Below are 44,959 nucleotides of genomic sequence, written 5' to 3'. Positions count from 1 at the left end.
CGCGTGAGAGTGGTCGGAATCCGCGATTCTAGTCGCAGAATGAATCGTCGGAGGGTTCAAACTCTAGCCTTTACCCCCTTGCCTTTAAACCCTGGCCTTGAAACGCTGAGTCCCACGAGAGTATCCTTCGTCAACTTTTAAACCATCGGGAGTTGACCGTGGGCTACCTCATTGGCGTCACCGCCCTCTGGGCGTTCTCCTTCTCGCTGATCGGCGTCTATCTGGCCGGCCAGGTGGACAGCTATTTCGCCGTCTTCCTGCGCGTGGCCCTGGCGGCTGCGGTCTTCCTGCCCTTCCTGCGGCCCTCGCTGCTGCGTGGACGCCAGCGGTTGGCGCTGATGGGGCTGGGCGCCGTGCAGCTCGGCGTGATGTACATCTTCTTCTACCAGTCCTTCCTGCTGCTCTCGGTACCGGAGGTGCTGCTCTTCACCATCTTCACGCCGATCTATATCGCGCTGCTCGATGATGCCCTCTTCGGTCGTTTTACCCCCTTCTACCTGTTCACGGCGGCCTTGGCCGTGCTCGGGGCGGCGGTGATCCGCTATCAGGGCCTGGACAGCGGCTTCTGGGCCGGCTTCCTGGTGGTGCAGGGCGCCAATCTCTGCTTTGCGCTCGGCCAGGTGGGCTACCGGCGCTTTTCGGCATCGCTGCCGGAGAGCCTGCCGCGCTACAGCGTCTTTGCCTGGTTCTATCTGGGCGCCCTGGCGGTGGCGCTTCCCGCCTTCGCGGTGCTGGGTAGCACCGCGGCACTGCCCACCACCGGTGTGCAGTGGGGCGTGCTGCTGTGGCTCGGGCTGGTCGCCTCGGGGCTGGGCTACTTCCTGTGGAACCTGGGCGCCACGCGGGTGGATGCCGGGGCGCTGGCCATCATGAACAATGCCCTGATTCCCGCCGGGCTGCTGGTCAACTTGCTGATCTGGAACCGCGACGCCGACCTGCTGCGCCTGGCGCTGGGCGGGGCCATCATCGTCGGTTCGCTGGTACTCAACGAGTGGTGGTTGAAGCGTCGGCCCGCCGTGGCCTGAGGCCGTTGTGACCCGAGTTTGCCCGCCTCGCCGCCAGTCGCCATAATGAGCGGCCGTGAGCGAGTGAGCCAGGGCATGAAGACTTCCAAGGGCAAGGCTTTCAAGAACATCGGACTGATCGGCCGCCTGGGCAGCGCCAAGGTGGTCGAGACCCTGAAGCGCCTGATGCGCTTCCTCGACGACGGCGGCTACCACGTCATCGTCGAGGATCGCACCGCCACGGTGTTGCTCGATCACGGCCATCCCGAGGCGAGTCGTCGTACCCTGGGCGAGCTGTGCGACCTGGTCATCGTGGTGGGCGGCGACGGCAGCCTGCTGGGTGCGGCCCGCACCCTCTGCCACAGCGGCACCCTGGTGTTGGGCGTCAACCGCGGTCGCCTGGGGTTTCTCACCGATATCTCGCCGGGCGAGCTCGAGGAGCGGGTCGGCGAGGTGCTGGCCGGCCATTACGAGGTGGAAGAGCGCTTCCTGCTCGATGCCGAGCTCTACCGTGACGGGGTACTGGTCGGCAACGGCGATGCTCTCAACGAGGTGGTGCTGCATCCCGGCAAGGCGGTGCGCATGATCGAGTTCGAGCTGTTCATCGACGGCCAGTTCGTCTATAGCCAGCGCAGCGACGGCCTGATCATGGCTACGCCCACCGGCTCCACCGCCTATTCGCTCTCCGGCGGGGGCTCGATCATGCATCCCAAGCTCGACGTGATCGAGCTGGTGCCGATGTTCCCCCACACCCTATCGTCTCGCCCCATCGTCATCGATGCCGCCAGCGAAATCCGCGTGCACATCGGCGAGACCAACCAGACCTACCCGCACATCAGCTGCGACGGCCAGACGCGGGCCGTGGCCAAACCCGACGACGTCCTGGTGGTGCGCCGCAAGCCGCAGCGGGTGCAACTGGTCCACCCGCACGGTCACAACTTCTACGAGGTCCTGCGCAGCAAGCTGGGCTGGAGCAACCGCCTGGGGGACTGAGGTGACACGACACGCGAGTCTCGAAGGCTACGACCTGATCGGCGACGTCCACGGCTGCGGCGCGACCCTGGCGAGCCTGCTGGAGAAGCTCGGCTACCACCAGCGCGGCGGCGTCTACCGTCACCCGCGGCGCCAGGTGATCTTCCTGGGTGACCTGATCGACCGCGGGCCGCGCATTCGCCTGGCCGTCACCATCGCGCGGCGCATGGTAGAGGCGGGCGAGGCGCATATCGTCATGGGCAACCACGAGGTCAATGCCCTGGCCTACTGCCATCGGGCATCGTCCCGGCTGGGTCGCGAGTGGCTGCGCGAGCACACCCCCCGCCACAACCGCATCATCAAGGAAACCCTGGAGCAGTACCGCGACCACCCCGCAGAATGGGACGACACCCTGGCCTGGTTTCTGGAGATTCCGCTACTGCTGGAACTGCCGGGCCTGCGCGTGGTGCACGCCTGCTGGGACCAGCCGCTCATCGACGCCCTGCGTCGCGAGCATCCCGATGGCCGCATCGACGAGGCCTTCCTCGAGGCGTCCGTGGAGCACGGTACCCTAGCCTGGCAAGTGATGGATCGGTTGACCCGTGGCACCCATATACCGCTGCCCGAAGGCGTGGCCATCCATTCGGGGGATGGCTTCACGCGCAAGAGCTTTCGCGCCCACTTCTGGGCCCGCGAGCCGCGCACTTGGGGCGATGTGGTCTTTCAGCCCGACAACCTCCCGGATGATCTGGAGTCGCGCCCCTTGACCGACCACGAGCGGGCCTATCTCAGCTACTACGGCCCCGACGAGCCGCCGCTGTTCATCGGCCACTACTGGTGCGAGGGCATTCCCGCGCTGCCGGCGCCCAATGTGGCCTGCCTGGATTACAGTGCGGTGAAGTTCGGGCGCCTGGTGGCCTACCGCTGGAGCGGCGAGTCACGCCTGGACGCCAATCACTTCGTGTGGATTCGGGTGCCCCGGGAGGAAGCGGCGCGGCCGCGGCCCTGGGAGATCGACTTTGACTGACTTACAAAAAGCAACCTTATTTTTTCGCCGCGCCCCTGAACTTCCCGCGGGGCTGTCCGTCAGAGTAAGTGTTCCCTTGAATGATCCCTTGCTCTTGTCCGGCGGCCCCCTTCCGCCGGATTTTTTCTGTGCGTGTGCACTGGCGGGCTCGCGAGGCTGATACCGATCCAGGAGACCCCATGTACCGGGTGATGCTGTTTCCCCACAACATCGATACCAGCGAGCTGCGCCAGGCACTCTGGGCGCACCGTATTGGCCACCGTTTCACCGAGGAGGCCGAGGGACAGGTACTGTGGCTGGCCGATCCCGATCAGCACGATGCCCTGCAGCAGCTGATTGCCCGCTGGCAGCGCGGCGAGCCCCTCCTGCCCCGGCAGCGGCGGACACCCAGGGGAGGCACTTCCCTGGCGGTGCCCTTCCGCCAGGCGCCGGTGACCGCCACGGCACTGGCGCTCTGCCTGCTGGTCTTCGCCGCCATGGGCCTGTTCGGCGATCTCGTCGTGGCGTTGCTGACCATCGTGCCGGTGGGGGTGGTCAACGGCAGTCTCGCCGTCGGCAACCTGGGTGAGGCGCTGGCCAGCGGTCAGGTGTGGCGGCCGCTGTCGCCAGCCTTCCTGCACTTCGGCTGGATGCACCTGATCTTCAACATGCTCTGGCTGTGGTACTTCGGGCGCCAGATCGAGGGGCTGCACGGGTCACGGCGCATGCTCGCCATCCTGTTGATCGCGGGTATCGGCGCCAACCTGGCGCAGTACGCCACCGGGACGGTGCTCTTCGGCGGCATGTCCGGCGTCGACTTCGCGCTGCTCGGTTACGTCTGGCTGATGTCGCGGCGCGCGCCCCAGAGCGGCTTCTTCGTGCCGCAGATGCTGGTGGTGTTTATGCTCGGCTGGATGGTGTTCACCATGACCGATGCCGCCTCCGCGGTGGGGTTCGGCAACGTGGCCAACGAGGCGCACCTCGGTGGCCTGGTCGTGGGGCTGGCCATGGGCTGGTATTATTCCGAGCGGGCGCGGCGCCTTCCTTGATTCCCTTTTAGTGAGAACGATGCCATGAGCGAGATGACCTTCGAGCGCATGATCCAGCAGATGACTCCGGCCATCTACGAGAGCCTCAAGCAGGCGGTCGCCCTGCGCAAATGGCCCGATGGTCGCTGGCTTTCCGCCGACCAGACTGAACTCTGCCTGGAAGCGGTAATGCGCTACGAAGCGGAAAATCACGTGCCCGAAGAGCAGCGTGTCGGCTACCTGTCGCGGCGTACCTGCGGCGGGGCCAGCAGCGGTGCCGATGTGCCGCCCGAACTCGCCGGCCTGGCACGGGACGCCACCCGTGACGGATGAGGCGCGCATCGCTGCCGCCCAGGCCATCCAGGGCTGCCTGACCAAGATGGCCGTCGAGCCGGGACGGGGCGACGAGCCAGCCCACTATACGCTGCGCGCGGGCGAGGCGCGCCTGGATATCAATCCCCGGCTGGGCTTCCCCCTGTCTCTGGAGTGGACCGGCACCATCGCCTGTACCCATTGCGGCCGGATCACCAGGAAAAGCTTCGGCCAGGGCTATTGCTATCCCTGCTTCAAGCGCCTCGCCCAGTGTGATACCTGCATCGTCAAGCCGGAGCTGTGCCACTACTTTCAGGGCACCTGTCGCGAGCCCGAGTGGGGCGAGCGCCACTGCTTCCAGCCCCATGTCGTCTACCTGGCCAACGCCTCGGGCCTCAAGGTGGGTATCACCCGCGCTACCCAGATACCGACCCGCTGGCTCGACCAGGGGGCCGTTCAGGCGCTGCCGGTGCTGGGGGTGGAGAGTCGCCAGCAGGCCGGCTTCGTCGAGGTGCTCTTCAAGGAGGAAGTGGCCGACCGCACCAACTGGCGCGCCATGCTCAAGGGCGAGATCGCGCCCTTGGATCTCATCGCCGAGCGCGATCGCCTGCTCGCGCGCCTCGACAGCGGCCTGGCTAACCTGCGCGAGCGATTCGGTCAGGATGGCATCCGCGTCCTCGACGAGCGTCCGGTGCACCTGGACTACCCGGTGCTCGAGTACCCGAGCAAGATCGTCTCCCACAACTTCGACAAGCACCCGGTGGTGTCCGGCACGCTGCAAGGCGTGAAGGGGCAGTACCTGATTCTCGACACCGGGGTGATCAACCTGCGCAAGTTCACCGGGTACGAGGTCAAGGTCGTGGCCTGAGGCCTGGGCTATCCTGTCGTCAGCACGAACTCGGCAGGAGCTCGATCATGAATGCCACGATGCGCGCCATGCGCTTGCATGCCCCCCACCAGCCGCTGGTACTCGACGACGTTCCCATCCCGCAGCCCGGCCCCGGCGAGGTGCAGCTGCGGGTGCTGGCCTGCGGCGTCTGCCGCACCGACCTGCACGTCATTGACGGTGAGCTCAGCGAGCCGCACCTGCCGCTGATTCCCGGGCACGAGGTAGTGGGGGAAGTGACGGCGTTGGGCGAGGGCGTTTCCGGTCTGGAGTCGGGGCAGCGCATCGGCGTGCCTTGGCTGGGCTGGACCTGCGGCGAATGCGATCCGTGCCGGGCCGGGCGCGAGAACCTCTGCGAGCGTGCCGAATTCACCGGCTATACCCGCGATGGCGGCTACGCCGAGTACGCCGTGGCCGACACCCGCTACTGCTTTCCCATCCATGACGACGACGCCCAGGCGGCCGCGCCGCTGCTCTGCGCCGGGCTGATTGGCTATCGCACCTGGCGGCTGGCCGGCGGCGACGAACCGCGCCGGCTCGGCATCTACGGCTTCGGGGCCGCGGCGCATATCCTCGCCCAGCTCGCCGTGGCCCGCGGCCAGCGCGTCTATGCCTTCACGCGACCGGGGGACGAGCCGGCCCAGGCGTTTGCCCGCCGGCTGGGTGCCGTCTGGGCCGGCGGCAGCGACGAGACGCCGCCCGAGCCGCTGGATGCTGCGCTGCTCTTCGCCCCGGTGGGTGCGCTCGTGCCCATCGCACTGGAGCACGTCAAGCCGGGAGGCGCGGTGGTCTCCGGCGGCATCCACATGTCCGACATCCCCGCATTCCCCTACCGCCTGCTGTGGCAGGAGCGCAGCGTGAAGTCAGTGGCCAATCTCACCCGCCGCGACGGCGAGGAGTTCCTGGCCCTGGCCCCCACCGTGCCCATTCGCACCGAGATCCGCGCCTATCCCCTGGAAGAGGCGAACCAGGCGCTCGAGGACCTGCGCCAAGGGCGGCTCTCCGGGGCGGCAGTGCTCATTCCTTGATCGCGTTCACTCAAACAGATCCCCCTGGGCGCGCGGCGGGCGAAACGTCGTGGTGTCCAGCGACTGCGCCGCCCGGGCCGCTGGTGTGTTGAAGCCCAACTGCCGGCACGCTTTGCGGAAGCGCTGTTCCAGCAGCTCGACGAAGACCCCTTCGCCACGCATTCGCTTGCCGAAGCGGCTGTCGTAGACCTCGCCCCCGCGGCACTGGCGCATCAGGCTCAGCACCTTGGCCGCCCGTTCGGGGTAGTGCGCCTCGAGCCACTCGGCAAAGAGCGGTGCCACCTCCCGCGGCAAGCGCAGCAGCATCCAGCCGGCGGTGTCGGCGCCGGCCTCGCGGGCGGCGGCGAGCAGGCGCTCCAGCTCGTGGTCGGTGAGTCCGGGAATCACCGGGGCGATGAGCGTGCCCACCGGCACGCCGGTGGCCGCCAGCTGCTCGATGGTGCGCAGGCGGGCGGTTGGAGAGGCGGCGCGGGGCTCCAGGGTACGCTTGAGGTCACGATCCAGGCTCGTCAGGCTGACCATCACCCGCACCAGGCGCCGGCGGGCCAGTTCGCCGAGCAGGTCGCGGTCACGCAGGATCAGCGCGCTCTTGGTGACCAGGGTCACCGGATGGCGGCACTCGAGGAGCAGGCTGAGCACCTCGCGGGTGGTGCGTCGCTCGGCCTCCAGGGGTTGGTAGGCATCGGTATTGCCGGCCAGGTTGATCGGCCGGCACACATAGCCGGGTTTGGTCAGCTCCTCGCGCAGCCGCTCCACGAGTCCGGTGCGGGCGATGAGGCGCGACTCGAAGTCGAGCCCGGGCGAGAGATCCCAGTAGGCGTGGCTGGGGCGGGCGTAGCAGTAGATGCAACCGTGCTCGCAGCCGCGGTAGGGATTGAGCGAGCGGTCGAAGGGCAGGTCGGGCGAGCGATTCCACGACAGGGCACTGCGCGTCGGTTCGTCACGGACCTCGGTGGCTAGACGCCCTGGCACTTCCTCCTGCCACCAGCCGTCATCCACCGCTTCTACCCGTGTGGGGGCAAAACGGTTGTCTGGGTCGAAGGTGGCACCGCGCCCCTTGCGGGGGGTATCGGCGATGGAGCGAGGCATGGGGGATCACCATTACTGTATTCATGTACAGTATAGTGGCGCCTCGAAACACCGCCAAGGTGTGGTACCGAAAATCTGCCCGGTGTGACTCTGCTCCTGCCCTCGTCGGGGTGGGCTGCTATGATGGCCGCCTTCGATGCCACCCATGCTACCGCAGGACGCTCCGCATGCTCGCTGATACCCTCGCCACGCTGCAGCCCGCTGATCGCGCCATCGCGGCCGATGTCACGGCCCATCTCGACAGCCTCACCAAGCCGCCGGGCAGCCTGGGACGGCTGGAGTCGCTGGCCGTGACGCTCGCCACCATCACCGGCGAGGCCTTCCCCAGGGTGGCGCCTCCCGGAGCCCTGGTCTTCGCGGCCGACCACGGCGTGGCCGTCGAAGGCGTTTCCGCCTTTCCCCCGGAGGTCACGGCGCAGATGGTGGCCAACTTCGTGGCCGGTGGCGCCGGCATCAACGTCTTCGCGCGACAGATCGGGGCTCGCCTCGAGGTGATCGACGTTGGCGTGGTCGGCGCGGTAGCCGGCCCGGGCGTGGTGGACGAGAAGGTCCGCCCCGGCACCGCCAACATGGTCGAGGCGGACGCCATGACTCGCGACGAAGCCGTGGCGGCCATCGAGGTGGGCATCCGCGCTGCCGAGCGCGCCCTCGATGCCGGCTGCCGCTGCCTGATCGTCGGTGAGATGGGCATCGCCAATACTACGGCGAGCAGCGCACTGCTCGCCGTCCTCACCGAGAGCCCGGTCGCGGGCCTGATCGGTCAGGGCACCGGGATTTCCACCGAGCGGCTGGCGCACAAGGAGGGGGTGATCGAGCGTGCTATCGCCGCCCGCGCGCCGGACCGCGACGATCCGCTCGAGGTGCTGGCCAAGCTGGGCGGCCTTGAGATCGCCGCCATGGCCGGCGCCTACCTGGGCGGAGCGGCGCGCCGGATGCCGCTGCTCGTCGACGGCTTTATCGCCACAGTGGCTGCGCTGCTGGCGTGCCGGCTCGCCCCGGCCGTGCGTGACTATCTGGTCTTCGGTCACCGCTCCCGGGAGCCGGGTCATGGCCACGCCCTGGCATCTCTCGATGCTCGGCCGCTGCTCGATCTCGAACTGCGCCTGGGGGAGGGCACCGGTGCGGCGCTCGCTTTCCCGCTGCTGGAGGCGGCCACTCGCATGCTGAGCGAGATGGCGACCTTCGAGGACGCCGGGGTCGCCGCCAGCCAGGCACCATGACCGCCGAGCCACTGTCTTTGGAACCACTCTGCTTGGAATCACAGTCCTTGGAACCACTGTCCCTGGCGTTGCTGTCGCTGGTCGGTGTCAGTGTGCTGCTCGATTTGGCCGTCGGTGACCCACACCGCCTGCCACACCCGGTGGTGGGCATGGGCCGGGTGATCGCGTATCTGGAACGCGCCTGGAACCGTGGTTCGCCTCGGATGCGGCGCTGGCGGGGTGCGGGGCTTACGGCGACCTTGGTGGTGGGAACTTTCGGGCTCACCTGGAGCGCACTGGCGCTGCTCTCCCTGGTGCATCCGTGGCTGGCGCTCGCCGCCGAGCTGTGGTTGGTGACCACGGCGCTCTCCATCAAGGGGTTGGTCGACGCCGCCCGGGCGGTGGCGGTGCCGCTGGCGGGCGGTGACCTGCCGGCCGCCCGGGAGGAACTGGCGATGATCGTCGGCCGTGACACCGAACACCTCGAGGAGGCCGAGCTCGCCCGGGGTGCCGTGGAGACGGTGGCCGAGAACACCGTCGACGGCATTACTGCGCCGCTGTTCTGGGCGCTGCTTGGCGGGGCACCGCTGGCGCTGGCCTACAAGGCGGTCAACACCCTGGATTCCATGGTCGGCTACCGCAACGCTCGCTATGCAGACTTCGGCTACGCCTCGGCCAGGCTCGACGATCTGGCCAACTGGCTGCCGGCTCGGCTGACTGCGCTGACGCTGTGGCTCGCCGCTTGGGCGATGCCCGGCGCCCGCCGCCGTGGGGCGCTGGCTGCCACCTGGCGCCAGGCACCGCGCCACCCCAGCCCCAATGCCGGCTGGCCGGAGGCGATGGTGGCCCAGCTGTTGGGAGTGCAGCTCGGCGGTACCAACCATTATGCCGGCGTGGCTTCGCACCGTGCGGTTCTGGGCGAGGCGATTGAGGCTCTGAAGGTGGCGCATATCCACCGTGCGATCCGCCATATGCACGGCGGTTGGCTGGCCTTCCTGCTGCTGATGGCGCTGGCGGTGCTGATCACGGAGGGCCTGACATGACCCGCGACGCAATGCCTTGGCCTGCACACGGCGGCCAGGCAGCACCCTTGCTGGCGCGCTACGCCCTGCCGGCCGACCATCCGCTGCTCGACTTCAGCGCCAACTTGAACCCCCTGGGCCCGCCGGCCTGGGTGCCGGCCCGACTGGCCGCGACGTCCCCGGGCCTCGCCCGCTACCCGGCGCCCGACTACCGCTCGGCCCGAGAGGCTATCGCCCGCGAGGCGGGCGTGACCGTGGAGCAGGTGCTGCTCACCAACGGTGGCGCCGAGGCGATCTTCCTGGTGGCAGCGGCGCACGCGGGTGGCCGGGCGCTGATCGCCCAGCCCACCTTCACGGAGTACGCCCGGGCCTGTCGCGCCTTCGGCCTGACCATCGAGGATTACCCGTTGGCCCCGGCCGACTTCTCGCTCGACCCGGAAAGGCTCGGTGCGTCACTGGCGCCTGGCACCCTGCTCTGGCTGTGTCGTCCCAATAATCCCACTGCCACCCTGGTGTCCCGCGATGCCGTGGAGCGACTCCTGACCCTGGCCGCGGCCAGCGATTGCCGCGTGGTGGTCGACGAAGCCTTCATCGACTTCGTCACCCCGCCCGAGGAGTCCCTGGCCCCGCTGCTGGGGCGCTTCGATAACCTCATCCTGCTGCGCTCCCTGACCAAGCTCTATGCGTTGCCGGGTTTGCGGGTGGGCTATCTATTGGCGAGCGAGTCGCTGGTGCACCAGTTTCATGTGCGACAACCGCCGTGGAGCGTCAACCACCTGGCCGCTGAGCTGGTGGCACCGCTGGTGGACGACAGCGTCTTTCTGGCCCGCACCCGACAGTGGCTGGCCGAGGAGCAGCCGCGCCTGCAGGCCGGCCTCGTGGCCACGGGCCTCGAGGTGATCCCCAGCCGGACCAACTTCTTCCTGGTGCGGCCCGGGGCGGAGTCCGAAAAGACGGCAGGGCAGTCCCAGCTGGATATGATGGGTGAGCCGGGGACGGGTCGAAGAGAGGGGAGGGCGGCCACGGAGACGCTCTTCGAACGGCTGCTGCGCTCGGGTATCCTGGCCCGCCACACCCACGGCTTTCCCGGGCTCGACGGCGGCTGGCTGCGCCTGGCGCTGCGCGATCGATCCGACAACGACCGCCTGCTGGCAGCCTTGGCAGAGGGGGAATCGTCATGATCGCTTTCGTCAGCGGCGGAGCGCGCTCGGGCAAGAGCGAGGTCGCCGAGCGCTTGGCGCGGGAGTGCCGGCAGGCCGGCGGGGGGACGCTCTACTACCTGGCCACGGCGACGGCGTCGGACGCCGAGATGGCCGCGCGCATCGCCCGCCACCGCCGCGACCGGGGGGCCGAGTGGCACACCCGGGAGGCGCCGCTGGCATTGGGCAGCGCGCTTGACGGTATCGATCCCGGCAGCAGCGTGCTGCTCGATTGTCTGACCCTATGGGCCAGCCGCGCGCGCTTCGAGGCAGGCTTCGACAGCGCCACCGGCACGGCTCAGTTCGAGGCTCTGCTGGTGGCGACCCGGGCACGGTCGCTGGACCTGGTGGTGGTCTCCAACGACCTCAACGAGGCAGTGTTGCCCGGGGATCTCGCGACACGCGGCTATGTCGCCTTCCTGCAATGCCTGCACCGCCAGCTGGCCCGGGAGGCCGACCGGGTCGTCGAGGTGGTGGCGGGGATCGCCATCGACTGGAAATCCCCGTCCGCCTGAGGAAAGGAGACCATGAGGAACGCCATCTACGGGCTGCTGCTCGCCTGCCAGTTCCTGACGCGGCTGCCGGTGCCGGTGGCCTGCCCCTGGACGCCGACCACCCGGCGCTGGGCCCTGCGCAGCTACCCGCTGGTGGGGCTGGTGCTGGGTGCGCTGCTGGCCGGGGCTGCTGCGCTGCTTGCCGGTGCGTTGCCGGTTCCGCTGCTGGCGCTGGCGCTGCTCAGCCTGTGGGTGGCGCTCTCGGGTGGGCTGCATCTGGACGGGGTCATGGACGTGGCCGATGCCCTAGGCAGCAATGCGACTCTGGAGAAGCGCTGGGCGATCATGAAGGACCCCCAGGTGGGCAGCTTCGGTATCCTGGCGTTGGTCTTCCTGCTGGCCTGGAAGGGCATGCTGCTGTGGGCGCTGCTGGTTGCCGATGTACCCCTGGCCGTGCTGGTCGCGGTGCCGGCGCTGTCGCGCTTCGGCGCCTTGGCCCTGTTGCGCCTCGCGCCCTGTGCGCGACGTGAGGGGCTGGCCTGGACCTGGCAGCAGGATCTAGAGCGGCGCGATCTGCTGCTGGCCCTGCTGCCGCTGGGGCTGCTGTTCGTGTCGCTGCCCGGTTGGCCGCTGCTGCTGGGGGCGCTGCTGGCGTTCTTGCTGGTGTACGGTGGGAGGATGATACGAGGTTTTACCGGCATCAACGGCGATATCGTGGGTGCCGCCATCGAGGGAGGAGAACTATGGCTGTTGCTGATCGCCTGGAGCTGGTGGTCGTTCGTCACGGCCTGACGGCCTGGAACCGCGAGCGCCGCTACCAGGGTCAGCGCGACATTCCCCTGCTGCTGCCCGAGGCGCGCTCCGGGCTCGACCGGCTGCGCGAGGCGCTCCACGGCGAGCGCTTCGATGCCGTGCACGCCAGCGACCTGATGCGTTGCCGCCAGACTCTGGCCCACGTGCTGGTGGGCCGACGCGGGGGAGCGGCGCCACGGTTCGATGCACGGCTGCGCGAGCTCGATTTCGGAGAGTACGAGGGCAAGTGCTACGGGGAGCTCCGGGCACTGCCTGGCTATCGCGCCTGGATCGACAGCCAGGGGGAACAGGCACCGCCCGGTGGCGAGTCTACCCAGGGGCTGCGCACGCGACTCGACGACTGGCTGGGCGAACTGTTTGCCGAGGTGGAGGCGCAGGGGCTGGAACGCGTGTTGGTGGTCACTCACGGCGGGGTGATCCGCGAACTGCGCCGGCATTTCGAGGAGATCGACTTCTGGGAGGGCAGCGTGGGCCAGGCCGAAGGCCGCCGGCTGACCTTCGTTCAGCGACTGGGGGAGTGGCAATGCAGCTCTTCATCGGCGGTGCCGGCGCCGGCAAGCACGCCGCAGTAAGCGAGCGCTTTCCCACGGCGCGCTGGCACCGCCTGACGCCCGGCGACGCACTGGATGCCTGGAACGAGTCGCTGGCGGACGGGATGATACTGGTGGTGACCGGCTGGACGGCCTGGCTCGAGGCCGCCTTGGCTGTCGAGCGCGACGACGACCGCCTGCGCGGTCGGCTGGTCGCCGCACTCGAGACTCTGGCTGTCGTCGAAAGCGAGGCCGGCTCGCCGGTGGTGCTGATCCTGCCCGAGATGGGGCGCGGCATCGTGCCGATGGAGCCTGAGCTGCGGCGCCTGCGCGACCTAGTCGGCTGGCTGGCCCAGGATGCCGCCGCGCGCGCCGAGGCTGTGTGGTACGTCCGCCATGGGCTGATCAAAGCATTGAAATAGCAGAGATATCCCATATGAATCCGCCGCCGGCGTTGACCCCGCAGCGGCGGATTGCTAGGTTACCGCCACTCTCAGGTGCCCCAGGCGTGTGTCGATGCGCCGGGGTGAAACGGGAAGTCGGTGCGCTTCAAGCCAGTCCGACGCTGCCCCCGCAACGGTGATCGAGTCAAGGAATGCCGGTACCACTGTGCCACGGCACGGGAAGGTGGCCTTCCGGGACGCTTCGCGTCCACTCGTCAGCCCGGAGACCGGCCCGAGAGTTAAGGAAACGCCGAATAGTGGCATTTCCTTCGTGCCGGGTTGCGGTGGGCAACCACGAGGCAGGGCCGGCGTCGCCTTTGTCGTTCTCCCTCTCTCGTCCCTTGCCGCCCCCGGTGACTACGATACCAATGCCGTGCGGGTAGGCACGGTGAGCAAGGGACTCCCATGAACACCACACGCAACGCCGCCAGTGGCCTGGCCGCCTTCAGCCTGGCCCTCCTCCCGCTGGCCGTCCAGGCCCAGTCCGAGCCCGACAGCCGCGACACCCATGTCGACCTCAACCCCCTGGTGGTGACCGCCACCCTGGCGCCGCGCACCGCCGACGAGACGCTCGCCTCCGTCACGCTGCTCGACGAGGCAACCCTGCGCCGCCAGGACCCCACTAGCGTCACCGATCTCTTCCGTGGCCAGCCCGGTGTGGACGTCAATACCAACGGCTCCTTCGGCAAGCAGAGCAGCGTCTACATCCGCGGCGTGGACAACGCGGGCTCGCTGCTGATGATTGACGGCATTCGTCTGCGCTCGGCCACCACCGGCGGTGCCGCCTGGCAGCATCTCGACCCGCGCATGTTCGAGCGTGCCGAGATCGTCCGTGGACCGCGCGGCAGCCTCTACGGCGCCGATGCCGTCGGCGGGGTGGTGCAGCTGTTCACTCACCAGGCCGAGGAAGGGGGGCCGCACCCCTGGGTCTCGGCCGGTGGCGGCAGCTTCGATTCCCGGCGGCTCAGCGCCGGGCTTTCCGGCAGCGAGGGCGGGACGCGCTACAGCTTCGCTGGCAGCCACTTCGCTACCGACGGCGCGCCCATTCGCCGCGATGGCGAGGACAAGGGCTATGACAATACCAGCGGTCTGGCAAGCGTCTCGCACACCTTCGACGGTGGTACCGAGATCGGTGTCCTGGCGCTGCGGGCGCGGGGAAATACCGAGTTCGAAGGTGGCGAGACCGACTTTGTCCAGCAGGTGGCGGGCGTCTATGGCGAGATTCCTGTCACTGAGGCCTGGCGATCTCGTCTGACGCTCAGTGAGTCGCGGGATGAGAGCGATAACATTGATGATTCAGGGGACTCCATCATCGATACTCGCACACAAACCGCCCGCTGGGAGAATACTCTCAATTTCGGTCGACATGAGCTGATCGCTGGCGCGGAAGTGAGTGAGGACAAGGTGGCGAGCACCACCGATTATCAGGTCGATAGCCGCGACAACACGGCTGTATTTACTCAGAGCCTGCTGGACTTTTCACCGGTTACTGTTCAGGCCAGTCTGCGTCATGATGACAACGAAGCCTTTGGTAGTGACGTCACGGGAGGCCTGGCACTCGGCTACGAGTTGGATGCCTCACATACCCTGAGAACCAGCTACGGCAGTGCATTTCGCGCTCCAACTTTCAACGAGCTCTACTGGCCTTTCCAAGATTTCGGGATCTTTGGAACCTACGCAGGTAATCCGGACTTGCAGCCTGAAAGCTCCGAAACTTGGGAGCTTGGTTTGCGGGGCCAGTATCAGCGCTACTTCTGGGATTTGGCCATCTATCAAACGACCATCGATGACCTGATTGCCACGCAGACAATCAATGGCGACAGCAGGCCCACGAATATCGACGAAGCGCGAATTCGCGGTGTGGAGATTGCTGCCGGGGTGGACATCAATGACTGGACGCTTCAGACGGCATTGACCTATACGGACCCCGAGAATCGGGGGGACGACAACCACGGCAATCGTCTGCCTGGCCGTGCTTCCCAGAGTCTGCGCCTGGACGTCGACCGTGAGCTCGGGGACTGGTCGCTCGGCGGCTCCTTGATCGCGCAGAACCATCGCTACGACGATGCCGGCAACGAGGATCGTCTACCCGGTTTTGGCCTGCTCAACCTGCGCGCGGGCTGGGCGTTCGCGCCCATGTGGGAAGCGCGCCTGACGGTGGATAACGCGCTCGACAAGGAGTACGAGACCTCCCGCGACTACATCAACGCCGGTCGTGCCGCCTTCCTTAGCGTTCACTTCGGGGCGCAGTAATGGCGCGGGCTTGCCTGGCACTGATGCTCGCTCTGCTGCCCACGCTGGCCTCGGCCGGCACCCTGGTAGGTATTGTTTCGGAGCGTTCGGCCGCGGAGCTCGCGGCCGGCGCTCACCGCTTCCTCGATGCTCACCCCGAGCATGAAGTGATCCTTCGTACCCCGGAGCAGCTCGCCGAGACGGACGACGCGGAGATTGCCGAGCTGTTCGAGGGTGCCGATGCCCTAATGCTGGCGGCGGTCTTCGGCGAGCAGGTGGGGCGCCTGGCTCAGCTGGTCGAGACGGCCGCCGCCCGGCGCGACGTTCCGATCCTCGCCGTTAACGGCGACCGGCGGCTGACGCGGCTGTCGCGTCTGGTTGGCGAGCGCTTGCTGGCGGGGCTCGACGCGGAAGCGCTGGGCGAGCTGGTGGCCGCGCCCGAAGCCGGCGAGGCGGCGGCCGAGCACCTGGCGGCGCAGCGCGAGCGCTTCCCCGCTCAGGCCGAGTGGCTGACCGGGCGCGCCTACTACCAGGGGCGCAGCCCCGAACACCTCGACGGCCTGCTGCGCTGGTTGCTGGCGGAAGCGGGTCATGACCTGGAGGTGCCCGAACCGTCACCGCGGGCGGCGATTCGCTACTATCGTCCCTTGCACCACGATCGCCCGGGGCGCAGCGGCGATACACCCACCACCGACCCCACGGACCTGGGGCTGGAGGCCGGGCCGGCAGTGGCGATCCTCGACCTCGACAGTGGCGATCGTCCCGGTGACCGAAAACTACTCGACGGTGCCTGTGCGGCACTGGAGCAGCGTGACATTCAGTGCGTGGCGGTGCTGGCGCGCTGGGGTGGGGCCACGCTGGCGGCCCTCGAACGGCTGCCCGAGACCCTCGGCGAGGCAAGCCTGGCCGGGGTTCTCAGCCTGCAGGACTTCACCCTGGGTGGAGGCGAGGGGCGGCGTGCGGCCACCGAGGCGCTCGGCCAGCTCGATGTCCCGGTGATCAAGGGACTGCGCCTGGCCGAGCGAACCGAGGCGCAGTGGCGGCTCTCCCACGACGGCCTGCCGCGCGAGTCGGTGCACTACCAGCTGGCGATGCCCGAGCTGCAGGGGGTGAGCCAGCCGATGGTGCTGGCGGTGGCGGCCACGCCCGAGATCGACGAGCGCACCGGCGTGGCGCTGACGCTCTCCCGGCCGCTCGAATCGCGCCTCGACGCCGTCGCCGAGCGCTTTGCGCGCTGGCAGCGCCTGCGCACGCTGGACAACGCCGACAAGAGGGTGGCGCTGATCTACTACAACCACCCGCCCGGGCGGCAGAACGTCGGCGCCGACAACCTCGACGTGCCGGCCTCGCTGTATGAAATGCTCACCCGGCTGCGCGAGGCCGGCTACGACACCGGCGAGCTGCCGGAGAGCCCGGAGGCGCTGCACGATCTGATCCAGGCGCGCGGGGTCAACCTGCCCGAGGACCGCGGCGCCCTGGAGCGCATGGCCGGGCAGGTGCCGTCGCTTGCCACAGAGGAGTACCGCCGCTACTTTGCGACGCTGCCGGCGCCCATCCGCGGCGAGCTCGTGCAGGGTCCCCTGGGCTACCTCCATGCCCGCCTCAAGCAGGCCGATACGCAGGGCGAACCGGAACTGGTCCAGGAGGTACTGGCGCGCGTCGCCAAGGACCTACGCCACCTCATCGAGCAGCATGACCACCCGGCCCAGGCGCGGGCGCTTGACCTGCTGGACCAGTACGTCACCGGCTGGCGAAAGCGCCTCGCCCATGCGGAAGCGGTCGAGAACGAGACGCTCGAGGCCCTGCGCGACGCCCTGGTGGCGACCGGCATCCCCGGCCTCTCGGGCTGGGGCGAGCCGCCGGGGCGTTCGATGGTCCTCGATGACACGGTGCTCTTCCCGGGGCTGCGATTCGGCAACGTCTTCATCGGCCCCCAGCCGCCGCGCGGCTGGGAAGTGGAGGAAGAGCTGCTGCACGCCAACACGACTTTCCCGCCAACCCACCAGTACCTGGGCTTCTACCACTGGCTGCGTGACCACTTCGCGGCCGACGCCCTGGTCTACGTGGGGCGCCACTCCACCCGCGAGTTCCTGCCGCGACGCCGGGCGGGGCTGGCCGAGGATGACTACCCGGAGCTGCTGGGCGGCAACCTGCCGCTGATCTACCCCTACATCGTCGATGGCGTGGGCGAGGGCATCCAAGCCAAGCGGCGCGCCCTGGGGGTGATGATCGGTCACCTCACGCCGCCCCTGGCCGCCACCGAACTCTACGACGATCTGCTCGAGCTGCGTCAGCTGGTCGAGACCTTTGAGGTGGCCACCGACCCCGACAGCCCCACGCGGCACCGCGCAGTGGCGATGCTGCGCGAGCGCATCGAGAGCCTCGAGCTGACCGAGGCGTTCGAGCGCGAGATTGCCGGCGACTTGGGCCTGACCGCCGAGGAGGTCAGGCTCGACGAGGTCGCGGCCGAGCTGCTGGTGCACGAGGCCGGGCACTACGTCACCGACATGCAGGAGCGCTTCATGCCATTGGGACTGCACGTCTTCGGCCGCGACTGGGACGAGGCGGCCGTCGACACCCAGCTCGATTCGATGGCTGGCAAGGGCAACGATCGCGAGCGCTGGCGTGACCTGCTTGAAGTCTCGCCGCGCCATGAGCGTGAGAATTTCCTGGCCGCGCTCGAGGGGCGCTTCGTGCCGCCGGGGCCGGGCAACGACCCGCTGCGCACGCCCCAGGTACTGCCCACCGGGCGCAACTTCCATGCGCTCTCCAGCGACCTGGTGCCGACCCGGGTGGCCTGGTCACTGGGCAGCGAGATGGCGGCCACGGCGCGCTCCCGTGACGGCGAGGCGGCCGAGGAGAGCGAGGCGCTGGTGCTGTGGGCCTCGGACACGGTGCGCGACGAGGGGGTGATGATCGCCTTCGGCCTCGACATGCTGGGCGTGAAACCGCGCTGGAATTCGCGCGGCATCGTCCAGGGGCTCGAACGCTTGCCCCTGGCGGAGCCTGGCGACGAGGCGGACACGCTACGCACGGCGCGCCGCGACGTGCTCTTCACCACCTCGGGGCTGTTTCGCGACCTCTACGAGGATCAATTGGTGTGGCTCGACCTCGCCGTGCGCCTGGCGCTCGACGGGGCGAGCGAGACCATCCGCGCCGAGCACCCACAGCTTGCCGGGGCGCTGGAGGCGGCACTCGCGCCGCTCCCCGAGGAAATGCGAGACCCGGGTGCCGAGGTGCTGGCCGACAACCGCGTGGCAGCGCGCTGGGTGGCCGACACCCGCGAGCTGCTCGCCCGCGGCGAAATGGCCGCCGAGGCTGGCGACCGGGCGGCGTGGCGGGTGTTCGGTACCGCGCCGGGCGCCTACGGGGCCGGGGTCAATCGCCTGGCCTCGCGCTCCAGCGCCTGGGAGGCGCGCGACGAACTGGGCAGCGCCTACCGGCGGCGCATGGGGCACGTCTACGGCCAGCGGCAGGGCGGCGAGCCGGCCCATGTCGCCTTTGACGCCAACCTCGCCCGCGTCGGGCGCACCTACCTGGGGCGTGCCAGCCACCTCTACGGGCTGCTCGACAACGACGACGGCTTCGACTTCCAGGGCGGGCTCTCCAACGCCGTGGAACAGCTCGCTGGCGCCCCACCGGCCAACCGCGTGCTCACGCATGCCGATCCCGACAACCCGCGCGTCGAGAGCCTGGAGCGGGCGCTGCTCGGGGAGCTGCGCGCACGCAACCTCAATCCCCAATGGCTGCGCCCCCTGATGGAGCACGGCTATGCCGGGGCGCGCACCATGGGCAGCGACTTTCTCGACAATCTCTGGGGCTGGCAGGTGACGAGCCCGCAGGTGGTGCGCTCCTGGGTGTGGGACGAGGTCGATGCCGTTTATTTCCAGGACAGTCATGGCCTGGGGCTGGACGACTTCCTGGCCGAGGGGCACAAGGTCCACGTGAAGACGCACATGCAGGCCACGGCGCTGCTCGCCGCCCAGCGCGGCTTCTGGGAGGCCGACGAGGCGACCCTGGAACGGCTCGCCGGCGAGTTCGCCGAGGCGGTGATCGAGCATGGCCTGCCGGGCAGTGGTCACGCCCATCCCGACCATCCGCTGCTGCCGTGGATCGCTGAGCGCCTGAATGACGAGCGGCGCGATGCCTTCACGACGGTGATCGAGGCGGCTCGCATCGAGCAGGTCGATCCGGAAAGCGCGCCGGTCAGCATCCGCGAGGTCGAGGCCAGCGCCGCCCCGGCCGAGCCGCCGAGCGACACGCCGGCCCCGCAAGAGGAGGGCGAAGAGGCCGCCGAAGCACCGCAGGGAGACATGGCGGCCGCCGCCGAGGGGGCGCCGTCGTTGCTGCCCTGGCTGCTGGGACTCGCGGCGCTGCTACTGTTGCTGGGCGGTATCGCCCACGGGAGGCGCGCACGATGAACGCTGACCTGACCCAGGCCACACTGGAGGTCATGGATACCCTGGTGGGCTGGCTGCTGACGCCAGTCATCCTGGCACTGCTCGCCCTGGTGGCTCTGTCGCTGTGGGAGGCGGGGCTGGCCATCGGTGAGCGCAGCGGCGGTATTCGCCGCCTGGTTGCGGCGCGCTGTGCCGACCGGCTGGCGGCACAGGCGCGCCGCGCCATCGACCGCGCCGATGTGCTGGCGCGCATCGGCCCCATGCTGGGGCTGATGGGTACCCTGATACCGCTGGGGCCGGGGCTCGCCGCGCTGGGCAACGGCCAGCTCGACGTGCTGGCTCAAGCCGTCACCGTAGCTTTTAATACCACGGTGATGGGCCTTCTCATCGGCATCCTGGGCTTTCTGCTGGGGCGGCTGCGGCGGCGCTGGTACGACGCCGCCATGGCCCAACTGGAGCATGGGACATGAGCATTCCCGATTATCGGCGCAGCCGCTTCGACAGCGCAGACGAGGAGCCCTTGGGGCCGCTCGCCAATCTGGCAGACATCATGCTGGTATTCGCCGTGGGGCTGATGGTGGCGCTGGCCGCCTCGCGCGACACGGGGTCAGCCGGTGGCGTGGAGCTTGAGGCCGGGCGCGAGCTGCCCGAGATGCCGGCGGGGATGGGCACGTCCGGCAGCGGCTACGAGAGCGTGGGGCGTGTCTACCGCGACCCGCAGAGCGGCAAGCTGATCCTGATCGATGAGTCGGATCGCAGCTGACAAGGGGAGAACCGTATGGCTTTCTGTGGGAGGCGAGGTGCGCTGGGCCTGGTGGCCGGGCTGCTGCTCGCCGTGGCCCTTCCCGCCAGCGCCGAGGTGTGCGCCACCGACGATGCCGAGCGCGAGGTGTGCCTGGAAGCGCCGGCCGAACGTATCGCTGCGCTCTCGCCCGGGGCGACCGAACTCGTCTATGCCGCCGGGGCCGGCGAGAAGGTAGTGGCCGTGGTCGACTACAGCGACTACCCGCCTGAAGCGCGCGAAGTCCCTTCGCTGGGCAGCCATACACGCATCGACATGGAGCGCCTCGTTGCCCTGCGCCCGACGCTGGTGATCGGTTGGGTGACCGGCAATCCGCCCGAGCAGTTGGAGACCATCGAGGCGCTCGGCGTGCCGGTGTTTTACCTCGAGCCGCGCACCTTCGAGGGGGTGGCCAGCGCCATCGAGCGACTGGGCGAGCTGGCGGGCAGCGAGGACGAGGCGCGCCGCGAGGCCGCCCGCTTTCGCGACGGCATGGCCGAGATCCGCGCCCGCTTTGCCGACCGGGCACCGGTGCGGGTCTTCTACCAGGTGTGGGACGAGCCGCTGATGACCATCAATGACGATCACCTGATCGGCAAGGTGCTGACCGCCTGCGGCGGGATCAACGTCTTCGGCGACCTCCAGCGCCTGGTGCCGCGCATCGGCGATGCCTCGGTGCTCGATGCCGACCCCGAGGCGATCCTCGCCGGTGGCATGGGCGAGGAGAACCGCGACTGGCTCACCCACTGGGCGCAGTACCCGAGCCTGTCCGCCGTGGCACGCGATAACCTCTTCTTCGTGCCGCCCTCCCTGATTCAGCGCCCCACGCCGCGCCTGCTGGAGGGCAGCCGACTGTTCTGCGAGAAGCTGGAGGACGCCCGTGCACGCCGCTAGGTTTGCCCTGGCTGGCCTCGGGCGCCGCGGGCTGGTCTTCCCCCTGGGCCTGCTGACGCTGGCGGCGATGGCGGCCCTGGCGCTGTCGGTATCGGTCGGCAGCGTCGCTGTCTCGCCCGCCGAACTCTGGGAGGTGGCGCTGGGGCGCGGCGACGCCCTCTCGCGCACCCTGGTGCTGGAGCTGCGCGTGCCGCGTGCGCTCTCGGCCTTCGCCACCGGAGGCCTGCTGGCGCTCGCCGGGGCGCTGATGCAGGTGCTGCTGCGCAACCCCCTGGCGGACCCCTACGTGCTGGGCCTCTCCGGCGGTGCCGCGGTGGGGGCGCTGGCGGCCATGCTGGCCGGGCTGGGCGGCGCGGTGATTTCCGGCTCGGCCTTTGCCGGGGCGCTTGCCTCGACGCTGATGGTCTTCGGGCTGGCCCACGGTACCGGGAGCTGGACGCCGGCTCGGCTGCTGCTCACCGGCGTGGTGGTAGCCGCCGGCTGGGGCGCGGTGGTCACCCTGATGCTGGCGGTGAGTCCCGCCGAGCGCCTGCCCGGCATGCTCTACTGGCTGATGGGTGATCTTTCCTATGCTCGCGCCCCCGGCTATCCACTCGCCCTGCTGCTGGGGGTGTGCCTGCTGGCCTTCCCGCTGGGGCGCAGCCTCAACGTGCTGGCCCGCGGAGCGCTGCAGGCCGCGGCCCTGGGCGTGGCGGTGCGCCCGCTGGAGTGGACGATCTACATCACGGCGAGCGGGCTCACCGCCATGGCGGTGACCACCGCCGGCAGTATCGGCTTCGTCGGCCTGGTGGTGCCGCACATGCTGCGCCTGGTGCTGGGCAACGACCAGCGCTTGATCCTGCCCGCCTGTGCGCTCGCCGGCGGCACGCTGCTGGTGCTGGCCGACACCCTGGCGCGCACCCTCATCGCCCCGGAGCAGTTGCCGGTGGGGGTGATCACCGCGCTGCTTGGCGTACCCACCTTCCTCTACCTGCTCTACCGGAGCCGCTGATGAGCCGACTCGAGGCGCGTGATCTCGTCATCGACGTGCCGGGCCGGCGCGACGGCCCGGCACTGAACCTGAGCCTGGAACCCGGACAGGTGTGGGGGGTTCTGGGCCCCAACGGGGCCGGCAAGACCACCCTGCTGCACACCCTGGCGGGGTTGCGCGCGCCGCGTCGCGGCACGGTTGCGTTCGATGGGGCGTCGCTTTCCGCGCTGCCGCGCCGCCGGGTCGCCCGTGCCCTGGGGTTGGTCTTCCAGGAACGAGCGGACGGCTTTCCCGCCACGGTGCGCGAGACGGCGCTGATCGGTCGGCATCCCTGGCTCTCGCCCTGGCAGATGGAGGGCGGCGAGGACCTGCGGCTGGCCGAGGAGGCGCTCGAGCGGCTCGATGTGGCCCACCTGGCCGAGCGGCTGGTGAGCACGCTCTCCGGCGGCGAGCGCCAGCGCCTGGCCATCGCCACGGTGCTCACCCAGGCGCCGGGCATCTGGCTGGCCGACGAGCCCACCAATCACCTCGACCTGCACCACCAGACCGCGGTGATGGCGCTGCTCACCGAGCAGGCCGCCGAGGGGCGGGCGGTGATGCTGTGCCTGCATGACTTGAACCTGGCCGCACGCTGGTGCGACCAGGTGCTACTGCTCTACCCCGACGGCGAGGCGTGCTGGGGGCCGCGCGATGCCATGCTGGTGCCGAGCGTCCTGGAGCGCCTCTACGGCCAGCGCCTGGCCACCGCCTTGGTGGATGGCGCCCCCGTCTTCGTACCCCGCATCTGACGACAACGGAGAGTGATTCATGCGTGACAACGCCAAGGACCCCGAGCGCCATGCCAAGCGCATGGCCGCCAAGCAGAGGATCATGCAGGAGCGCATCGCCCGCGCCGACAAGGAACAGGGCGTGCTGCTGGTGCTCACCGGGCCCGGCAAGGGCAAGAGCAGTTCCGGCTTCGGCATGCTGGCTCGCGCGCTCGGCCACGGCATGAAGGTGGGCGTGGTGCAGTTCATCAAGGGCAAGTTCGCCACCGGTGAGGAGGCCTTCTTCCGCCAGCAGCCGAACGTCGACTACCACGTGATGGGCGAGGGTTACACCTGGGACACCCAGGATCGCGACCGCGACGTCACGAGCGCCGAGACCGCCTGGGGCGAGGCGCGCCGCATGCTGGCCGACGAGAGTTACGATCTGGTGCTGCTCGACGAGCTCAACATCGCCCTGCGCCACGAGTACCTGGATCTCGATCGGGTGCTCGACGACCTGCAGGCACGCCCGGCGATGCAGCACGTGGTAGTGACCGGTCGCTACGCGCCGCGCGAGCTAATCGAGCTGGCCGACACCGTCACTGAGATGAAGGTGGTCAAGCACGCCTTCAAGGAGCAGGGGGTTAAGGCTCAGAAAGGCATCGAGCTCTAGTCCATGACGACACTCATGATCCAGGGCACCACCTCGGATGCCGGCAAGAGCACGGTGGTGGCGGCGCTGTGCCGGGCGCTTCACCGCCGTGGCGTGTCAGTGGCGCCCTTCAAGCCGCAGAACATGGCGCTCAACAGCGCGGTGACGGTGGACGGCGGCGAGATCGGCCGCTCCACGGCGCTGCAGGCGCTGGCGTCGGGGGTCGAGCCTCACAGCGACATGAATCCGGTGCTGCTCAAGCCGGAGAGCGACCGCGGTGCCCAGGTGATCCTGCGCGGTCGGGTGCATGGCCACATGGACGCCCTGGACTACCACGCCTACAAGCGCGAGGCGCGCGACAGCGTGCTGGCCGCCTGGGAGGCATTGTCGACGCGCTTCGACGTGATCATCGCCGAGGGGGCGGGCAGCCCGGCGGAGATCAACCTGCGTGAGAACGACATCGCCAACATGGGTTTCGCCGAGATGGTGGACTGCCCGGTGCTGCTGGTGGGCGACATCGACAGGGGCGGGGTCTTCGCCCAGCTGGTGGGCACCCTCGACCTGCTCTCGAAATCCGAACAGGCGCGCACCCGGGGCTTCATCATCAACCGCTTTCGCGGCAACCTGGCGCTGCTCGAGCCGGGCCTCGCGTGGCTCGCCGAACGTACCGGCAAGCCGGTGCTCGGCACGCTGCCCTACCTGTACGGCCTGTTGCTGGATGCCGAGGACAGCATCGGCCGCGAGGGTCGTGTGGCGGGCGAGCCGGCACTGCGCGTCGTGGTGCCGGCGCTGCCGCGCATCAGCAACCACAACGACTTCGACCCCCTGCGCCTGCACCCGCGGGTGGCGCTGGCCTTCGTCGGGCCGAACCAGGCCATCCCGCCGGCGGACCTGATCGTCCTGCCCGGCAGCAAGAGCACCCGAGCCGATCTTGCCTGGCTGCGTAGCCAGGGCTGGGAGGCCGCCATTGCGCGCCACCTGCGCTACGGCGGCCGGGTGCTGGGCGTCTGCGGCGGCTTTCAGATGCTCGGTACCGCCATTCACGATCCCGAGGGGCTGGAGGGGGCGGCCGGCACGTGCCCGGGGCTCGGGTTTCTGGACATCGAGACGCGCATGATGGCAGGCAAGCAGCTGAGCAACGTCTCCGGGCGCTTGCTCCCCGAGGACGTGCCGATTAGCGGTTACGAAATCCACAATGGCGTGAGCGAGGGGGCGGGGCTGGCGCGCCCTCTGGTTGTCCTCGACGGCAACTTGGGCGAACGCCGCGATGGTGCGGTGAGCGACGACGGCCAGGTCATGGGTACTTACCTGCACGGCCTGTTCGATCGGCCCGAGGCCTGCACGGCGCTGCTGGCGCGCTGCGGCCTGGCCGACGAGGCAGCGGTGGTCGACTACGCCGACCACCGCCAGGCGGAGCTCGACCGCCTGGCCGATACCCTGGAAGCCCATCTGGACATGGCGGTTATCGACCAACTGCTGGGGTGAAAGGTGGCCTTCCCCTGGCATGGTCCGCCGGGGCCTTGTTCTTTGGTGGAAAGCGAATGACAGGCGAGGCCCTCATAGCGGCGTCTCGCAAGGCTGAGACGGCGCTCGGCAGCACTCTTCGACCTAAGTTGACGTAACCGTCAACGTTCGCCATTTGTCCGCGATCTTGTCGACAACCGACGCGATATCAACCCGCGAGGACGGCGCAGGCAGCGGGTGCGTGTCCGTCATGCGCATGTTTCTCGCGTACATTGTCGACACGTCAAGGGCTCGTTGCGCTAACTCTGCTTGGTCCATGGTCGAATGTTCGCGCGGGTGACGCCCGCGTAAAAACCTCCCTCAGCCAACAACAACAACAGCCAGAAGGAATGCCATGAACAACCAGAACCGCTGAGGTGATCGACGTGCTGCTCAAACGTGACTACGGCCAGGAACATCCCTATTGGCCATTGGGACCATTCAAGCTCCGCCTGCCCTTCATCCACTTCCGCTGGGAAATTCCCGAGACCGTCCAGGCGCTGGTGATGTTCGTCATCGCCATGGGCATGATCCCGCTGCTCGAGCAGTACCTGGGCGTGCCGTACGAGGTGGCACTGGCCTTCGTGGTGGTGTGCGGCGTCGGCTTCATACTGCCGCCGCTGCTGGGCGTGCCCTTCATCGCCGGCTGGATCACCCCGGCCATTCCGGTGGTGCTGTTGTTCATTGGCGACTACGAGCCGGGGCCCGAGGCGATCCGCGCCATGGTGGCGCTGCAGCTGGTGGTCACGTCGATCTTCCTGTTCATGGCGGTCACCCGTCTGGGGACCAAGCTGGTCGACAACGTCCCGGCCTCGATCAAGGCGGGCATCCTGCTCGGCGCGGGCATCGCGGCGATCAGCGGCGAGATCAGCGAAGGTGGGCGGCTCTACAACACGCCGCTGTCGCTGGGCATCGGCGGTCTGGTGACGCTCTACGTGATGTTCTCGCTCTCCTTCCGCGACCTCACCGACAAATTCCGCTGGGCGCGCAACATTGCCGCCTACGGCATGGTGCCGGGCATGCTGGTCACCATGGCCATCGGCTGGGGCGTGGCCGAATATCCGCTGCCCGAGGTGGAGTGGGGCTTCGCCGTGCCGGATTTCGCCGGCATCTGGCGCTATCTGCCGTTCAGCATCGGCCTGCCGGGCGCCGAGCTGCTGCTGGCCGCCATTCCCACGGCGGTGATCGCCTACATCATCGCCTTTGGCGACATCATCGTGGGTCAGACCCTGCTCAAGCGCGTCGATCATCTGCGCCCGGACGAGAAGATCGAGGTCAACGTCGATCGCGTGCACCTGATCACCGGTATCCGCAACCTGATGCACTCGCTGCTAGCGCCCTACCCAGGGCTGGCCGGGCCGCTGTTCACCGGCGCCATGGCCACGGTGGCGGAGCGCTACCGTTACGGTCGCAAGGCGATGGATACCATCTACTCGGGCACCTCGGTGTTCTGGATCGTCGGCTTCCTGGCGCTCTTCATGCTGCCGCTGATCACCCTGTTCAAGCCGGTGCTGCCCATCGCACTCTCCATCACCCTGCTGATCACCGGCTACCTGTGCATTGCGGTGGCCGTGGAGCAGATCGAGAACGCCACCGCCATGGGCGTGGCAGGCATCATGGGCGTGGTGCTGGCCACTCACGGCGCCGCCTGGGGCTTGGGTGTGGGCCTGGTACTCTACTTCATGGTCGAGCACCGTTCGCGCAAGGCCCGGGCCCGCGAGCCGGACGAGCCGATCCATATCGAGGATGACATGGCGGTCGAGGCGGATGACGCCGAGCCGGAGCCTGCCATTCGCTGAGACGCCCGTTATCGGTAACACCAAGCCAGCAGGCCGGCCCCTTGTGGGGTCGGCCTGCTGGCGTTGAGGGCATGCTATTACGCTTCCGGTAGGCGCCCCGCGAAGAGCGCCGGGTCGTCGGTGATGGCGCTCTGCACACCCCAGTCCCATTGATGGGCAAAGGCGGCCGGGTCGTTGACGGTATAGGCGAGCAGGCGATAGCCGGCCTCGCGCACCGCCTGGGCGCCACGCTGGCTCAGGCGCTTCCAGTCGGTATGCACGCTGAAGGCGTCCACTGTCTCGCAGCGTGCGCGCCAGTCGCGGGGAATGCCTTCGAACAGCACCCCCAGCGCGAGCAGGCCCGGCCCCGCCTGCTTGCGGGCATGGGCGAGAGCGGCGTCGTCGAACGAGGAGAGAATCAGCCGCTCGCTGGGCAGGGAATCGAGAAGGGTGGGGAGCACGCCATCGACCAGCGCCGGGGCGCTGCGCCCGCGGTTGACCTTGAGTTCCAGGTTGAGGCCCATGTCGAGTTCGTCGATGAGTGCGAGCATCTCGCGCAGGGTGGCCATGCGCTCGCCGACGAAGGTGTCGGCGAACCAGGCGCCGGCGTCCAGTCGCCGTGCCCGCGGCAGGTCCAGGTCGGCCAGCGCGTCTCGGCCGTCGGAGCAGCGCTGCACGCTGGCGTCGTGCCAGATCACCGGTGTGCCGTCGCCGAGCAGTTGGACGTCGAGCTCCACCCAGGTGCAGCCTGCCTCGTGGGCGGCGCGTACCGCGGCCAGGGTGTTTTCGGGGGCGCGGGCGGAGAGCCCACGGTGGGCCACCAGGCGTGGCAGCGCGATGTCGGGATGACGTACAGGCATGCAGGGGCTCCAGCTGAGAATCCTGGGACCAAGTCGTGGTCAGAGGAGTCAGGATAGCATCCTGCTGCGTCCGGGCACGGGACGCGGCGAGTATGCTAGGCTTTCGCGTTTTCCACACCCTAGAGGCACGACATGAAGGTGATGACCCCGGAACGCCCCGAGCAGCGGGATGCCTGGCTGGCCCGGCTGTGCGCCGATCACTACGGCCACGAGGCGGGGCTGGCACCTCTGGTCACCTTCACCGGGATGCGTCAGGTGCTGTTCACCCAGGAAGCCGCTCGCCTGTGGGCGCTGGTCGATGAGCAGGCGCGCCCCGGGGCGCTGGCACTGCTGGTGCTCGACGAGGCGGGCGGTGGCATGCGGCTGTGGCTCTCCGCCGCCCATGGCGGCGACCGCGAGAGCGAACGGCGCCTGATCCGGGAGCTGGCCGAGAAGGCACCGCTGCGCGTCGACGCCACGGACGAGGTAACCGAAGCCTTCTACCGGCGCTGCGGCATCACTCGCTGGTTCGCGCTGCCCGGCGGGCAGCGCGTGGGACTGGCGCGCCATCATCCGGCCCGGGGCATCGACGATCTGTCACCCCCCCTGGATTTCGACGAGACGGCCATCCTGCGCCGCTTCAAGCACGATGCGCGTTTCTTCGAGGCGGAGAAACGCTGTTTCGTGGAGGCGCTGGGCGCCTTTCCCGTCGGGGTGGCTTGACCGCGACGACAAAGGGCGGTTGGATGGCTCGACACCCCGCTGAACAAGGACTTGACGACATGACCAAGCGCATCCAGTTTGCCCGGACCGGCGGCTCCGAGGTGCTCGAATTCGTCGACGACGCCCCGACCGAGCCCGGCCCCGGCGAGGTTCGCATCGCCAACCGCGCCGTGGGCCTCAACTTCATCGACATCTATTTCCGCACCGGGCTCTACCCGGCGCCGTCGCTCCCCTCGGGGCTCGGTACCGAGGCGGCCGGGGTGGTGGATGCGGTGGGTGAGGGCGTCACCCACCTCGCCGTGGGGGATCGCGTCGCCCATGCCCAGGGGCCGCTGGGTGCCTATGCCGAGCTTCACGTGTTGCCGGCCGACAAGGTGGTCAAGTTGCCCGATGCCATCGACTTCGAGACGGCAGCGGCGAGCCTGCTCAAGGGGCTGACCGTGCAGTACCTGCTGCGCCAGACCCGGGAGCTCCTGGGTGGCGAAACCATCCTGTGGCACGCGGCGGCCGGCGGCGTCGGCTCCATTGCCTGCCAGTGGGCGAAGGTGCTGGGCGTGAAGCTGATCGGCACGGTGAGCTCGCCGGAGAAGGCGGCGCTGGCCGAGAAGAACGGTGCCTGGGCCACCATCGACTACACCAAGGAGAACGTGGTCGAGCGGGTGCGCGAGCTGACCGACGGCGAGATGTGCGACGTGGTCTACGACTCCGTGGGCAAGGACACCTGGGAGACCTCGCTGGACTGCCTCAAGCCACGTTCGCTGATGGTCAGCTTCGGCAACGCCTCGGGGCCGGTGGAAGGGGTCAACATCGGCATCCTCAACCAGAAGGGATCGCTCTTCGTCACCCGGCCGAGCCTCAACGGTTATGCCGATACCCGTGAGCGCCTGGAGTGGATGGCCGACGAGCTCTTTGCCCTGCTCGAGAGCGGCCAGATCCAGGTCGAGGTCTCGCACCGCTATCCCCTGGCTGATGCCGGCAAGGCCCAGGATGCCCTTCAGAACCGCCGGACCACCGGTTCGACCATTCTGATTCCGTGAGGTGTGACGAGTAAGGCGTGAAGGGAAAGCCGGCGCTTTCCCTTCATTATTGCCATCATCCGCTACTCACACCTCACACCTCACACCTCACACCTCACACCTCACACCTCACACCTCACACCTCACACCTCGTCCCTCAGGAGTTGTCCACGTACGCGCCCATCTGGCGCATCCTCGACTCGAAGCTCGCCACGTTGTCGACCAGGTCATCGGGCCCGAAGGCGACGCACTCCGCCAGCAACACCTCGATCAGGGTGATCGCCGAGAGGATCGAGGGGAAGAAGTGCGGCGTGGCGTTGGCCACCGTGAAGGTGATCGCCGAGCCCGGCACCAGGGGCGAGCGCAGGGTGTCGGTGATCACGATGGGGCTGACGCCCTGCTCTCGCGCGATGTTCAGGGCGCGCATGGTCTCGTTGCAGTAGGGCTCGAAGCCGAAGGCCACCACCACATCGCCGTCGCCGAAGGCGGAGAGCTCGGTCAGCAATCCTCCCTCCTGGCCGCGAATCAGCTGGATGTTGGGCATTGCGATGCGCCCCACGTAGGCGAAGTGGTAGGCGCAGGCGAAGGTATCGCGGAACCCCACCACGGCGACCTTTCGCGCGTCCAGCAGGCGGCGCGCCGCCTCGCGCACCCTGGCCTGGTTGTCGGTGGTGAAGAGTCGCCCGATGTTGTCGAAGGCGGCGTCGCCCACGTCGAGGAAGACCTGGTCGTCGGTCTGGCTGGCCAGGTTGCGCAGCTGGCTGGCTCGCCCCGAGAGTTCCACCGGGCCGGCCTGCACCGCCGACTGGAACACCTCGCGGAACTGTTCGTAGCTGTCGAAGCCCAGCCGCTTGGCCAGGCGTACCAGCGTCGAGGCGGTCACTGCGGCGGCGCTGGCCGACTTGCGGATCGACTGGAAGGCGATCTCCACCGGGTGCTCGAGCACGTAGCCGGCGGCGAGCTTGAGCTGCGGACTCAGCTCCGGATACGCCTCGGCCAGCTGCTGATTCACGGTGTCCAGGTCCGACGGGGGCGTGGTTGGGTCTGTCGTGGTGGCGACGTTGTCAGACTCGTGTTCCCGCACGGCTACCTCCTGCATTCGATGGCCGCGGCATTGTAACCGATATGCCATCCTCATGGATGAAACAATCGTTTCTTATGGATCTCCAGCATGGCACGCACGTGTTGACCGACGCATTGCCGTTGATCTAGGATGCGCAACACAACAATTGTATCGGAATATAAGGATAGCGATACGTTTGTTTCGTATCGGTCTGACCCGCGCCGACCGTTATGAAGCTGTCCCGCTGCAGCAGGCCAGATTGCCGCCAACGACCCCGGGGAGAGTCCACCAACGCCATGAACCAGTCCAGCCCTGAAACCCTGATTATCGCGCGTCACGGTGCCGTGATGGAGATCCGCTTCAATCGCCCTCACCGCCTTAACGCAGTGGTCGAGACGCTCTATACCGAGCTGCTCGTGGCCCTGGCCGAGGCCGAAGCCGACACTGATGTGCGCGCCGTCATCCTCACCGGCGAGGGGCGCGCCTTCTGCGTGGGCGCCGACATGAAGGAGCACGGCAGCGCCAGCCGCTCGCTCTATCAGCGCCGGCAATACTTGCAGCTCGGAAACGATGTCTGCGAGGCGATCCTGCGCCTGAAGACGCCAGTGATCGCCGCGGTGAACGGCTATGCCCTGGGCGCCGGGGCCGAGATGGCCGTCGCCTGCGACTTCATCCTGATGGCCGACGAGGCGCAGATCGGCTTTCCCGAGGTGAGCATCGGCACCTGCGTGGGCGGCGGCGTCTCCAAGCTGTTGCCGCAGCTGGTGGGCCTCTCCCGGGCGCGTCAGCTGCTCTACACCGGCAAGCGAATCGACGGTGATGAGGCCGCACGCATTGGCCTGGCCACGGCGAGTTGGCCGGCAGAATCACTGATGACCGAGGTCCACCAGCTGGCCGAGACCCTGGCGCAGCAGGCCCCGGTCTCCATGGCCATGCTCAAGCGTCTGGTCAACCAGGGCGCGCACACCGATCTGGAAGGGCAGCTGCAGCAAGAGCTGGATGCGGTCTTCACCTGCTCGACCACCGCCGACTGGCAGGAAGGCGTCGATGCCTTTGCCGAGAAGCGCCCGCCCCGTTTCCAGGGACACTGAGCTGAGAAGACACAGGTAACAACGCCATGAATCCCATCGAAGGACATCTTCCCACCCGCAGTCCCCTGCACGATATCCTGGCCCCCCGCGGCATCGCCGTGATCGGGGCCTCCGCCGACCCCACCAAGCGTGGCTACAAGGCCATGGTCGGCCTGGTCAAGGATGGCTTTGCGGGCGAGATCTATCCGGTCAATCCCAAGGCCGACATGATCCTCGGCATCAAGGCGTGGCCTTCGGTCACGGCCATTCCCGGCAACCCGGAACTGGCACTGATCTGCACGCCGGCGGCCATGGTGCCGGGCCTGATCGCCGAGTGCGGTCGGCGCGGCATCAAGGGCGCGGTGATACTCGCCAGCGGTTTCGCCGAGGTCGGCGGTGAAGGCGCCGAGCTGGAACGCGAGATGATGGCCAAGGCGCGTGCCCACGGGATACGCATCATCGGCCCCAACACCTCGGGCATCTTCAACCTGCACCACCGGATCAACCTGCTGGCACTGGACAGCGTCAAGCCCGGCGACGTGGGCATCATCTCCCAGTCGGGCAACATGCTGCTGTCGCTGGCACTGGAGGCGCAGCACAACGGCCACGTGGGCTTCTCAACCTACGTGGGGCCGGGCAACCAGAGCGATATCGGTTTCAACGACTATCTGCGCTACTTGGGCGAGGACGAGCAGACCCGGGTGGCGACGCTCTATGTGGAGGGCTTCCGCGACGGGCGCAAGTTCCTCGAGGTGGCCCGCGAGGTCACCGCCATGAAGCCGGTGGTGGTCTACAAGTCCGGCGCCACCGAAGCCGGGCAGAAGGCGGCGAGCTCCCACACCGGGGCGCTCGCCGGCAGCTACGCCATGACCGTGGACCTGCTCAAGCAGTCCGGGGTCAGTGTGGTGCACCAGTCCGACGAGATCCTGCCGGTGGCCGAAGGGCTGGGCCTGTTGCAGAAGGCGCGCGGCAAGCGGGTGGCGGTGATCTCCGACGGTGGCGGCCAGGCCACCATCGCTTCCGACCGCCTCGCCGAGGCAGGCCTTACCCTCGCCGAGCTCAGCGAGACCACGCGTGCCAAGCTGCGCGAGGTGCTCTTCCCCCAGGCCTCCACCGTCAACCCGGTGGACGTGGCCGGCTCCACCGACGCCCATCCCTCGCTGCTCGCTACCTGCATGGAGATCGTCGCCGCCGATGACAACGTGGATAGCGTCTTCCTGGTGGGCATGTTCGGTGGCTACAGCATCCGCTTCGCCGAGTCGCTGCTCGGCGACGAGATGCGCGGCGCCGAGGCGATGGTGGATCTCTCCCATGCCACTGACAAACCGCTGGTGATCTACAGCCTCTACACGCCGATCAAGCCGCCGGCGCTGCGCCGCCTGCACGAGGCGGGGCTTCCCGTTTACGATTCGATCGAACACTCTGTACGGGTACTGGCGGCGTTGGGGGAGCGCGGCCTCTATCTGGCGCAGAACCAGCGCGAGACGCGCGAGACCGCAGTGGCGGCCAAGCCCGAGCTGGCCGCGCTCTTCCATCGTGCTCAGGTGCAGGGACGCGACCTCTTCGAGTACGAGGCCAAGGAGCTGCTGCGCGGACACGGTGTCGCGGTGCCCGAGGAGCGCCTGGTGCGCAGCGAAAACGAACTGGCCGAAGCGGCGGCACACTTCGCCGGCACGTCGCTGGCCATGAAGGTGGTCTCCAAGGACATCCTGCACAAGTCCGATGCCGGCGGGGTCAAGCTCGACCTGAAGGGCGAGGCGGCATTGCGGGAGGCGCGCGAGGCGATCCTGGCGTCGTGCCTTCAATACGATCGGGATGCCGATATCGAGGGCGTGCTGGTCACCCCCATGGCCAAGAAGGGGGTCGAGGTGATCCTCGGGGTGATCCGCGATCCCATCTTCGGCCCGGTGCTGATGTTCGGGCTGGGCGGCATCTTCGTCGAGATCCTCGAGGACGTGGCCTTTCGCGCCATCCCGCTGTCGCGCCAGGACGCCCGCAGCATGGTCGAGCAGATCAAGGCAAAGCGCATTCTCGGCGGCGTGCGCGGCGAGGCGCCGGTGGACAAGGAAGCGCTGGTCGAGCTGCTGCTCACGGTGTCGCGCCTCGTCGAGGCCTACCCGCAGCTCGTCGAGCTCGACCTCAATCCGGTCATCGTGGGTGCCGACGGCTATGCGGTGGTGGACGCCCGGGTTATCGTGGCACGCGACCTGCCGCCGGCAGACAGCGATCTGGAGGCCACCGCATGAGCCACGCACGCACACCGACGTTGCCCGAGTTGACCGATGCCCGACTCGAACTCGAGGGGCGCATCGCCACCCTGACCCTGGCGCGGCACGACCTGCGCAACGCCCTGACCGGCACGGCACTGGTCGACGATATCGTCGCCGTGGCGGAGTGGGTCAACCACTGCGACGCCGTCTCGGTGCTGGTGATCACCGGCGACGGGCCGGCGTTCTCCGCCGGTGGTAACGTCAAGGACATGGCGAGCCGCGGCGGCGACTTCGCCGGCGACCCGGCCGAGGTGGCCGAGCGCTACCGGCGCGGCATCCAGCGCATGCCGCTGGCCCTCGACGCCGTGGAGGTGCCGATCATCGCCGCCGTCAACGGCCCGGCCATCGGCGCCGGCTTCGACCTCGCCAACATGGCCGATATCCGTCTCGCCTCGAAGAAGGCCAAGTTCGGCGAGACCTTCCTCAACCTGGGGATCATTCCCGGCGATGGCGGCGCCTGGTACCTGCAGCGCTTGATCGGCTACCAGCGCGCCTTCGAGCTGACCCTGTCCGGCCGGGTGATCGACGCCGAGGAAGCGCGCGACTACGGCATCGTGCTGGAGGTCACCGAGCCCGAGGCGCTCATGGCGCGTACCCGGGAGATGGCCGAGCGCATCGCCGCCCAGCCGCCCAAGGCCACGCGGCTCACCAAGCGGCTGATGAAGAAGGGCGGCCGCATGGCGCTGCCCGACTTCCTCGACCTCTGCGCTGTCTTCCAGGGCTCGTGCCACAACGAGCCGGAGCACCTCGAGGCGGTCAACGCCATGCTGGAGAAGATGGCAAGGAAGTAACTCCCTGCCGCGTGACCGACCCGGCCTCGGCCGGGTTTTTTTGCCCACAATGCCAAAAGGACTTGTCCGCCAACGGCCTGGCTGGCGATGCTGTCGGCAACCCATCATCACAGGGAGGTGACCGCATGGCCGACAGCACCCTGGTGTTTCTGGTGCTCGGGCTGACCCTGATGGCCTTTGTCTGGGGGCGCTTTCGCTACGACCTGGTAGCGCTATTGGCGCTGCTCGGCTCGGTGCTGCTGGGCCTGGTGCCAGCCGGCGAGGCGTTTCTCGGCTTCGGTCATCCGGCGGTGATCACCGTGGCCGCCGTGCTGGTGCTCAGTCGCGGCTTCGAACGCTCCGGCCTGGTGGACGTGATCGCCGACCAGGTGCTCAAGGTCGGCGATCGGCTCTTTTTCCAGCTGGTGGCGCTCATCGGCACGGTGGTCGTGATCTCCGGGTTCATGAACAACGTCGGCGCCCTGGCCCTGCTGTTGCCGGTAGCCATGCGCCTGGCTCGTGAGCACGATGCCTCGCCGTCGCTGCTGCTGATGCCGCTCGCCTTCGGCTCGCTGCTCGGCGGGCTCACCACCCTCATCGGCACACCCCCTAATATCATCATTGCCAGCTATCGCGGCGACCTCACGGGCGAGGCCTTCGGGATGTTCGCCTTCTTCCCGGTGGGGGCGTCGGTGGCGTTGGCAGGCTTCGCTTTTATTGTCTTGGTGGGCTGGCGCCTGGTACCACGGCGGGCCGGGAAGGCCACCACCGATGCCATGTTCGATACCGCCAACTACCTGGTGGAACTGGAGGTGGAGGAGGGCGCCAAGGCGGTTGGCTGGACGCTTTCCGATCTGCACCGTGAACTGGAGGAGACCATCCCGGTACTCGCGGTGGTGCGCGGCGAGACGCGGCGGGCCGGGCACGCCTTTCATGGCCAGCTGCGCGAGGGCGACATCCTGCTGGTGGAAGCGGGACCCGAGGAGATGAAGCTGCTTGAGGACAAGGCGGGCCTGAGGGTGGGGGCCCAGCCGGCTGACGAAGAGGGGGGCGATGAGGCAGCGGCAACCAAAGCCGCGCAGAACCAGGCGCGCCAGGGGCAGGGCAAGGAGAAGGAGAAGAGGACGCGTGTCGATACCGAGGGGCTGCAGCTCGTCGAGGCGGTGGTGCGCAACGATTCCATGATGATCAATCGCACCGTCACCCAGCTGCGCCTGCACAACCAGTTCGGCCTGCACCTGGTGGCGGTGGCTCGCGACGGGGGACGCCTCAAGCAGCGTCTGCGCGACATCCGCTTTCGCGCCGGCGATGTGCTGCTGCTGCAAGGCGGGGAGAGCGAGCTTTCCGAGAGTCTGGGCACGCTCGGTTGCCTGCCGCTGGCCAGTCGCAACCTGACGCTGGGCCAGCCCCGCCTGCTGCTGATGTCGATCGCCGTCTTTGCCGCGGCGATCCTTGCCATGGTGCTGGATCTGCTGCCGGCGGCGGTGGCGCTCTCCCTGGCGGCCCTGCTGTCACTTCTGATCGGCGTGTTGCCCCTGCGCGACGCCTACCAGGCCATCGACGGGCCGGTGCTGGTGTTGCTGGCGGCGATGATACCGGTGGGCGAGGCGCTGGAGAGCAGCGGCGGGGCGGCGCTGGTTGCCGATGGGTTGCTCGTTTTCGGCAGTGATTGGCCGGTGGTGGTAACGCTTCTAGCCCTGTTCGCGTTGTCGATGATGTTGTCCAACGTCATCAACAATGCGGCGGCGGCACTGTTGATGGCACCCATCGCGGCCAGCTTGGCCTCGGGGTTCGGCGTCTCCCCCGACCCCTTCCTGATGGCGGTGGCGGTCAGTGCCTCCTGCGCCTTTCTCACGCCCATCGGCCACCAGTCCAACACCCTGGTGCTGGGGCCCGGTGGCTACCGGTTCAGCGATTTCTGGAAGCTGGGGGTGCCGCTGTCGATGTTAGTGGTGGCGCTGGCCATTCCTATGATCCTGTTGGTGTGGCCGCTGTAGGGTGGCGTAGCACCTTGGACTTGTCGATCACGAAGGCGTCGTACTCGAAGTCGTCCACGCTGAGCAGCTCGAGTACCTCGGCCTCGCGCTCGCGCATGAAGGTGGCGTCGTCGTCGCTGATGATGCCGGCCTTGAGCGCTTCTTCGACCCGCTGCTCGGGGTGCAGAGCGGTGGCGGGTATCTCGCCCTTGGCATGGGCCTTGTTGACCCGACGGTAGAGCGACTCGGCGCGCTCCTGCGTCGCCAGCAGGGCATTGTAGTGCGCCAGGGGATTGTCACGGCTGCCGTCGTTCGCCTGCCAGGCGGTCCCGAGGAGTGCGCGACGCAGGGCGGTATCCTGGGAGACCGCCTGGGCGATCTCGCGGGTCAGGTCGTCATGGGGGCGCTTGAAACGCCTGCCCCGCGGCATCACCAGCACGCGCAGGGCACGTCCCAGGGCGCGGCTGGGCAGGTTGTCGAAGAGCTCGTCGAAGGCCTGCTCGGCGCGCTCCAGCAGGAACTGGCAGGCGTAGTGCAGCAGGGCCGCTTCGCCGGCCACTTGGTTACCCTCGTGCCACTGTTTCAGGGTCATCGAGGCCAGGTAGAGGTTGGCAAGCACGTCGCCGAGGCGCGCCGAGAGCATCTCGCGCTGCTTGAGGCTCGAGCCGAGACTGGCCATGGCGGCATCGCTGCACAGCCCGAAGCCGGCAGACAGCCGCGCAATCGCCTGGGCATAGGGAGCGGCGGTGGCGTCGAAGGGTGTCGTGGCATGGCCGATGCCGAGCCCCTGGGTCAAGGCGCGGGCGGCGTTGCCGAGGATCAGCCCGGCGTGGCCGAAGACGGCCTGGTCGAAGGCGTGGAGGTCGTCGGCTTGTTGAGCGGCCAGCTCCTCGAGGACGTAAGGATGGCAGCGGATCGCCCCCTGGCCAAAGATCATCAGGTTGCGGGTCATGATGTTGGCGCCTTCCACGGTGATCGCCACCGGATTGGCGCTGTAGCCTATCCCTAAGTAGTTGCGCGGCCCCAGTGTCACCGCCTTGCCGCCGTGGATGTCCATAGCGTCGCCGAGAATGCGGCGCTGGAACTCGGTGAGCTGGCTCTTGAGGATCGCCGAGGGCACCGCCGGCTGCTCGCCATGGTCGATGGTGTTGGCGGTCTGATAGACCGCCGCGCGGGCGATGTAGAAGAGGCCTGACATGCGGGCGAGCGGTTCCTGGATGCCTTCCATCTCCGCCACCGGAACGTTGAACTGGCGGCGGATGCGCGCAAAGCCGCCGCTCCAGCCGATGGCGTAGCGGGCGGTGCCGGTGGCGCCGGAGGGCAGGGTGATGCAGCGGCCCACCGAAAGGCACTCGACCAGCATGCGCCAGCCCTGGCCGATCATCGCCTCGCCGCCGATGATGGTATCCAGCGGCACGAAGACGTCCTTGCCCTTGATGGGGCCGTTGAGGAAAGGGCTGCCGATGGGGTGGTGGCGGCGGCCGATCTCCATGCCCTCGGTGTCGCGGGGGATCAGCGCCAGGGTGATGCCGCGGTCAGCCTCGTCGCCGAGCAGGTGATCGGGGTCGAAAAGCCGGAAGGCCAGGCCCACCACGGTGGCGATGGGGGCGAGCGTGATCCAGCGCTTTTCGAAGTCGAGGCGCACGCCGAGCATGTCCTTGCCGTTGACCCTCTGCTTGCACACCACGCCGGTATCCGGCAGGGCGGTCGCATCCGAGCCGGCGCGCGGGCCGGTCAGGCCGAAGCAGGGAATCTCGCGGCCATCGGCCAGCCGCGGCAGGTAATGATTCTTCTGCGCATCGGTGCCGTACTTGAGCAGCAGCTCGCCCGGGCCTAGCGAGTTGGGCACGCCCACGGTGACCATCAGCATCTCGTTGATGGCGAGCTTCTGCAGCACCAGGGACTGCGCCTTGGCCGAGAAGCCCAGGCCGCCATACGCCTTCGGGATGATCATGCCGAAGAAGCGCTCCTGCTTGAGGTAGTCCCAGAGTTCCTGGGGCAGGTCGGCACGCTCCTTGGCGATCTCCCAGGCATTGCACATTCCGGCCGCCACGTTGCACTGGTGGTCGAGGAAAGCGCGCTCCTCCGCCGACAGGCCGTCGTCCCGGTAGCCCAGCAGCTGCTGCCAGTCGGGCCGGCCGGTGAACAGCTCGCCGTCCCAGGCCACGCTGCCGGCTTCCAGGGCAATGCGCTCGGTGTCGGAAACCTTGGGTGCGACCTTCTTGAACAGCGCGAAGAGCCGTGGGGTGAGCCACCGACGGCGCAGCGCCGGCAGGCCGCCGGCGGCCACCGCCAGGGCGCCCGCCAGCAGTAGCACGCCGAGCAGGGTCGAAGCGAGCAGCAGGCTCGCCACGCCGGTGGCGGCCAGCACGGCCACGGCGGGCAGGGCGCCCGCCTCGCGGCGCATCACGACGAGCAGGCCGACCACGGCCAGCACGAGCAGGATCAGGGTGAGCATGGGCGTCTCCAGGTCGTTATCATCTGCAAGAATTCAAACATCTGTTCGAATTCTTGCAGACTAGCCCATTCCCATGCAACCGGCCAGCAGGATGGAGGCTTCCCTGGGCTGATCCTGCGGCAGGCCTGCGAGGGGGCGCTGTGAACCCTGGGCGCTACATTTGTCATCCCTGACAAATGACCCCCTCTCCGGCCTGCCCCCGGCGCCCCTTGCCGTAGCCTGCTTCGCAAGCCCTGCAGCTTACTACTGGAAAGCGCCCCGCGCTGCCTGAGCAGCGCGGGGCGCGTCGCGTGGTGGCAGTTGGTGCTCAGCCGGCCTCGCGCAGCGGCGTGCTCCGGGCGGGTGCGCCGTTCGCCACGAAGTAGGGCGCATCGCTTCGCGGCAGCGGCTCGCGGCCACGGATCCGGTCGGCAAGCTTCTCGGCCAGCATGATCGTCGGCGCGTTGAGGTTGCCGGTGGGAATCAGCGGGAAAAGCGAGGCGTCCACCACTCTAAGGCCTTCCACGCCGTGGACGCGTCCGGCGCCGTCGACCACGGCGTCATCACCCTCGCCCATGCGGCAGCTGCCGCAGGGGTGATAGGCGGTCTCGGCGTGGGCGCGCACGAAAGCGTCCAACTCGGCGTCGGACTGCACGTCCGGCCCCGGGGATATCTCCCGGCCGCGGTAGGGATCGAAGGCGGGCTGGGCGATGATCTCGCGGGTCAGGCGGATGGCGTCGCGGAACTCCTGCCAGTCCTTGGCGGTGGACATGTAGTTGAAGCGAATGCTCGGTGCCGCCTCGGGGTCGCGGGAGGTGAGGCGTATGCGCCCGCGGCTCTCAGAGCGCATGGAGCCCACGTGGGCCTGGAAGCCGTGGGCCTGGACCGCGCTCTTGCCGTTGTAGCTGATGGCGATGGGCAGGAAGTGGTACTGCAGGTTGGGCCACGGCTCTTCGTGGTTCGACCGAATGAAGCCGCACGCCTCGAACTGGTTGCTGGCGCCCACGCCGCGGCCGAGAAAGAGCCACTCGGCACCGATCTTGGGCTGGTTGTACCACTTCAGCGCCGGGTAGAGGGAGATGGGCTGGGTACACTCGTACTGGATGTACATCTCCAAGTGGTCCTGGAGGTGAGCGCCGACGTTGTCGTTGACAGCCACCGGTGTGATACCGAACTCATCGAGCACGTCGGCCGGGCCCACGCCGGAGCGCTGCAGGATCTGCGGCGAGGCGATGGCCCCGGCACACAGCAGTACCTCGCGGCGGGCTATCACCTGCTGCGCCTGTCCCTGGCGACGGTAACGCACCCCCACGGCACGCTTGCCCTCGAACTCGACGACGTCGGTGGTGGCGCGAGTCTCGATGGTGAGATTCGCGCGCCCCTTGGCCTGGTCGAGGTAACCGCGGGATGTGGAGGCTCGCCGGCCATTGGGCGTGACGAAGCGGTCCATGGGGCCGAAGCCCTCCTGCCGGTAGCCGTTGACGTCCTCGGTCTCCGGGTAGCCTGCCTGCTTGCCCGCCTCGATAAAGGTGCGATACAGGGGGTTGTTACCGGCCTTCGGCGTGGTCACGCTCACCGGCCCGTTGCCGCCGTGGTAGGCGTTCTCGCCGATGTCGCGGCTTTCGGACTTCTTGAAGTAGGGCAGGCAGTCGGCGTAGGTCCAGTCTTCGAGGCCCGGTGTCTTGGCCCAGTTGTCGTAGTCCAGGGCGTTGCCGCGGATGTAGCACATGCCGTTGATCAGCGAGGAACCGCCCAGTCCCTTGCCGCGGCCGCACTCCATACGTCGGCCGTCCATGTGCGGCTCGGGGTCGGTCTCGAAGGCCCAGTTGTAGCGCTTGCCCTGCAGCGGGTAGGCGAGCGCCGCGGGCATCTGGGTGCGGAAGTCGAAGCGGTGGTCGGGGCCGCCGGCTTCCAGCAGCAGCACCTGGACGGCTGGGTCTTCGGTGAGCCGCGCAGCAAGCACGTTGCCGGCGGAGCCGGCACCGATGATGACGTAGTCGAATTCACGAATCTGGGACATGGAGTCTCCTTAAAACACCGATTCAAAGGGACCCATCTCGATCTGCACCGACTTGGTCTGGGTGTAGTGGTAGAGGGTCTCCAGGCCGTTCTCGCGACCCACGCCGGACTGCTTGTAGCCGCCCACCGGCATCTCGGCGGGGGACTCGCCCCAGGTGTTGATCCAGCAGATACCGGCCTGCAGGCGGTGGATCACCCGGTGGGAGCGGTTGAGGCTCTCGGTGAAGAGTCCCGCCGCCAGGCCATAGTGAGTGGCGTTGGCGCGGGTGATCACCTCCGCCTCATCGTCGAAGTCCAGCATCGCCATCACCGGGCCGAAGATCTCCTCGCGCACGATGCGCATGTCGTCGGTGCAGTCGGTGAACACCGTGGGGGCAGCCCAGGCGCCCTGTGCGTAGTTCCCCTGGTCCCAGGCCTCGCCGCCGGCCAGCACTCGGGCGCCCTCCTGCTTGCCCAGGGCGATGTAGTCGAGCACCTTGGCCTGGTGTTCGAAGCTCACCAGAGGGCCGAAGTTGACGTTCGGGTCGAGCGGGTCGCCGGCCCGGATACGTGCCACGCGCTCGGCGATCCTGGCCTCGAAGGCCTCCTTCACCGAGCGTTCGACGAAGACGCGCGTGCCGTTGGTGCAGACCTGCCCGCTGGAGTAGAAGTTGGCCATCATGGCGGCATCGGCGGCGCGGTCGAGGTCGGCGTCGGCGAAGACGATCAGCGGCGACTTGCCGCCCAGCTCCATGGTCACCTCCTTGAGGGTGGAGCCGCCGGCTGCGGCCATCACCTTCTTGCCGGTGCCCGCTTCGCCGGTGAAGGAGACCTTGTCGATGCCTGCATGGCCGGTGATCAGTTCGCCCACTCGGGCGTCGCCCTGGACGACGTTGAACACGCCGTCGGGCATGCCGGCCTCGGTGAAGATCTCGGCCAGCTTGTGGGTGGTCAGCGGGGTCACTTCGCTGGGCTTGAAGACCACGGCGTTGCCCGCGGCCAGCGCCGGGGCGCTCTTCCAGCAGGCGATCTGGATGGGGTAGTTCCAGGCGCCGATGCTGCCGACAACGCCCAGCGGCTCGCGACGCGTATAGACGAACGACGACTCGCGCAGCGGGATCTGGGTGCCCTCGATGGCCGCGGCCAGGCCGGCGTAGTACTCCAGCACGTCGGCCCCGGTGACGATGTCCACTGCGACGGTCTCGCTGATCGGCTTGCCGGTGTTGCGCGTCTCGAGCTCGGCGATCTCGTCATTGCGTTCTCGCAAGAGCGCCACGGCGCGGTTGAGGATGCGCCCGCGCTCCATGCCGCTCATGGCGGCCCAGACGCGCTGGCCCTCGCGCGCCGCCGCCACGGCGGCATCCACGTCGGCCGCGGCGGCGTGCTGCACCTTGGCCAGCACGCTGCCATCGAAGGGGTTGACGACCGCAAAGGTCTCGCCGGAGGTGGCGGCCACGTGGCGGCCGCCGATGTAGAGAAGCTGGGTGTCGAGCTGTGCCATGGGGCCTCCTGTTCGGGCCATGTGGGTGTCGGGGGTGTCGGCCTAGCTGATGCTCAGGGCGTGGACCGGACGATCATGACCGGCGAGCAGTTGATCCAGCGCTGCATGGGCCAGGCGGCTGGCGCCGTCGGCGTCGAGGCTGCCCGGGGTCAGGGCCCCGCGCAACCAGAGCCCGTCGATGACCGCGGCCAGGCCGGCAGCGGCACGGTGAGCTTCTTGGCGCGGCATCAGACGACGGAACTGGTGACAGAGATTGGAGTGCAGCCGGCGGTGGTTGACCCGTTGCAGGCGGGCCAAGCGTGGCTGGTGCATGCTGCTGGCCCAGAAGGCGAGCCAGGTCTTGGCCACTGCGCCGGTGACCTGGCTACGGTCGAAGTTGCCGTCGATGATCGCTCCCAGGTGAGCGCGCGGGCTGGTGTCGTCGAGGGCCTGGCGGCGGGTCGCCACCGCTTCGCCCAGATCGTGGAGGATCTGGCGCATGGTGGCTTCCAGCAGGCCATCCTTGCCGCCGAAGTAGTGGCTGATGATCCCCGCCGAGACGCCGGCGTGACGGGCGATGCGCATCACCGTCGTATCCGCCAGGCCAACCTCGTCGATGGCGGTCATCGTTGCCTGGATCAGCTGCTGTCGACGGATGGGTTCCATTCCGACCTTGGGCACCTTGCGGCCTCCTGTTCCTGGTTTCGTCTTGCAACCACACCGCGAGACGTGGTTAACATGTGCACAGCTTGCCATTTCTTTATTGAACGTTCAATCAATAAAGGGCCGCCGCCGGTCTTGCCGCCGCGGCTATACTCAAGTGTCCAACCGGAGGGAAACCGATGAATAACACCAACCTGTCGCACCGCATGACCCTGGGCCTGGGCGCCGTGGCGCTGGGCCTTGCTGCCTCACCGATTTCCGCTGCCGAGCCTGAGAGCTGCAGCACCGTGCGCTTCGCCGAGGTGGGCTGGACCGATATCACCGCCACCACGGCGCTGACCACCGAGGTGCTCGAGGCCATGGGCTACGAGACCCGCGTGGATACCGTCTCGGTGCCCATTGCCTACTCGGGCATGAAGAACGGCGATTTCGATGTCTTCCTGGGTAACTGGATGCCGTCCATGGCCTCGATCAGCGATCCCTACATCGAGGAGGGCAGCGTCGACCGTCTTGGCGCCAATCTGGAGGGGGCCAAGTACACCCTGGCGGTGCCGCAGTATGTCCATGACGCCGGTGTCACCTCGGTGGCCGACCTCGACGCGCATGCCGAGCAGTTCGATTCGCGGCTGCACGGCATCGAGGCGGGCAACGACGGCAACCAGCTGATCCAGGACATGATCGACGACGACGCCTTCGGCCTGGGCGACTGGCAGCTGGTCGATTCCAGCGAGGCCGGCATGCTCGCCGAGCTGCGGGCGCGGGTGCCCAACGAGGAGTGGATGGTGTTCCTCGGCTGGGAGCCGCACCCCATGAACACCAACTTCGACATGGCCTACCTGGAAGGGGCCGACGACTATTTCGGCCCCAACCTGGGCGGAGCCACCGTCTACACCAACACCCGCGGCGGCTACGCCGAAGAGTGCGGCAACGTCGGCACCCTGCTGGAGAACCTCGAGTTCACCCTGGAGATGGAGAACCGGCTGATGGGCGAGATCATGGATGCAGGGGCGGACCCCCGGGCAGCGGCCCGTGACTATCTGCAGGCCAATCCCGAGGTGCTGGACGGCTGGCTCGAGGGCGTGACCACCCGTGACGGCGACCCGGCGCTGCCGGCGGTGCGGTCCGAGCTCGGCCTCGAAGGCTGAGCCCGATCAAGGCTTGCCTTGGCGGCGGGGGCCGTGCATAATTCACCCCCGTTGCCCGGGATGCCTCTCGGGTGAGTGAAAAAGGCTACGTAGCTCAGTTGGTTAGAGCACATCACTCATAATGATGGGGTCCCCTGTTCGAGTCAGGGCGTAGCCACCAGACATGTCGACAGCGCCCGCTCGCCTCCCGCGAGCGGGCGCTGTCGTTCGTGGCCTTCCGTTGGGCCGAGGGATCGGCGCCGGCTACCCGCCGCACCAATCGGTCCTTGACCTGCCGGAAGCGATCCGTATACTACGCACCGTGCTCGAGGCCATTCCCCGATAGCTCAGTTGGTAGAGCAAATGACTGTTAATCATTGGGTCGCAGGTTCGAGTCCTGCTCGGGGAGCCACCGATTCGGAGCACGCCACGCTGATTCAGCCAGCCGTTCCCGAATAGCTCAGTTGGTAGAGCAAGTGACTGTTAATCACTGGGTCGCAGGTTCGAGTCCTGCTCGGGGAGCCATCAGCGATCCCGCCGTCATCATGT

General features: G+C 68.1%; 38 protein-coding genes, 3 tRNA genes and 1 riboswitch. Of the genes, 34 read left to right on the top strand and 7 right to left on the bottom strand.

Annotated features, from left to right (window positions below; translation table 11 throughout):
* Positions 1 to 158 precede the first annotated feature (158 nt).
* The 7 genes from FEF15_RS13025 to FEF15_RS12995 all read left to right on the top strand — a co-directional run bounded on the left by FEF15_RS13025 (position 159) and on the right by FEF15_RS12995 (position 6,236).
* Positions 159 to 1,025 (top strand): EamA family transporter, encoded by an 867-nt coding sequence (locus tag FEF15_RS13025; RefSeq protein ID WP_163559598.1) that lies wholly within the window; start codon positions 159 to 161, stop codon positions 1,023 to 1,025.
* Positions 1,026 to 1,100: 75 nt separating this feature from the next.
* Complete coding sequence (locus FEF15_RS13020) at positions 1,101 to 1,997, top strand: NAD(+) kinase (RefSeq protein WP_240454166.1); 897 nt, start codon at positions 1,101 to 1,103, stop codon at positions 1,995 to 1,997.
* Position 1,998: 1 nt separating this feature from the next.
* Positions 1,999 to 3,003, top strand: coding sequence for a metallophosphoesterase (locus FEF15_RS13015; RefSeq protein ID WP_163559596.1), 1,005 nt, complete (start codon positions 1,999 to 2,001; stop codon positions 3,001 to 3,003).
* Between the two features lie 179 nt (positions 3,004 to 3,182).
* Positions 3,183 to 4,031: a rhomboid family intramembrane serine protease gene (locus FEF15_RS13010; protein ID WP_163559595.1), complete on the top strand. Its 849-nt coding sequence runs from the start codon at positions 3,183 to 3,185 to the stop codon at positions 4,029 to 4,031.
* 24 nt (positions 4,032 to 4,055) lie between these two features.
* Positions 4,056 to 4,343, top strand: a complete 288-nt coding sequence (locus FEF15_RS13005) for a DUF1315 family protein (protein WP_163559594.1) — start codon at positions 4,056 to 4,058, stop codon at positions 4,341 to 4,343.
* 46 nt (positions 4,344 to 4,389) lie between these two features.
* The gene (locus tag FEF15_RS13000) at positions 4,390 to 5,190 is read left to right on the top strand and encodes a DUF2797 domain-containing protein (RefSeq protein WP_163559607.1); all 801 of its coding nucleotides are present in this window, start codon (positions 4,390 to 4,392) and stop codon (positions 5,188 to 5,190) included.
* 47 nt (positions 5,191 to 5,237) lie between these two features.
* Positions 5,238 to 6,236: a zinc-dependent alcohol dehydrogenase family protein gene (locus FEF15_RS12995; protein WP_240454165.1), complete on the top strand. Its 999-nt coding sequence runs from the start codon at positions 5,238 to 5,240 to the stop codon at positions 6,234 to 6,236.
* Between the two features lie 6 nt (positions 6,237 to 6,242).
* Here FEF15_RS12995 and FEF15_RS12990 read toward each other — a convergent pair whose 3' ends face one another.
* A complete protein-coding gene (locus tag FEF15_RS12990; protein WP_163559593.1) occupies positions 6,243 to 7,325 on the bottom strand; it encodes a PA0069 family radical SAM protein in 1,083 nt (360 codons plus the stop codon).
* A gap of 167 nt (positions 7,326 to 7,492) precedes the next feature.
* Between FEF15_RS12990 and cobT the strand changes: the two genes are divergently transcribed.
* The 17 genes from cobT (at position 7,493) to FEF15_RS12905 (ending at position 27,002) form a co-directional block, all read left to right on the top strand.
* Positions 7,493 to 8,545, top strand: coding sequence for a nicotinate-nucleotide--dimethylbenzimidazole phosphoribosyltransferase (cobT, locus tag FEF15_RS12985; protein WP_163559592.1), 1,053 nt, complete (start codon positions 7,493 to 7,495; stop codon positions 8,543 to 8,545).
* Positions 8,542 to 9,567, top strand: coding sequence for an adenosylcobinamide-phosphate synthase CbiB (gene cbiB, locus FEF15_RS12980; protein ID WP_163559591.1), 1,026 nt, complete (start codon positions 8,542 to 8,544; stop codon positions 9,565 to 9,567). The genes cobT and cbiB overlap by 4 nt, the downstream gene beginning before the upstream one ends.
* The gene (locus tag FEF15_RS12975; protein WP_163559590.1) at positions 9,564 to 10,727 is read left to right on the top strand and encodes a threonine-phosphate decarboxylase; all 1,164 of its coding nucleotides are present in this window, start codon (positions 9,564 to 9,566) and stop codon (positions 10,725 to 10,727) included. Before cbiB ends, FEF15_RS12975 begins: the two co-directional genes overlap by 4 nt.
* Complete coding sequence (locus tag FEF15_RS12970) at positions 10,724 to 11,260, top strand: bifunctional adenosylcobinamide kinase/adenosylcobinamide-phosphate guanylyltransferase (protein ID WP_163559589.1); 537 nt, start codon at positions 10,724 to 10,726, stop codon at positions 11,258 to 11,260. Before FEF15_RS12975 ends, FEF15_RS12970 begins: the two co-directional genes overlap by 4 nt.
* 12 nt (positions 11,261 to 11,272) lie before the next feature.
* A complete protein-coding gene (cobS, locus tag FEF15_RS12965) occupies positions 11,273 to 12,031 on the top strand; it encodes an adenosylcobinamide-GDP ribazoletransferase (RefSeq protein WP_163559588.1) in 759 nt (252 codons plus the stop codon).
* Positions 11,983 to 12,624: a histidine phosphatase family protein gene (locus FEF15_RS12960; RefSeq protein ID WP_163559587.1), complete on the top strand. Its 642-nt coding sequence runs from the start codon at positions 11,983 to 11,985 to the stop codon at positions 12,622 to 12,624. Before cobS ends, FEF15_RS12960 begins: the two co-directional genes overlap by 49 nt.
* Positions 12,576 to 13,004 (top strand): bifunctional adenosylcobinamide kinase/adenosylcobinamide-phosphate guanylyltransferase, encoded by a 429-nt coding sequence (locus FEF15_RS12955; protein ID WP_163559586.1) that lies wholly within the window; start codon positions 12,576 to 12,578, stop codon positions 13,002 to 13,004. Before FEF15_RS12960 ends, FEF15_RS12955 begins: the two co-directional genes overlap by 49 nt.
* A 56-nt stretch (positions 13,005 to 13,060) precedes the next feature.
* Positions 13,061 to 13,276: riboswitch (cobalamin riboswitch) on the top strand.
* A 154-nt stretch (positions 13,277 to 13,430) separates the two neighbouring features.
* On the top strand, positions 13,431 to 15,278 hold the full coding sequence (locus tag FEF15_RS12950) for a TonB-dependent receptor (RefSeq protein WP_163559585.1): 1,848 nt from the start codon (positions 13,431 to 13,433) through the stop codon (positions 15,276 to 15,278).
* The gene (locus FEF15_RS12945) at positions 15,278 to 19,678 is read left to right on the top strand and encodes a cobaltochelatase subunit CobN (protein WP_163559584.1); all 4,401 of its coding nucleotides are present in this window, start codon (positions 15,278 to 15,280) and stop codon (positions 19,676 to 19,678) included. The genes FEF15_RS12950 and FEF15_RS12945 overlap by 1 nt, the downstream gene beginning before the upstream one ends.
* A complete protein-coding gene (locus FEF15_RS12940; protein WP_163559583.1) occupies positions 19,675 to 20,127 on the top strand; it encodes a MotA/TolQ/ExbB proton channel family protein in 453 nt (150 codons plus the stop codon). The genes FEF15_RS12945 and FEF15_RS12940 overlap by 4 nt, the downstream gene beginning before the upstream one ends.
* A complete protein-coding gene (locus FEF15_RS12935) occupies positions 20,124 to 20,420 on the top strand; it encodes a hypothetical protein (RefSeq protein WP_163559582.1) in 297 nt (98 codons plus the stop codon). The genes FEF15_RS12940 and FEF15_RS12935 overlap by 4 nt, the downstream gene beginning before the upstream one ends.
* Positions 20,421 to 20,435: 15 nt before the next feature.
* Positions 20,436 to 21,332, top strand: coding sequence for a cobalamin-binding protein (locus tag FEF15_RS12930; protein ID WP_163559581.1), 897 nt, complete (start codon positions 20,436 to 20,438; stop codon positions 21,330 to 21,332).
* Between the two features lie 67 nt (positions 21,333 to 21,399).
* Positions 21,400 to 22,323, top strand: a complete 924-nt coding sequence (locus FEF15_RS12925; RefSeq protein WP_163559605.1) for an iron ABC transporter permease — start codon at positions 21,400 to 21,402, stop codon at positions 22,321 to 22,323.
* A complete protein-coding gene (locus tag FEF15_RS12920) occupies positions 22,323 to 23,090 on the top strand; it encodes an ABC transporter ATP-binding protein (protein ID WP_163559580.1) in 768 nt (255 codons plus the stop codon). The genes FEF15_RS12925 and FEF15_RS12920 overlap by 1 nt, the downstream gene beginning before the upstream one ends.
* A 19-nt stretch (positions 23,091 to 23,109) precedes the next feature.
* Complete coding sequence (gene cobO, locus FEF15_RS12915) at positions 23,110 to 23,721, top strand: cob(I)yrinic acid a,c-diamide adenosyltransferase (RefSeq protein ID WP_163559579.1); 612 nt, start codon at positions 23,110 to 23,112, stop codon at positions 23,719 to 23,721.
* Positions 23,722 to 23,724: 3 nt separating this feature from the next.
* Positions 23,725 to 25,185, top strand: a complete 1,461-nt coding sequence (locus tag FEF15_RS12910; protein WP_163559578.1) for a cobyric acid synthase — start codon at positions 23,725 to 23,727, stop codon at positions 25,183 to 25,185.
* 404 nt (positions 25,186 to 25,589) lie between these two features.
* On the top strand, positions 25,590 to 27,002 hold the full coding sequence (locus FEF15_RS12905; protein WP_163559577.1) for a xanthine/uracil/vitamin C permease: 1,413 nt from the start codon (positions 25,590 to 25,592) through the stop codon (positions 27,000 to 27,002).
* A gap of 77 nt (positions 27,003 to 27,079) precedes the next feature.
* Here the strand turns inward: FEF15_RS12905 and FEF15_RS12900 are convergent, their stop codons facing one another.
* Positions 27,080 to 27,841 carry a glycerophosphodiester phosphodiesterase family protein gene (locus FEF15_RS12900; protein WP_163559576.1) on the bottom strand — a complete coding sequence of 254 codons (762 nt, stop codon included), beginning with the start codon at positions 27,839 to 27,841 and terminating at the stop codon, positions 27,080 to 27,082.
* 132 nt (positions 27,842 to 27,973) lie between these two features.
* Between FEF15_RS12900 and FEF15_RS12895 the strand changes: the two genes are divergently transcribed.
* Both FEF15_RS12895 and FEF15_RS12890 read left to right on the top strand, forming a co-directional pair.
* Positions 27,974 to 28,543 (top strand): hypothetical protein, encoded by a 570-nt coding sequence (locus FEF15_RS12895; protein ID WP_163559575.1) that lies wholly within the window; start codon positions 27,974 to 27,976, stop codon positions 28,541 to 28,543.
* A 59-nt stretch (positions 28,544 to 28,602) separates the two neighbouring features.
* Positions 28,603 to 29,580 (top strand): NADPH:quinone reductase, encoded by a 978-nt coding sequence (locus tag FEF15_RS12890; RefSeq protein WP_163559574.1) that lies wholly within the window; start codon positions 28,603 to 28,605, stop codon positions 29,578 to 29,580.
* 136 nt (positions 29,581 to 29,716) lie between these two features.
* On the opposite strand, the gene FEF15_RS12885 is transcribed toward FEF15_RS12890, so the two are convergent.
* Complete coding sequence (locus FEF15_RS12885; protein ID WP_240454164.1) at positions 29,717 to 30,571, bottom strand: MurR/RpiR family transcriptional regulator; 855 nt, start codon at positions 30,569 to 30,571, stop codon at positions 29,717 to 29,719.
* Between the two features lie 347 nt (positions 30,572 to 30,918).
* Between FEF15_RS12885 and FEF15_RS12880 the strand changes: the two genes are divergently transcribed.
* From FEF15_RS12880 to FEF15_RS12865, 4 genes are all read left to right on the top strand, one after another.
* Positions 30,919 to 31,713: an enoyl-CoA hydratase/isomerase family protein gene (locus FEF15_RS12880; RefSeq protein WP_163559572.1), complete on the top strand. Its 795-nt coding sequence runs from the start codon at positions 30,919 to 30,921 to the stop codon at positions 31,711 to 31,713.
* A 26-nt stretch (positions 31,714 to 31,739) separates the two neighbouring features.
* Entirely contained in the window at positions 31,740 to 33,938 is a 2,199-nt protein-coding gene (locus FEF15_RS12875) for an acetate--CoA ligase (RefSeq protein WP_163559571.1), read from the top strand.
* A complete protein-coding gene (locus tag FEF15_RS12870) occupies positions 33,935 to 34,753 on the top strand; it encodes an enoyl-CoA hydratase-related protein (protein ID WP_163559570.1) in 819 nt (272 codons plus the stop codon). The genes FEF15_RS12875 and FEF15_RS12870 overlap by 4 nt, the downstream gene beginning before the upstream one ends.
* 125 nt (positions 34,754 to 34,878) lie before the next feature.
* Complete coding sequence (locus FEF15_RS12865; RefSeq protein WP_163559569.1) at positions 34,879 to 36,729, top strand: SLC13 family permease; 1,851 nt, start codon at positions 34,879 to 34,881, stop codon at positions 36,727 to 36,729.
* On the opposite strand, the gene FEF15_RS12860 is transcribed toward FEF15_RS12865, so the two are convergent.
* The 4 genes from FEF15_RS12860 to betI all read right to left on the bottom strand — a co-directional run bounded on the left by FEF15_RS12860 (position 36,701) and on the right by betI (position 43,304).
* Positions 36,701 to 39,166, bottom strand: coding sequence for an acyl-CoA dehydrogenase (locus FEF15_RS12860; protein WP_163559568.1), 2,466 nt, complete (start codon positions 39,164 to 39,166; stop codon positions 36,701 to 36,703). The genes FEF15_RS12865 and FEF15_RS12860 overlap by 29 nt on opposite strands.
* 307 nt (positions 39,167 to 39,473) lie before the next feature.
* Positions 39,474 to 41,165, bottom strand: a complete 1,692-nt coding sequence (gene betA / locus FEF15_RS12855; protein ID WP_163559567.1) for a choline dehydrogenase — start codon at positions 41,163 to 41,165, stop codon at positions 39,474 to 39,476.
* 9 nt (positions 41,166 to 41,174) lie between these two features.
* Positions 41,175 to 42,644 (bottom strand): betaine-aldehyde dehydrogenase, encoded by a 1,470-nt coding sequence (betB, locus tag FEF15_RS12850; RefSeq protein ID WP_163559566.1) that lies wholly within the window; start codon positions 42,642 to 42,644, stop codon positions 41,175 to 41,177.
* A 42-nt stretch (positions 42,645 to 42,686) separates the two neighbouring features.
* The gene (gene betI, locus FEF15_RS12845; protein WP_205598531.1) at positions 42,687 to 43,304 is read right to left on the bottom strand and encodes a transcriptional regulator BetI; all 618 of its coding nucleotides are present in this window, start codon (positions 43,302 to 43,304) and stop codon (positions 42,687 to 42,689) included.
* A 161-nt stretch (positions 43,305 to 43,465) separates the two neighbouring features.
* Here betI and FEF15_RS12840 point away from each other — a divergent pair, with 161 nt between their 5' ends.
* From FEF15_RS12840 to FEF15_RS12825, 4 genes are all read left to right on the top strand, one after another.
* Positions 43,466 to 44,431 carry a choline ABC transporter substrate-binding protein gene (locus tag FEF15_RS12840; protein WP_240454163.1) on the top strand — a complete coding sequence of 322 codons (966 nt, stop codon included), beginning with the start codon at positions 43,466 to 43,468 and terminating at the stop codon, positions 44,429 to 44,431.
* An 83-nt stretch (positions 44,432 to 44,514) separates the two neighbouring features.
* Positions 44,515 to 44,591, top strand: a tRNA-Met gene (locus FEF15_RS12835).
* Positions 44,592 to 44,746: 155 nt separating this feature from the next.
* Positions 44,747 to 44,822, top strand: a tRNA-Asn gene (locus FEF15_RS12830).
* A 36-nt stretch (positions 44,823 to 44,858) separates the two neighbouring features.
* A tRNA-Asn gene (locus FEF15_RS12825) sits at positions 44,859 to 44,935 on the top strand.
* Positions 44,936 to 44,959 lie beyond the last annotated feature (24 nt).

Source organism: Halomonas sp. NO4, from assembly GCF_010994375.1.
Classification (GTDB): domain Bacteria; phylum Pseudomonadota; class Gammaproteobacteria; order Pseudomonadales; family Halomonadaceae; genus Halomonas.
The sequence above is the reverse complement of the archived record's forward strand: the minus strand, read 5'-3'. Positions and strand labels throughout refer to the sequence as shown.

Bases quoted from the DNA above. Each gene is read 5' to 3' on its own strand.
- FEF15_RS12960 (WP_163559587.1), top strand. From the start codon at position 11,983: ATGGCTGTTGCTGATCGCCTGGAGCTGGTGGTCGTTCGTCACGGCCTG.
- cobO (WP_163559579.1), top strand. From the start codon at position 23,110: ATGCGTGACAACGCCAAGGACCCCGAGCGCCATGCCAAGCGCATGGCC.
- FEF15_RS12945 (WP_163559584.1), top strand. From the start codon at position 15,278: ATGGCGCGGGCTTGCCTGGCACTGATGCTCGCTCTGCTGCCCACGCTG.
- FEF15_RS12935 (WP_163559582.1), top strand. From the start codon at position 20,124: ATGAGCATTCCCGATTATCGGCGCAGCCGCTTCGACAGCGCAGACGAG.
- FEF15_RS12890 (WP_163559574.1), top strand. From the start codon at position 28,603: ATGACCAAGCGCATCCAGTTTGCCCGGACCGGCGGCTCCGAGGTGCTC.
- FEF15_RS13005 (WP_163559594.1), top strand. From the start codon at position 4,056: ATGAGCGAGATGACCTTCGAGCGCATGATCCAGCAGATGACTCCGGCC.
- FEF15_RS12860 (WP_163559568.1), bottom strand. From the start codon at position 39,166: ATGCTCACCCTGATCCTGCTCGTGCTGGCCGTGGTCGGCCTGCTCGTC.
- cbiB (WP_163559591.1), top strand. From the start codon at position 8,542: ATGACCGCCGAGCCACTGTCTTTGGAACCACTCTGCTTGGAATCACAG.
- FEF15_RS13010 (WP_163559595.1), top strand. From the start codon at position 3,183: ATGTACCGGGTGATGCTGTTTCCCCACAACATCGATACCAGCGAGCTG.
- FEF15_RS13000 (WP_163559607.1), top strand. From the start codon at position 4,390: ATGGCCGTCGAGCCGGGACGGGGCGACGAGCCAGCCCACTATACGCTG.
- FEF15_RS12920 (WP_163559580.1), top strand. From the start codon at position 22,323: ATGAGCCGACTCGAGGCGCGTGATCTCGTCATCGACGTGCCGGGCCGG.
- FEF15_RS12995 (WP_240454165.1), top strand. From the start codon at position 5,238: ATGAATGCCACGATGCGCGCCATGCGCTTGCATGCCCCCCACCAGCCG.
- FEF15_RS13020 (WP_240454166.1), top strand. From the start codon at position 1,101: ATGAAGACTTCCAAGGGCAAGGCTTTCAAGAACATCGGACTGATCGGC.
- FEF15_RS12925 (WP_163559605.1), top strand. From the start codon at position 21,400: ATGGCGGCCCTGGCGCTGTCGGTATCGGTCGGCAGCGTCGCTGTCTCG.
- FEF15_RS12895 (WP_163559575.1), top strand. From the start codon at position 27,974: ATGAAGGTGATGACCCCGGAACGCCCCGAGCAGCGGGATGCCTGGCTG.
- betA (WP_163559567.1), bottom strand. From the start codon at position 41,165: ATGTCCCAGATTCGTGAATTCGACTACGTCATCATCGGTGCCGGCTCC.
- FEF15_RS12865 (WP_163559569.1), top strand. From the start codon at position 34,879: ATGGCCGACAGCACCCTGGTGTTTCTGGTGCTCGGGCTGACCCTGATG.
- FEF15_RS12970 (WP_163559589.1), top strand. From the start codon at position 10,724: ATGATCGCTTTCGTCAGCGGCGGAGCGCGCTCGGGCAAGAGCGAGGTC.
- FEF15_RS12870 (WP_163559570.1), top strand. From the start codon at position 33,935: ATGAGCCACGCACGCACACCGACGTTGCCCGAGTTGACCGATGCCCGA.
- FEF15_RS12840 (WP_240454163.1), top strand. From the start codon at position 43,466: ATGAATAACACCAACCTGTCGCACCGCATGACCCTGGGCCTGGGCGCC.
- FEF15_RS12990 (WP_163559593.1), bottom strand. From the start codon at position 7,325: ATGCCTCGCTCCATCGCCGATACCCCCCGCAAGGGGCGCGGTGCCACC.
- FEF15_RS12940 (WP_163559583.1), top strand. From the start codon at position 19,675: ATGAACGCTGACCTGACCCAGGCCACACTGGAGGTCATGGATACCCTG.
- betB (WP_163559566.1), bottom strand. From the start codon at position 42,644: ATGGCACAGCTCGACACCCAGCTTCTCTACATCGGCGGCCGCCACGTG.
- FEF15_RS12910 (WP_163559578.1), top strand. From the start codon at position 23,725: ATGACGACACTCATGATCCAGGGCACCACCTCGGATGCCGGCAAGAGC.
- cobT (WP_163559592.1), top strand. From the start codon at position 7,493: ATGCTCGCTGATACCCTCGCCACGCTGCAGCCCGCTGATCGCGCCATC.
- cobS (WP_163559588.1), top strand. From the start codon at position 11,273: ATGAGGAACGCCATCTACGGGCTGCTGCTCGCCTGCCAGTTCCTGACG.
- FEF15_RS12975 (WP_163559590.1), top strand. From the start codon at position 9,564: ATGACCCGCGACGCAATGCCTTGGCCTGCACACGGCGGCCAGGCAGCA.
- FEF15_RS12880 (WP_163559572.1), top strand. From the start codon at position 30,919: ATGAACCAGTCCAGCCCTGAAACCCTGATTATCGCGCGTCACGGTGCC.
- FEF15_RS12900 (WP_163559576.1), bottom strand. From the start codon at position 27,841: ATGCCTGTACGTCATCCCGACATCGCGCTGCCACGCCTGGTGGCCCAC.
- FEF15_RS12955 (WP_163559586.1), top strand. From the start codon at position 12,576: ATGCAGCTCTTCATCGGCGGTGCCGGCGCCGGCAAGCACGCCGCAGTA.
- FEF15_RS12950 (WP_163559585.1), top strand. From the start codon at position 13,431: ATGAACACCACACGCAACGCCGCCAGTGGCCTGGCCGCCTTCAGCCTG.
- FEF15_RS12930 (WP_163559581.1), top strand. From the start codon at position 20,436: ATGGCTTTCTGTGGGAGGCGAGGTGCGCTGGGCCTGGTGGCCGGGCTG.
- FEF15_RS12875 (WP_163559571.1), top strand. From the start codon at position 31,740: ATGAATCCCATCGAAGGACATCTTCCCACCCGCAGTCCCCTGCACGAT.